Origin of the sequence: Sphaerotilus sp., assembly GCF_034519685.1 — a bacterium.
Classification (GTDB): domain Bacteria; phylum Pseudomonadota; class Gammaproteobacteria; order Burkholderiales; family Burkholderiaceae_C; genus Sphaerotilus.
On sequence record NZ_JAXHOF010000003.1, the window covers coordinates 1526841 to 1567941 of the forward strand.

The window sequence follows — 41101 nt, forward strand, 5'->3', positions numbered from 1 at the left end:
CGTGGCACGGTGTCGTCTGCCTTGTTGGCGGATCTGCTGGCACAGCCCTATTTCGCGCAGCAACCGCCCAAGAGCACAGGGCGTGACCTGTTCCACCCCGCGTGGCTCCAGGAACGGCTGGACACGCTCGCGCAGGGCGGTGTCGCCCCCCCCTCCCCGACCGATGTACAGGCCACGCTCTGCGCGTTCACGGCTGCCGCCATCGCCGACGACGTGCGCCGCCATGCGCCCGATGCAGCCGATCTGCTGGTGTGTGGCGGGGGAGCCTTCAACGACACGCTGATCGACCGCCTGAGGGCACTTCTGCCCGGTCTGGCAGTCCGTTCGACCGACACGGAGGGTCTGCCCGCGCTGGAAGTCGAGGCGGCGGCCTTCGCATGGCTGGCCCACCGGCATGTGCATCGTTGTGCGGCGAACGAGCCAGCGGTCACCGGAGCGGCAGGCTTGCGGGTGCTGGGGGCGTGTTACCCCGCCTGACCCGTCCGATCGGGTCGCCACCAGCAAAGCACAAAGCCGCCCAAGGGCGGCTTTGTGCTTTCCGTGGCCGCCGCACCAGGCGGCGGCACAGCGCAGCAGGTCAGCGCGGCAGCGTCGTCGTCCCCATCAGGAACTGATCCACCTCGCGCGCCGCCTGCCGGCCCTCGCGGATCGCCCAGACCACCAGCGACTGGCCACGGCGCATGTCGCCCGCCGCGAACACCTTGTCCACATTGGTCTTGTAGCCGGTGTCCTCGTCGGTACCAGCCTTGGCATTGCCGCGGCCGTCCTTGGCGACGCCGAAGGCGTCCAGCACCGTCGCCACCGGGTTCACGAAGCCCATCGCCAGCAGCACGAGGTCGGCCTTGTATTCCTTCTCGGTGCCGGGGATCTCGACCAGCTTGCCGTCCTTGAACTCGATGTGGACGGTCTTCAGGCCGACGACCTTGCCGTCCTTGCCGATGAATTCCTTGGTCGAGATGGCGAACTCGCGCACGCAGCCTTCCTCGTGGCTCGACGAGGTGCGCAGCTTCATCGGCCAGTACGGCCAGACCAGCGGCTTGTTTTCCTGCTCCGGCGGCTGCGGCATCACCTCGAACTGCGTGACGCTGGCGGCGCCGTGGCGGTTCGACGTGCCCACGCAGTCGCTGCCGGTGTCGCCGCCGCCGATGACGATGACGTGCTTGCCGTCGGCGCGGATCGGGTCTTTCACCTTGCCGCCGTGGTTGACCTTGTTCTGCTGCGGCAGCAGTTCCATCGCGAAATGGATGCCCGACAGCTCGCGGCCCGGCACCGGCAGGTCACGCGACTGCTCCGAGCCGCCCGTCAGCAGCACGGCGTCGAATTCGGCCTTCAGCTGCGCGGCGCTGACCGTCTCCTTGGCCCAGTTCGTGACCTTGGAGCCCTTCGGCCACTCGCCCACCAGCGTGTTGGTGCGGAAGACGACGCCTTCGGCTTCCATCTGCTTGACGCGGCGGTCGATGTGGGTCTTCTCCATCTTGAAGTCGGGGATGCCGTAGCGCAGCAGGCCGCCGACGCGGTCGTTCTTCTCGAACAGCGTCACGTCATGGCCGGCGCGGGCCAGCTGCTGCGCCGCCGCCATGCCCGCAGGGCCGGAACCGACAACCGCCACCTTCTTGCCGGTCTTGACCTTCGGCAGCTGCGGCACGACCCAGCCCTCTTCCCAGGCGCGGTCGATGATCGCGTGCTCGATCGACTTGATGCCGACCGCGTCGCCGTTGACGTTGACCACGCAGGCGGCCTCGCACGGCGCCGGGCAGATCCGGCCGGTGAACTCGGGGAAGTTGTTCGTCGAGTGCAGGACCGTGATCGCGTTCTTCCAGTCGCCCTGGAAGACCAGGTCGTTGAAGTCCGGGATGATGTTGTTGACCGGGCAGCCGTTGTTGCAGAACGGCGTGCCGCAGTCCATGCAGCGTGCGCCCTGGATCTTTGCCTCTTCCGGCTTGAGGCCGATGACAAATTCCTTGTAGTTCTTCAGGCGCTTCTCGACCGGCTCGTAGCCCTCTTCGAGGCGCTCGAATTCCAGAAAACCAGTGACCTTACCCATGGTGCGTTGACTCTCGCAAATGTTCGGTTCGTCGGATGGCAGGGCGCTTACTTGGCCGGAACCGCGTGCGCGGTCTTGCCATCACCCTTGACGTCGCCCTTGGCCTTGGCGATGGTCTCTTCGGTGGCCTTGGAGGCGTTGATCTCACCCAGGGCGCGCTTGTATTCGTGCGGGAACACCTTGACGAACTTGGTGCGGGCGTCGCTCCAGTTGTCCAGGATGTCGCGGGCACGCAGCGAGCCGGTCCAGCGGTGGTGGTCGTCGACCAGCTTCTTGAGCAATGCCTCGTCGGTCTGCCCCTTGTGCCAGATCGCCAGGTCCATCGTCTTTTCCTGCTCGGCCGCCGGCAGCACCTTGTCGAGTGCGACCTGCGCGGTGTTGCAGCGCGAGGCGAAGGTGCCATCCGCGTCGTAGACATAGGCCACGCCGCCCGACATGCCGGCCGCGAAGTTGCGGCCCGTCTGGCCCAGCACGACCGCGGTGCCGCCGGTCATGTACTCGCAGCCGTGGTCGCCCGTGCCTTCGACGACGGTTGTCGCACCCGACAGGCGCACCGCAAAACGCTCGCCCGCCACGCCACGGAAGAACGCCTCGCCGGTGGTGGCACCGAACAGCGCGGTGTTGCCGATGATGATGTTCTTCGACGCATCACCACGGAACTCGATCGACGGCCGCACGACGATGCGCCCGCCCGACAGGCCCTTGCCGGTGTAGTCGTTGGCTTCACCGATCAGGTAGAAGGTGATGCCGCTGGCGAGGAAGGCGCCGAAGCTCTGGCCGCCCGTGCCTTCCATCTGCACGAAGATCGTCTCGTCGGGCAGACCGTCCGGATGGTGCTTGATCAGCTCGCCCGACAGCATCGCGCCGACCGAGCGGTTGACGTTGCGCACGTCTTCCATGAACTGCGTCTTCTCGCCCTTCTCGATCGCGGCCCGGGCCTTGGCGATGAGCTTGTGGTCGAGGGCTTTTTCCAGACCGTGGTCCTGCGTGGACACGTGCAGGCGCGGCACATCGGCCGGCACGTTCGGCTGGAAGAAGACCTTGCTGAAGTCCAGACCCTTGGCCTTCCAGTGGCTGATCGCCTTCTTCGTGTCCAGCAGGTCCGAGCGGCCGATCAGGTCATCGAACTTGCGGATGCCGAGCTGCGCCATCAGCTGGCGCGCTTCCTCGGCGACGAAGAAGAAGTAGTTGACGACATGCTCGGGCTTGCCGGTGAACTTCTTGCGCAGCACCGGATCCTGCGTGGCCACGCCCACCGGGCAGGTGTTCAGGTGGCACTTGCGCATCATGATGCAGCCCTCGACCACCAGCGGCGCGGTGGCGAAGCCGAACTCGTCGGCGCCCAGCAGCGCGCCGATGACCACGTCGCGGCCGGTCTTCATCTGACCGTCGGCCTGCACGCGGACACGGCCGCGCAGGCGGTTCAGCACCAGCGTCTGCTGCGTCTCGGCCAGACCCAGCTCCCACGGCGTGCCGCAGTGCTTGATCGACGACCAGGGCGAGGCCCCCGTGCCGCCGTCATGGCCGGCGATCACGATGTGGTCGGCCTTGCACTTGGTGACGCCGGCGGCGATGGTGCCGACGCCGACTTCCGACACCAGCTTCACGCTGATGGAGGAGACCGGGTTGACGTTCTTCAGGTCGTGGATGAGCTGCGCCAGATCCTCGATCGAGTAGATGTCGTGGTGCGGCGGCGGCGAGATCAGGCCGACGCCCGGCACCGAGTGGCGCAGCTTGCCGATGTACTCGGACACCTTGCCGCCCGGGAGCTGACCGCCCTCGCCCGGCTTGGCGCCCTGGGCCATCTTGATCTGGATCTGGTCGGCGGACACCAGGTACTCGGTCGTGACACCGAAGCGGCCCGAGGCGACCTGCTTGATCTTCGAGCGCAGGCTGTCGCCGGCCTTCATGGCGTAGTCGGACTCGATGACCTTGGTGCCGACCACGTCCGACACCTTGGTGCCGTCGACGATCTGGATGCCCTTCAGCTCGTTGCGGTAACGGGCCGGGTCTTCGCCGCCTTCGCCCGTGTTGGACTTGCCGCCGATGCGGTTCATCGCCAGGGCCAGCGTGCTGTGGGCTTCGGTGGAGATGGATCCCAGCGACATCGCGCCGGTGGCGAAGCGCTTGACGATCTCGGAGGCCGGTTCGACCTCGTCGACCGGAATGGCCTTCGTCGGGTCACACTTGAACTCGAACAGGCCACGCAGCGTGAGATGGCGCTTGTTCTGGTCGTTGATGATCTGGGCGTATTCCTTGTAGGTGTCGAACTTGCCCGAGCGCGTGCTGTGCTGCAGCTTGGCGATGGCGTCCGGCGTCCACATGTGCTCTTCGCCGCGGGCGCGCCAGGCGTATTCGCCGCCGGCGTCCAGCATCGTCGCCAGCACCGGATCGTCACTGAAAGCGGCGACGTGGTTGCGGATCGCTTCCTCGGCGACCTCGAACACGCCGATGCCCTCGACCTGGGTCGGAGTGCCCCGGAAGTACTGCTTGACCAGTTCCTTGTTCAGACCGATCGCCTCGAACAGCTGCGCGCCGCAGTAGGACATGTACGTGGACACGCCCATCTTCGACATGATCTTGGACAGACCCTTGCCGATGGACTTGACGTAGTTGTAGATCGCCTTGTCGGCCGACAGGTTGCCCGGCAGCGTCTTGTGCAGGTCGACCAGCGTCTCCATCGCCAGGTAGGGATGCACGGCTTCCGCACCGTAGCCCGCCAGCACGGCGAAGTGGTGGACTTCACGGGCAGACGCGGTCTCGACCACCAGACCGGCGGTCGTGCGCAGGCCTTCGCGCACCAGGTGGTGGTGGATGGCCGACAGCGCCAGCAGCGCCGGGATGGCGACGTGCGTGGCGTCCATCGCGCGGTCGGTGATGATCAGGATGTTCGAGCCACCCTTGATCGCGTCCACGGCCTCCGCGCACAGCGAGGCCAGCTTGGCTTCGACGCCTTCATGGCCCCAGACCAGCGGGTAGGTGATGTCCAGCGCGTAGCTCTTGAACTTGCCGCCCGTGTGGCGCTCGATGCCGCGCAGGCGCGCCATGTCGGCGAAGTCGAGGATCGGCTGCGCCACTTCGAGCCGCATCGGCGGGTTGACCGCGTTGATGTCGAGCAGGTTGGGCTTCGGGCCGATGAACGAGTTCAGCGACATCACGATCGCTTCGCGGATCGGGTCGATCGGCGGGTTCGTGACCTGGGCGAAGAGCTGCTTGAAGTAGTTGTAGAGCGGCTTGTTCTTGTCGCTCAGCACGGCCAGCGGGCTGTCGTTGCCCATCGAGCCGATGCCTTCTTCACCGTTGGCAGCCATCGGGGCCATCAGGAACTTGATGTCTTCCTGGGTGTAGCCGAAGGCTTGCTGACGGTCCAGCAGCGACTCGGTGGCGGCCGCGACCGGCGCGGCATCCGCAGGGATCGAGTCGAGCTTGATGCGCACGTTCTCGATCCACTGGCGGTACGGCTTGGCCGAGGCGAACTGGTTCTTCAGCTCCTCGTCATCGACGATGCGGCCCTGCTCGAAGTCGATCAGGAACATCTTGCCCGGCTGCAGGCGCCACTTCTTGATGATCTTGTTCTCCGGAATCATCGGCAGCACGCCGGTTTCCGAAGCCATCACGACCAGATCGTCGTCGGTGACGATGTAGCGGGCGGGGCGCAGGCCGTTGCGGTCCAGCGTGGCGCCGATCTGCTTGCCGTCGGTGAAGACCATGGCGGCCGGGCCGTCCCACGGCTCGATCATCGCGGCATGGTATTCGTAGAACGCGCGGCGGCGCTCGTCCATCGTCGCGTGCTGTTCCCAGGCTTCCGGGATCATCATCATCGCGGCATGGGCGAGCGAGTAGCCCGACATCGTCAGCAGTTCGAGCGTGTTGTCGAAGGTGGCGGTATCGGACTGGCCGAAGAAGCTGATCGGGTAGAGCTTCTGCAGGTCGTCACCCAGCACCGGCGACTTCATGACGCCCTGGCGCGCGCGCATCCAGTTGAAGTTGCCCTTGACGGTGTTGATCTCGCCGTTGTGCGCGACCATCCGGTACGGGTGGGCCAGCGGCCACTCGGGGAAGGTGTTGGTCGAGAAGCGCTGGTGCACCAGCGCCAGCGCCGAGGTGCAGCGTGCGTCTCGCAGGTCCAGGTAGTAGGTGCCGACCTGATCGGCCAGCAGCAGGCCCTTGTAGATGATGGTGCGGCACGACATGCTGGGCACGTAGTACTCGCGGCTGTGCGTCAGCTTGAGCTTCATGATCGCCGCCGAAGCGGTCTTGCGGATCACGTACAGCTTGCGCTCCAGCGCGTCCGGCACGATCACGTCAGCGCCACGGCCGATGAAGACCTGGCGGATGATCGGCTCGGTCTTGCGCACGGTCGGGGACATCGGCATGTCCTTGTCCACCGGCACATCACGCCAGCCGAGCAGCACCTGCCCCTCGGCCTTCACGGCGCGCTCGACTTCCTGCTCGCAGGCCAGACGCGAGGCATGTTCCTTCGGCAGGAAGATCATGCCGACGCCGTACTCGCCCGGCGGGGGCAGCTTGACGCCTTGCGCAGCCATCTCGGCGCGGAAGAACTCGTCCGGGATCTGGATCAGGATGCCTGCACCATCGCCCATCAGCGCATCGGCGCCGACCGCACCGCGGTGGTCGAGGTTCTCGAGGATCTTCAGGCCCTGCTCGACGATGGAATGCGCCTTCTGGCCCTTGATGTGCGCGACGAAACCGACGCCGCAGGCGTCATGTTCGTTGGCCGGGTCGTACAACCCGCCGAGGGCGAGGGCTTGGACTTCTTGGGGGGACGGGTGTCCCGAGGCAGCCTGGTTCATGGCGCACTCCTGCGTATGGCGATGGAAAACCGTGCAAATTTACTGCACTGCAGCGAACCCCTCAAGCGAAACAAAAAGGGGTCAGACTCCGTTAAATGCAGATCAGCAAAATCACGACAAATTATTGGGGACAGATCAAGCCTGCGTCACCGCGCCCTGCCGTGGTGCACGGGCGGGACGCCCCCGTGGCCGTGGTGCCATGGGGCGCGCGGTGGCGGCACCCAGGCTTGCAAGAAACGCACCAGATCCCAGCGCCCAGCCCTTCAGCGCGCTGTCGGTGTGGGCCTGCACCTCGTCACCGGACAGCGGCTCGTCCAGCAGGCGCTGCCACGCCAGTTCACGCTCGAAGGGCGTGTTGCCGGTGGCCCAGTACAGCGCATGGTCGGTCAGCAGACTGTCGCGGCGCCGGCCGAGGTGGTGCGACGCGCTCGACCACGGATAGTCGACCGCCGCCGTGGGGGGAATCAGGCGCTGCGGGTTCTGCTCGATGTAGCGCATGCAGGCCAGCACGTGCGGGCCGCTCTCCAGCACCGTGGCGCGGAAGCGGCCGTCCCAGAGCGTGCCAACCCGGCCGTGCCGGCGGTTGAAGGCGCTGACGTAGCGCCGGCCGATCGCCTGCAGCATCTTGCTGAGCGCCTCGGCCGTCGGCGGCGTGACCAGCAAGTGGACATGGTCGTCCATCAGCACATAGGCGTGGACAGCCACCTGCTGCAGCGCTGCAGCCTCGCGCAGCGCGGCGAGGTAGGCGATGCGGTCCGTGTCGTCGAGGAAGACCGACTGGCGGTTGTGGCCGCGCTGGATCACGTGGTGGGTCAGACCGGCAATGGCAAGGCGGGGCAGTCGGGCCATGGTCGAAAGTGCGGCGGCAGGAAAGCGGGGCGTGGTCTGGATCGAGCCGGATTGTGCGCACCGGACCGGCACGCTGTCGATGGTTCAGAATGCACATTCTCCTTCGACTTGTTCGTTTTGGTACCACCCGGAGCCCACCGCCCATGAAAGCCGCCAACGTTCTCGCCACGATCGGCCACACGCCGCACATCCGCATCAACCGTCTGTTCGGCCCGGGCGCCGAGGTCTGGATCAAGTCCGAGCGCGGCAACCCCGGCGGCTCGATCAAGGACCGCATCGCGCTGGCCATGGTCGAGGACGCCGAAGCCAGCGGCGCACTGAAACCGGGCGGCACCATTGTCGAGCCCACCTCGGGCAACACGGGCGTGGGCCTGGCGATGGTGGCGGCCGTCAAGGGCTACCCGCTGGTGCTGGTGATGCCCGAGAGCATGAGCATCGAGCGCCGTCGCCTGATGCTGGCCTATGGCGCGAAGTTCGTGCTGACGCCGCGCGAGAAGGGCATGAAGGGCGCGATTGCCAAGGCACAGGAGCTGGTGGAGTCCACCCCCGGTGCCTGGATGCCGCAGCAGTTCGAGAACCCGGCCAATGTCGCGGTCCATGTGCACACCACCGCCGAGGAAATCTTCGCCGACTTCCCTGAAGGGCTGGACGCGCTGATCACCGGCGTGGGCACCGGCGGCCACCTGAGCGGTTGCGCGCAGGTGCTGAAGAGCCGCTGGCCGAACCTGAAGGTCTACGCCGTCGAGCCAGCCGCCTCCCCCGTCATCAGCGGCGGCGCGCCCGCCCCGCACCCGATCCAGGGCATCGGTGCCGGCTTCATCCCGAAGAACCTGCACACCGCGCTGCTCGACGGCGTGGTCCAGGTCGACGCCGAAGCCGCCCGCGAGATGGCGCGCCGCAGCGCCCGGGAGGAAGGCCTGCTGGTCGGCATCTCCAGCGGTGCGACGCTGGCCGCCATCGCGCAGAAGCTGCCGGAACTGCCGGCTGGCGCGCGTGTGCTGGGCTTCAACTACGACACCGGCGAGCGTTACCTGTCGATCGAAGGCTTCCTGCCGACCGAGGGCTGAGCGGCCTCAGCCGGGGCCGTGGTCGAACAGCCGCTGTCCCGTGAGCCGCTCGTGCTCGCGGATGGCGTAGCGGTCGGTCATGCCGGCGATGTAGTCGGCCACCGCCCGGTGTGGCAGCGGCGACGCCGCGTAGTCGGCCGGCATCTCCTGCGGCCGGTCGACGTACACCGCAAACAGCTCGCGCACGATGCGCTGTGCCCGGTCGGTGGTGTCCATCACCTGCGGGTGGCGGTAGAGCTGTTGCAGCAGGAAGCGCTTGAGCGCCGTGCTCGATTCGCGCATCACCGGGCTGAACGCCACCAGCGGCGGCAACCGGCGCACCGCGTCGGCGCTGTCCGGCCGGTGCAGCACCAGCGCAGCCCGCGTCGTGTCGATCACGTCATAGACCTGCGCCGACAGCATGCGCCGCAGCGTCTCGGACAGCAGTCGGCGCGGCTTCATCCGCACCAGCTCCGGGTGCTCGGCCAGCGCCTCGTCACGGCAACGCGCCACCAGCGGCAGCGCACACACCTGCTCGAAATCGATCAGCCCCGAGCGCACCCCATCGTCCACGTCGTGCGCGTTGTAGGCGATCTCGTCGGCGAGGTTGGCGAGCTGGGCCTCCAGCGAGGGCTGCGTGCCGTCCAGGAAGCGCCGCCCTACCCCACCCGGCTCATGGGCGTCGATCCAGCGCGCCACCCGCTTCGCGCAGTGCTTGAGCACGCCCTCGCGGGTCTCGAAGGTCAGGTTCAGCCCGTCGAAGGCCGGGTAGCGCTCTTCGAGCACATCGACCACGCGCAGGCTCTGCAGGTTGTGCTCGAAGCCACCGTGCCGGCGCATGCAGGCGTGCAGCGCGTCCTGGCCGGCATGGCCGAAGGGGGTGTGGCCGAGGTCATGGGCCAGCGCGATCGCCTCGACCAGGTCCTCGTGCAGCCGCAGCGAGCGGGCGATCGAGCGGCCGAGCTGCGCGACCTCCAGCGTGTGCGTCAACCGGGTGCGGAACAGGTCGCCTTCGTGGTTGAGGAAGACCTGCGTCTTGTAGACGAGACGGCGGAAGGCGGTGCTGTGGACGATGCGGTCGCGGTCGCGCTGGTAGTCGTTGCGGGTGGGTGCCGGGGCTTCGGCGTGTCGGCGGCCTCGGCCCTGCGCCGGGTCACTGGCGAAGGGCGCGAGGTCGAGGCGCATCGGGTGGGGGCCGGGCGCGTTCAGGCCGGCTGGCAGTGGGCGGCGAGCACATCGCGCACCAGGGCTTCCGGCGCACCCTGCATGCGGGCACTGCCGAGCCGGTCGATGACGACAAAGCGGATCTCGCCGGCCTCGGTCTTCTTGTCCACCTGCATCAGTTCGAGGTAGCGGTCTGCGCCGAGGGCTGGACCGACCACCGGCAGCCCTGCCCGCTCGCACACCGCCTTCACGCGGGTGACAAACGCCGCGGGCATCAAGCCGAGCCGCGCCGACAGGTCCGCCGCCATCACCATGCCGCAGCCGACCGCCTCGCCGTGCAGCCACTCGCCATAGCCGAGCCCGGACTCGATCGCGTGGCCGAAGGTGTGGCCGAAGTTCAGGATGGCGCGCAGGCCGCTCTCGCGCTCGTCGCTGCCGACGACGGCCGCCTTGACCTCGCACGAGCGCTTCACGGCGTAGGCCAGGGCGGTCTTGTCGCGGGCCATCAGCGCCGGCAGGTTCGCCTCGATCCAGTCGAGGAAGTCGGCGTCGGCGATCGGGCCGTATTTGATGACCTCGGCCAGGCCGGCGGACAGCTCGCGCGGCGGCAATGTGTCGAGCGTGTCGAGGTCGCAGATGACGCGCACCGGCTGGTAGAACGCGCCGATCATGTTCTTGCCAAGCGGGTGGTTGATGGCGGTCTTGCCGCCGACCGAGGAGTCGACCTGCGACAGCAGCGTGGTGGGCACCTGCACGAAGGGCACGCCGCGCATGTAGCAGGCCGCCGCGAACCCGGTCATGTCGCCGATGACGCCGCCACCGAGCGCGAACAGCACCGTCTTGCGGTCGCAGGCGGCACCGAGCAGGCCGTCGTAAATCAGGTTCAGTGTGGCCGAGTCCTTGTAGCCCTCGCCGTCGGGCAGCTCGATGGTCAGCACACGCGGGTAGTACGGACCGAGCGCAGCGCGCAGGCGGGCGGCGTAGAGCGGGCCGACGGTCGTGTTGGTGACGACGACGGCGGTGGCGGCCTTGGGCAGGCCGGTCCAGCTCTCTGCGGCGTCGAGCAGGCCGGTGCCGATGCGGATGTCGTAGCTGCGGTCGCCGAGGGACACCGGCACGGTCTGGGTGGCGGCGGAGGTCGTGGTCGTCATCATCGTGGGCTGGTTCGTGGGGTCGACGCCGGGGCGGTGGCCGCCGGGGCGGCAGCGGCCTTGGGCGGGCGGAAGGCGGACACCACGCCGGCCAGTTCGAGCTGCATCAGGATCATGTTGACCAGCGTCGGCACGGACGGGCGGCCGGTCTCGATGGTGAACTGTGCCGTCTCGCGGTAGAGCGGGTCGCGGGTCTGGTAGAGGTCGCGCAGCTTGCGCAGCGGGTCGGCCACCTGCAGCAGCGGGCGCTGGGTGTCGTGGCGCAGGCGGCGGAACAGCTCTTCGGGCGAGGCGCGCAGGTACACCACCGTCGTGTGGTCGCGCAGCACCCGCCGGTTGGCCTCGCGCAGCACGGCACCGCCACCGGTGGCCAGCACGAGCCCGCCGCGGTGTGCCAGCTCGGCCAGCACCGCCTGTTCGATGTCACGGAACGCCGCCTCGCCCTCGCGCTCGAAGAAGGCGCGGATCGACATGCCGATGCGGCGTTCGATCTCGGCATCCGCATCGAAGAAGGGCATGCCAAGTGCGTTGGCCAGGTGCCGGCCAGCCGTGGACTTGCCGGCACCTGGCATGGCGACCAGGCTGATGGTGGGGATCGCGGGTGCGGGTCGCTGGGCACCGGCCCCGTCGTCCGGGGAAATGGAAAGGGAAAGGGCCACGCTCTGGGGGAGAAGTCGGTGATCGATCGTCCGCACCGGGGTGGGCGGTGCGGGACGGTCGATCAGTCTACCTTGCGTGTGCCGACGACCCCTTACTCCAGCACGCCAATGTCGAACTTGTACGACTGCCCGTTGGGCATCTTCACCGTCAGGTCGATGGGGCCGCTGGCTTCGAGCGGCTTGGTGCAGTCGTCCAGGTCGGCCGTGACCGTGTGCGTGGTCGGGCCGATCCAGGTGCCGGTGACCGGCGAACGGTCCACAGCGACAGAGCCGCCCTTGGCTTTGGTCGCCAGGGTCAACGTGGCATTGGCGGGAACCGGGTTGCCCCCGAGCGCATCAGCCGCCGTATTGGCGTCACGCATGCAGAAACGGGTGGAGAGGCGGCAAGCACCCGTGGTCGTCAGGGACAACACCTGGTAAGGCAGCGCAGTGTGGCTGCACGAGCCATCGCCATTGACCGCAAACAGGCGCGGCTCGCGTGAACTGTCGGACAGGGTGAACACGCGACTGGTGCGCACATAGGTGTTGCTGCTCCAGATGTTGTTGGCAGGCTCGCCGATCAGGTACTCACCAGCAGCGGCCATCAGCCCGTTTTCGTCCTTGTCGAGAAAGATCGGACCGAGATCCAAGTAGGTTTCGCCTTGGGTGTACTGGTTGTCACCATCGGCATCATCGAAGGATTCCTCACCCTGCGCATACGCGACCACCGTGACACGCCCATCCGTCGGACGGAAATTGCTGGTCACGAGCTTGACGGTACAAATGCCGTTGGTCGTCGTGCAGCGGGCCGGAATGATGCTGGCACCCTCGGCGACAAAGCTGATGGAGGTGCCATCTGGAACCGGGTTGGCAAATCGATCCGTGAGTTGAACCCGGATTTCGCTTTCGGTGCCATCACGCGCCCAACCATCGGGGTTGTAGGCCGCAGCGGAGAAGCTGAAGGCCCGCTGCGTTGGCAGTCCGGCGTTGATGGCCAGCACATTGGACACGGTGGAGAGCTTGACCCCGCTGTCCAGGGTCACGTCAGCCCTCACCCGAACCGGCGACGGAATGGTCTTGGCGGTGACCGAGACTTGGGCGATGCCGGAGTCGTTGGTCTTGTAAGTGGTGGGAGACAGGATCGCCACGTTGGGAATGTCCAGCGAGAACGCCACTTCACGTCCGGCCACTGGGTTGTTGTACTGGTCCTTCAGGCGGAAAGACACCACAGAGGACACTTCACACCCACTGCCCGCCAGACAGATCTTCTCGGGGCTGGCGGACACGAATTCCAGCGCCTGTGCGATCGGGGCAGCCACCGCCAGATCGACCTGCCTCTGCTGGCTGGTGCCGGTGATGGTGGCGCTGATGCGGTCGGTGGCGGCGCAGGCCTTGTCCTGGTAGGTCGTGGAGGCGGTCTTGCCCGTCACCGTCACCGAAGTGGGCGACAGCACTGCCTTGCCCGCCGTGGCACAGGTGGACGAAAAATTCACGGTGACAGGCGAAGCCGAGGAAGCGCCCACCACATCGACCGTGATGACCGACGCGCCATAGGCACCGACGCTGATCGGGCTGGCAGTGGCCGATGCGAGCGACACGTTCACGGCCGAGACGGTGAAGGTGGTCCGGGTCGTCAAGGTGGACGAGGTGGACACGTCGGCAGCCGCGGACACATAGTCCGCCCCCACCGCGCCAGCGACCGGCTGCAGCGTGGCCGAGGCATTGCCAGCATCGTCCGTGATGACCCGGGCAGGCGATACGGTGGCGGCACCGTTGGACACCGCAAACGTCACCAGCGTGTTGGCCAACGGCGAGCCGCTCGCGTTCTTGACCAGCGCCGTCACGGTACCCGGCGTGGACGCGCTGATGGTCGTGCTCGACAGGGACAACACCACCGTGCCAGACGAACTGGTGGAGACCGTGCCGGTGTCCGACGTGGTCGATCCGGTGGTGCCGGTGCCAGTCCCCGTGGTCGTGCAACTGGTCGAGAAGACGCTGCACCCCGCATCACTGCCCCCACCGCCGCACGCGCTCAGCGCCGTCACCAGTGCCAGTCCCCCGACACGCCAGATCATCTTGTTCATCGTCATCACTTCGGTTGGGTCCAGGTTCAGCGCGCCGCCGCATTGCGGTCCGTGATGACCTTGGGCGTCAGGAACACGAGCAGCTCGGTCTTGTTCGAGGCACGGGTCTTGTTCCGGAACAGTGCCCCCACATAGGGAATGTCGCCCAGGAAGGGCACCTTGTTGACGGACTCGGTCTCGCTGATCTCGAAGATGCCGCCGATCACCACCGTCCCGCCGTTCTCGACCAGCACCTGCGTCTTCACATGCTTGGTGTTGATGGCATAGCCTGCGGCGGTCTGCTGGCCGACGCTGTCCTTGTTCACGTCGACGTCCAGGATGATGCTGCCCTCGGGCGTGATCTGCGGGATCACTTCCAGCTTGAGGTTGGCCTTGCGGAACTGGATCGCGGTCGCGCCGCTGGACGTGGCCGTCTGGTACGGCAGCTCGGTGCCCTGCTCGATCAGCGCCTTGACCTGATCGGCCGTGATCACGCGCGGGCTCGACACCAGCTTGCCGCGGCCTTCGGCTTCGAGCGCCGAGAGTTCGAGGTTCAGGAAGCGGTTGGACGCCGCGCCGAACAGCGACAGCGCAAACGTCGCCGCGCTCGCGCCGCCCATCGAGCTGGTGTTGGCCGGCAGGTTGACGAACTGCGTGTTGGCATAGTCACCCGTGGCCGACTGCGAGGTCTGGTAGCCGATGCCACCGTAGTTGCCACCGACCGTCACATTGCCCAGTCCGAGGTTCACGCCCGGCACGCCGCCCCGCACACCCCGCAGGTCGTTCGCCCCGAGCTTGACGCCCAGCGCACGCCCGAAGGTGTCTTCCGCTTCGACGATGCGCGCCTCGATCATCACCTGGCGCACCGGGATGTCGATCTTGGTGATCATCTGGCCGATCTCCTCGAGCTTGCTCGGGATGTCGGTCACGAAGAGCTGGTTGGTGCGCATCTCGGAGATGACACTGCCACGCGCGGACAGCAGGCGCGTGGCGTTGGCCGTGCCGCCACTGCCCGCGTTGCCCTGCTGGCCGACGAGGCCCTTGGCGACTTCCTCGGCCTTGGTGTAGTTGAGCTGGAAGGATTGCGTGCGCAGCGGCTCCAGTGCGGCCACCTGCGCCTTGGATTCCAGCTCGGCCTTGTCCTTGGCGGCCAGTTCCTCCTTGGGCGCCACCCACAGCACGTTGCCCGACTTCTTCACGCCCAGCCCCTTGGCCTGCATGATGATGTCGAGCGCCTGGTCCCAGGGCACGTCCTTCAGGCGCAGTGTCACGTTGCCGGTGACCGTGTCGCTGGTGACGATGTTGAAATTGGTGAAGTCGGCGATGACCTGCAGCAGCGCCCGCACCTCGATGCTCTGGAAGTTCAGCGAGAGCTTGTCGCCGGAGTAGCCCACGCCCTGGGTGAGCTTTTGCGGATCCACCTTGACCGGGCGCACTTCCAGCACGAACTGGTTGTCGGTCTGGTAGGCGCTGTGCTCCCAGTGGCCGCGTGGCTCGACGACCATGCGCACCCGGTCGCCCACCTGCGTGGTGGTGACGTGCTGCACGGGCGTGCCGAAGTCGGTCACGTCCAGGCGGCGGCGCAGGCCTTCCGACGCGGACGAGCGCAGGAACTCGACGATCAGGTTCTGGCCCTGCTGGCGGATGTCCACACCGACCTGGTTGCTCGGCAGGTCGACCACGACGCGGCCCGCGCCATCCTTGCCGCGGCGGAAGTCGATGTCGCGCAGCCGCTCGGGACGGGTGTTCTGCGGATCGGCAAAGTGCTCCGGCTCGGACGCTGCCCCCGATCCGGCCACCATGCTCGACGGCGACGCGGCAGTCCCGCCCACCGACACCGGGTCCAGCGTCACGATGAGCGTCTTGCCCTCGATCTCGGCCCGGTAGCGGGTGGACTGCTTCAGGTTCAGCACCAGACGGGTGCGGTCACCGCCCTGGGCCAGCGCCAGCGAGCGCAGGTTGCCCTGGTTGATCTCCTGCGTGGCGCTGCCCGTGGCATTGCGCACCCCCGGCAGATCCAGCGCCACGCGGGCAGGCGACTGCAGCGCGAAGCCCTTCGGAACGGCGGTCAACGGCTCGCTGAACTCCAGGCGAATGACCTCGCTGCCCCCCTGCAGTCCATTGCTGATGGACTGGATGGCGTTCTGGGCGAAGCCGATCACCGGCGCCATCGCCAGCACGGCCAGCGTGGCCAGACGAACACTCCAGCGGTCCGTGGGAGCGGGTGCAATCTTCTCGGTGGTCTTCATCGCTTCTCCTGGGCCCGCTCCTGGAGGGCGAGCGTGCTGGTGCGCTCGATCCACTCTCCAATCGCGTCCTGCACGATTTCGCGCAAGGCAATTTCGGTTTCCGTGATGCGGGTGACACGGCCGTAGTTCTGGCCCATGTAATCACCCACCTTGACTTGGTACAGCAGGTTGTCGGCCCGCAGCAGCGCGTAGGTCCGGCCGCTGCGCACCAGACTGCCCACCATGCTGAGCGAATCGAGCGGATACGCCTCCAGCGGCTCGCGCCGGCGGTTCATCTCGGGCGACAGCAGCGAGTTGGGCTGACGGCTCTCCTGCTTGATCGCCACCTGCAGCTTCTGGAGGCTGAAGGGCTCGACGGAGGTGCCCGCCAGGTAAGGCTGGGGGTCGAACTTGCGCGGCGGCACCAGCGGAGACACCCGGGGCTTGGCGTCGCGGCGCTGCTCGTCCATCCACGCCTGCAGCTCTTCATGCGGATCGGAGCAGCCCGTCAACGTCAGCGCAGCCGCGCCGGCCAGTGCGGACAGCATCAGCAGACGCATGGAACGGTTGGCCATGCGCCCGTTCATTTGCCACCTCCCGCCGCTTTGGCTTCCTTGGCCGCCTTGGCCTTGGCCAGACGGCGTTCCTCGACTTCCGCCGGATCCAGGTAGCGGTAGGTGCGCGCCGTGGCCTCCATGGCCAGCAACCCCGTACCACTGGGCACCGACTGGCCCTGCGACAGGCCCGGCATCGTGATGACCAGGTTGTGCAGCGTCACGATGCGCGACAGGTTCGCCACGTCGGAGGCAAACGAGCCGATGTCGTGGTACTTGCCGCTGACACGCAGCGCGATCGGCAGTTCGGCGTAGTAGTCCCGGATCAGCACCTGACCGGGCCGGAACAGCTCGAACTGCAGCCCGCGCCCGACACCGGCCTGGTTGATGTCGGACAGCAGCGCATCCATCTCGGCCTTGCCGGGAAGTTGCCGCTCCAGCTGCGTCACGTACTCTTGGACCTGGAGCTTCTGCTTGCGCAACTCGTCGAGGTTGATCGCCTGGGCCAGCTTGGTGCGGTATTCGGTCTTCAGGGTCAGCTCCCTGGCGGCTTCGTCCTCCAGCGCCTGCACCTCGTCGGCCACGACGCCGAACCAGGCCAGCACCACGACGACGACCGTGGTCACCAGCCAGGTCGCCAGCTTGGGCAGCAGCGGCCACTGTCCGGGCTCCTGCGGATTGAGGTTGCGGAACTGCGACTGGACGTTGTCGATCAGCGTGTCGAATTCGATGTTCATCGGGGGACGTGTCGTGTTGGCCATCACGCCTCCTTCACAGGGCCGGACCGGACGCGGCCAGCGACGCCGACGCAGCGGGCACACCCGAGGCACCGGGACCGGCAGGACGTGCGGCCTGCTCCTTGTCCTGCGGCCGCTTCAGGGTCAGCCGCACCGCGAACTCGAACAGGCGCTTCTGGTCGCGCGCGGTGGTGACGGCCGCCGCCTTGATCTCGACCAGCTCCGGCCGCTCCAGCCACGGCGAGTGGTAGGCGGTGTTGCGCAGGAATTCGGATACCCGCTCATTGGTCTGCGCCACACCCGTGACCGCCACGCCCTGTCCGTCCTGGCGGATCGCGGTCAGGTAGATGCCCTCGGGCACCTGTGCGGTCAGCTCGTTGAGCAGGTGCACGGGCATGTTGCGGTCGATCTGGAAATCCTCGACCACCTTCTGGCGCGCCTTCAGGGCCTCGATCTCGGACTTCAGCGAAGCGATGTCCTTGATCTGGCTCTCGAGGCGGCGGATCTCCGTCTGCAGGAACTCGTTGCGCGAGCGCTGTTCACGCTGCATTTCGCCCAGCACCAGGTACCAGGCGCCCGCGATCAGCGCACCGGCCAGGATCGCCAGACCGACACCCAGGAAAAAGGCCTGCTTGCGGCGCCTGCGCTTCTCTTCCCGGTGCGGGAGGAGGTTGATCAGGATCATTGCAGGAATCTCCGCATCGCCAGCCCGCAGGCCGTCAGGTAGGACGGCGCCTCGCGGCGCAACTTGCTTTCTCGGACCGCAGAGCCGATTTTCATGCCTTCGAAGGGGTTGACCACCTGGGACGCGAAGCCGGTGAACTCGGTCACCCGCTCCTTGAGACCCGGCAGTGTGGCCGAGCTGCCCGAGAGCATCACGTAATGGACCTTGTGATGCGGCGTGCTCGTGAAGAAATACTGGAGGGCCCGGCCGATTTCCTGCGAGAGACTGTCGACGAATGGCACCAGCAGCGTCGACTCATAGTCTTCCGGCAGGTCGCCGGCGGTCTTGCGGTTCTCGGCCTCCTCGAAGGACAGACCGTACTGGCGGGCGATGAGCTGCGTGAGCTGCGCGCCACCGAAGGCCTGGTCCCGGTCGTAGAGGATGTCGTCGTCGCGCAGCACCTTCAGGCTCGTCGCGTCCGCCCCGATCTCGAACAGCGCCACCAGCGCATCACGACCCTGGTTGGGCAGGTTGTCGATGACACGGCTCATCGCCAGCCGCGAGGCATTGGATTCGATGTCCAGCACGACCGGCTTGAGACCGGCGGCTTCGGCCAGACCCTGCCGGTCCTGCACACGGTCCTTGCGCGATGCGGCGATCAGCACCTCGACATCGCCGACCTGGTCCGAGCTGGGGCCGACGACGCAGAAATCGAGGCTCACCTCGTCGAGCGAGAACGGGATGTACTGGTGGGCCTCGGCCTCGACCTGCATCTCCAGCTCCTCCTCGCGCAGACCACCCGGCAGGATGATCTTCTTGGTGATCACCGCCGACTGCGGCATGGCCATCGCCACGCTCTTGGTGCGGGAGCCGCTCTTGACGACCACCCGCTTCACGGCATCGGCCACCTCGTCGAACTTCTCGATCTGACCTTCCGACATCCAGCCCTTCTCGAAGACCTCGCTGGCGAAGCGTTCGACGATGTACTCGCCCGACGCGCTCTGGCTCAGCTCGACCAGCTTGACACCGGAAGAGCTGATGTCCAGTCCGATCAGAGACGCATGCTTGCGGCCCAGAAGGATGTCAAGAAAGCTCACGCAAATCCCCAAAGTCACGTCCGGGGACGTGCCGGACTGTTAATAAACCACTTCAATGCTAGCAACAAAGACATTGAGGGACAAAGATTTTCCCGGATTTTGCATTGCCGCCAGCTTGGCAGTGGCGCGGCGGATGCAGTTCGCCATCCAAGCACAATACAGCGCCCCGGACAAGGCACGATCCGCCCACGTTACAAACGTATCTCGGCGTTTTTGACCAGTTCCTATAATCTGCCGCACGTTCCCGGCCTTTCCGGTCCTTCCGTACATGCGCGACACCTCTCGACCTACTCCGACCGACAGCCCCTCTCCGTCGCCCATGCGCCCACGCCCCGGACTGCGCCTGCTGGCCTGGATCATCGGGCTTCCGCTGGCGCTGGTCATGGCGTTTCTGCTGCTGCTGGGTCTGGCGCTGACCGTGGCCTACCCGAATCTGCCGGAACTCAGCGGTCTGGTGGACTACCGGCCCAAGCTGCCGATGCGCGTGGTGTCCGCGGACGGCGTCGTGCTGAGCGAGTTCGGTGAAGAGCGGCGCAATTATCTGCCGATCAAGTCCATTCCCATGGTGATGCAGGAGGCTGTGCTGGCCATCGAGGACGCGCGCTTCTACCAGCACGGCGGCATCGACTACAAGGGCATCCTGCGGGCTGGCATCGAGAACCTGCAGGACGCCCGCAGCCAGGGCGCCTCCACCATCACGATGCAGGTGGCGCGCAACTTCTACCTGTCCACCGAAAAGACCCTGACCCGCAAGGTGTACGAGGTGCTGCTCGCGCTGAAGATCGAGAGCCAGCTCAGCAAGGAAAAGATCCTGGAGGTCTACATGAACCAGATCTACCTGGGCCAGCGCGCCTACGGGTTCGCCGCGGCCAGCGAGATCTACTTCGGCAAGCCGCTCAAGGACATCACGGTCGCCGAGGCCGCCATGCTCGCCGGCCTGCCCAAGGCCCCGTCGGCCTACAACCCCATCGCCAACCGCAAGCGGGCCGAAATCCGCCAGCGCCACATCATCGGCCGCATGCGCGACAACGGCTACATCACCGAAGCCCAGCACGACGAAGCCCTGGCCGAGACCCTGACCTACCGCACGCCCCGCAGTTCGGGCATCCACGCCGAATATGCCGCCGAGACTGCGCGCCAGATGGTGTTTGCCCAGTACGGCGATGCGACCTACTCGCGCGGACTGATCGTCGAGATCTCGCTGCGCACCGACGACCAGATGCACGCCTACCGCACCCTGCGGCGCGGCCTGCTCAACTTCGAGGCGCGCAAGGCCTACCGCGGACCAAGCGCCTTCATCGACCTGCCGCGCGAGGTGGTCAAGCTCGACGCCCGCGTCGCCGAGGCGCTGGAAGAGCACCCGGACTTCGACGACCTGCGGGCGGCCGTGGTGCTGTCGGTCGAGCCGAAGAAGGTCAGCGCGATGCTGCAGAACGGCGAATCGATCACCGTGACGGGCGATGGCCTGCGCCAGGCCCGGGCCTCGCTGGCGGCCAACGTGGCCCCGAAGATGCAGATCCACCGCGGAGCCGTGGTGCGCGTGATGAAGTCAGCCAAGGGTGACTGGAGCATCGTCAACCTGCCGGAGGTCGAGGGGGCGCTGGTGTCGATGGATCCGCAGACGGGCGAGATCCGCGCCATGGTCGGCGGCTTCGACTATGCCAAGAGCAAGTTCAACCACGTCACGCAGGCCTGGCGCCAGCCAGGGTCGAGCTTCAAGCCGTTCATCTACTCGGCCGCGATGGAAAAGGGCTTTTCGCCCGCCACCGTGGTCAACGACGCCCCGCTGTTCTTCGACGCGGGTGTCACGGGCAGCCAGCCCTGGGAACCCAAGAACTATGACGGTCAGTTCGATGGCCCGATGTCGATCCGGCGCGGGCTGGCCAAGTCCAAGAACATGGTCTCGATCCGCCTGCTCAAGGCGATCGGGCCCGGTTATGCGCAGCAGTGGGTGACCCGGTTCGGGTTCGAGGCCGAGAAGAACCCGCCCTATCTGACCATGGCGCTCGGCGCGGGCGCGGTCACGCCGATGTCGATGGCAGGCGGTTACGCAGTCCTGGCCAATGGCGGGGTCCGGGTCAATCCGGTGCTGATCACCCGCATCACCGACAGCCGCGGACATCTCATCGCCGAGGCCCCACCCCAGAACGGTCAGGACGAGCGCATGCGGGCTATCCCTGCGCGCAACGCCTTCATCACCAGCAGCCTGCTCCAGGAAGTCACCCGCACCGGCACCGCCGCCCGTGCGCAGGCAGTGCTCAAGCGTCCCGACCTCTACGGCAAGACCGGCACCACCAACGACTCGCAGGATGCCTGGTTCGGCGGCTACAACAAGGGCCTGGTCGCCATCGTCTGGATCGGCTACGACACGCCGCGCTCGCTGGGCGACAAGGAAACCGGTGGCGGGCTGGCCCTGCCGGTCTGGATCGACTACATGGGACAGGCCCTGCGCAACGTTCCGGTGAGCGAATACAGCGCACCCGATGGCGTGACACAGGTCGGCAACGAGTGGTACTACACGGAGAACAGCCAGGGCGGCGGCGTGCGCTCGCTGGGGCTGGAAGATGTGGTGCCACGCCCTGCGGCAGAGGAACGCCAGGGCATCCTGGACCTGTTCCGCGACACGGACGGTGTGCCGAGTCCGTCACCGGAACCCGGCGTGCCGACCCGACCCGCCCCGCCCGCGTCGACGTCCGGACCGACCGAGCCGGCGCAGCGCTGAGCCGCGGTCAGTCCGCGGCCGGGTCTGGCGGCGCGAAGGCCAGTGTCCGGCCCCCCTGCGCACTGGCCTGGGCGGACAGCGCGGCAAACAGCTCGCCGCCCGAGCGGGTATCCCGCCAGATGCCGTCCACCCAGCGGTAATGGAATCCCCCGGCGCGGGCCGCCATCCACAGCTCCTGCAGCGGCGGCTGGGTATTGAGGATGATCTTGCTGCCGCCGGGAAAGCTCAGCTCCAGCAGTCCGCCTGTGCGGTGGGTGTCGATGTCGATCACGTCGTCGTCGAGCCAGCGGTCGATGGTCGCCTCGATCGTGGCCAGCGCTGCGTGTGCCCGGCGGGTGTACTCGGCGTCGGTCATGGCACTGGGGACGTTCGGGGAAGGGGTAGGGTCCATGGTCGCTAGAATCCGTCGATGTTCAAAGGCTTGCTGAAAACGAGTTTAGCGCTGTGCGCGGCCGGGGCCTGTGCCCTGCTGCTGTCGGCCTGCGGCCAGAAGGGTCCGCTGACGCTGCCGCCCCCGGACACCACACCGCCCTCCCTCCCCATCCCTGCGGCTGCGGCCGCCCCCGCCTCCACACCCGCACGATGAACCTGCCCGGCTCCCCCTTCCTCGCCCGCGACGCCGCCGGCACCCTCACGCTCGAAGGCCACGCGCTGGCCGGTCTGGCCCGCGAATTCGCCACGCCGCTGTATGTCTACTCGCGCCAGTCGATGCGCGCAGCCGTGGCCAGCTACCAGCACGCGCTGGCGGGACGCCCGCACCTGGTCTGCTACGCGATGAAGGCCAACTCCAGCCTCGCCGTGCTGCAGACCTTCGCCGAAGCCGGTTGCGGCTTCGACATCGTCTCGGCGGGCGAGCTGCAGCGGGTGCTGGCCGCCGGCGGTTCGGCCGACAAGGTGGTGTTCTCCGGCGTCGGCAAGACCCGCGCCGAGATGCGCCTGGCGCTGGAGGCGGGCGTGCGCTGCTTCAACGTCGAGAGCGAGGCAGAACTGGACGTGCTGTCCGACGTCGCCGCCGCGATGGGCAAGACCGCACCGATCAGCCTGCGCGTCAATCCGGACGTGGACGCCAAGACACATCCTTACATTTCCACCGGGCTGAAAGGCAACAAGTTCGGTGTCTCGCATGAACACGCGCTGGCCGTCTACCAGCACGCCGCCCGCCTGCCCGGCATCAAGGTCCACGGCATCGACTGCCACATCGGCTCGCAGATCACCGAGGTCAGCCCCTACCTCGATGCGCTCGACCGTGTGCTGGACCTGGTGGAATCGATCGAGGCGGCCGGCATCCCGGTGCACCACCTCGACCTCGGCGGCGGCCTGGGCATCACCTACACCGACGAGCAGCCGCCCAGCGCGGGCGAGCTGATCGGGGCGATGCTGGCGAAGATCGACGCGCGTGGCCACGGCCACCGCGAGATCCTGATGGAGCCAGGCCGCTCGCTGGTGGGCAATGCGGGTGTGCTGCTGACCGAGGCGCTCTACCTCAAGCCTGGCGAGCAGAAGAACTTCTGCATCGTCGACGCCGCGATGAACGACATGGCCCGCCCGGCGATGTACGAGGCGTGGATGGCGATCGTGCCGTGCCAGCTGCGCGACGACGTGCCGGCCCAGACCTGGGACATCGTCGGGCCGGTGTGCGAGTCGGGCGACTGGCTCGGCCGCGACCGCACGCTGGCGGTGCGGTCCGGCGACACGCTGGCGATGCTGTCGGCGGGCGCCTACGGCATGACGATGGCGAGCAACTACAACAGCCGCCCGCGCGCCGCCGAGGTGATGGTCGACGGCGACCGTGTCACGCTGATCCGCCCCCGTGAAACCGTGGAAAGCCTGTTCGCCGGGGAATGCCTGATTGACGGCACCAGCCGTTTGTGACCTTCTACCGCCATCGGGTATCCTCGATCTTTTCGCGCGACCCCTCCGCGCTGGCCCTGTGCCTCTGCCTGCGACTGCCATGAAAGCCTTCAACGAAGAAACCGTCACTTCGGTCCACCACTGGACCGACCGGTTGTTCAGCTTCACCACCACGCGCGACCCGGCCTTCCGTTTTTCGAGCGGCCACTTCGTGATGATCGGCCTGCCCGTGAACGGCAAGCCGCTGCTGCGCGCGTACTCGATCGCCAGCCCGAACTGGGAAGAGAGCCTGCACTTCTTCTCGATCAAGGTGCCCGACGGCCCGCTGACCTCGCGCCTGCAGCACCTGCAGGTCGGCGACAAGATCCTCGTCGGCCGCAAGCCCACCGGCACGCTGCTGATCGACTACCTGAACCCCGGCAAGCGCCTGTACCTGCTGGGCACCGGCACCGGTCTGGCCCCGTGGCTGTCGATCATCCAGGACCCGGAAACCTACGAGCGCTTCGAGAAGGTCATCGTCGTCCACGGCTGCCGCCAGATGAACGAGCTGGCCTACCAGGATCTGTTCAAGGGCCTGCCGAACCACGAGTTCCTGGGCGAGCTGATCGGCGACAAGCTGGTCTACTGCCCGACCGTGACCCGCGAGCCCTTCGAGCGCCAGGGCCGCATCACCGACCTGATCGAGGACGGCCGGATGTGGAACGACTTCGGCCTGCCGGCCTTCAACCCGGCCGAGGACCGCGCCATGATCTGCGGCAGCCCCGCGATGCTGCGCGACCTGAAGAAGATGCTCGAAGAGCGCGGCTTCGCCGAAGGCAACACGACCACGCCGGGCGACTTCGTCATCGAGCGGGCCTTCGCCGAGCAGTGAGCCTGCGGACTTGGCCATGAAAAAAGCGCGACCGTGGGTCGCGCTTTTTTTAGCTGGATCGCACAGCCCCGCGGCACGGTGGTCGTCCACAGACGCTGTGGATAACCCTGGGGATTGTCTGAGAATTCAGGATTCAAGTCCTTGATGTACAAGGACTTTTCCTAGATTGCCTCATATTTCAGCAATGTGACAGGCCGTGCGGCAGGCCCAGCGTGGTCACTTGACAGCGGCCAGCATGAAATCGAGGGCCGCGCCCACATCCTCGTCGCTCAGCTTGGGATTGCCGCCCTTGGCCGGCATGGCGCCTTTGCCCTTGAGGACCGCCGTCAGCATCGCCTCGCGGCCGGTCTTCACGCGCGGCGCCCAGGCGTCCTTGTCGCCGAACTTCGGCGCGTTGGCCAGGCCGGGCACATGGCACATGGCACAGGCCTGGTTGTAGACGTCCTTGCCTTCGGCCGCCTGCGACAGGCCGGCGGTCAGGGTCAGGGTGGCGGCAGCCAGAACGGGCAACAGGGCTTTCATGGGGTCTCCTCGGAAGTGGGGGTTCGGATGGGCGGCGGTCCACTGCAAACCGCGTGCCGTGCCGTCAACACGCCAGCCCGCGGCGTGGCGGACGGGTACTAACCCGCACCCGGTACATCCGAACTGGCACAGCGCCGCCCGGCGCTGCGTTAAGCCGGTACAGCGGCCGCTGTGCCGTGGAGCGCCCCGATTCAGACGAACCCGAGCAGGCGCTTGGCGTTTTCCTTGAGGATCAGCGGCTTGACCTTGTCCTTGAAGCCGGCCTCGTCGAAGTCCTTCATCCAGCGCTCGGGCGTGATGAGCGGGTAGTCGGAGCCGAACAGCATCCGGTCCTTCAGCAGCGTGTTGGCGTACTGCACCAGCTGCGCCGGGAAATACTTCGGGCTCCAGCCGGACAGGTCGATCCAGACGTTCGGCTTGTGCAATGCCAGCGACAGCGCCTCGTCCTGCCAGGGCCAGCTCGGGTGCGCGATGACGATCTGGATGTCGGGGAAATCGATCGCCACATCCTCCAGCAGCATCGGGTTGGAGTTCTGCAGCCGCAGCCCCCCGCCGCAGCGCATGCCCGAGCCGATGCCCGAATGCCCGCTGTGGAAGATCGCCGGCAACTTGTATTCGGCGATGACTTCGTAGAGCGGCCACGCCATGCGGTCATACGGCAGGAAACCCTGCACCGTCGGGTGGAACTTGAAGCCCTTGACGCCGTGCTCCTCGATCAGGCGGCGCGCCTCGCGGGCGCCCATCTTGCCCTTGTGGGGGTCGATCGAGGCGAAGGCGACCATCATGTCGCTGTTCTCGCGTGCGGCGTCGCAGATCTCCTCGTTGGGGATGCGGCGGCGGCCGAGCTGCGCCTCGCTGTCGACCGTGAACATCACCAGGCCGAGCTTGCGCTCGCGGTAGTAGGCCACCGTCTCGGCGATCGTCGGGCGGCGGTTGGAGCCGAAGTACTTGTCGGCGGCGCGGTCGTACTCCTCGCCATAGTTGTCGAACGGGTTGCGGCACGACACCTCGGCATGGGTGTGGATGTCGATGGCGATCAGGTCTTGGGTGTTCATGGGAGGCCTCGTTGAACGTCTGGGGCAATTTGCTTAAATTTTGTAATCAATCCGAACCAGATCACCAAGGGTTTACCCGCAAAACAGAGATGATTTAAGCCATGTTGCGACGCAGCAAAGGGTTATCACGGGGGCATCCACAGGATCAATTACTTATATTTGTGAATCAAATTTCAGCTTCGCGACCCGCCGATCGCTTGCACGCCATGTCCACATCCGTCACCGACGCTCCGTTCGCCCCGGCCTCGGGCCTGCTGGCCACCCTCGACCTGCTGGAGGTCACCCAGTCCGGCCCGGTCCTGCACATCCGCCTGAACCGCCCGGCCAAGCGCAACGCCATCAACGACACGCTGGTGGCGCAGCTCCACACCGCCTTCGTCAACCTGCCGGCCGACACACGCGCCGTCGTGGTCAGCGGCGCGGGCGACCATTTCTGCGCGGGGCTGGACCTGTCGGAGCTGGTCGAGCGCGACATCCACGGCGCGATCCTGCACTCGCGCGGCTGGCATGCAGCGTTCGACGCAGTGCAGTTCGGCAAGGTACCGGTGATCGCGGTGCTGCACGGCGCGGTGGTGGGCGGCGGGCTGGAGCTGGCTGCGTCATGCCAGATCCGGGTCGCCGAGGACTCGGCCTACTTCGGCCTGCCCGAAGGCCAGCGCGGCATCTTCGTCGGCGGCGGCGGCTCGGTGCGCATCCCGCGCCTGATGGGCATGGCGCGCATGACCGACATGATGCTGACCGGCCGTGTCTTCGACGCCGACCAGGGCGAGCGCTACGGTGTCGTCAACTACCGCACCGCCGATGGCGAGGGACTGGCCAAGGGCATCGCGCTGGCACGCAAGATCGCCAACAACGCCCCGATGACCGCCTTCGCCGTGATGCACGCCCTGCCGCGCATCGTCGAGATGAGCCCGTCGGAAGGCCTGTTCACCGAATCGCTGATGGCTGCCGCCGCCAGCAACACGCCCGAAGCCCAGGACCGCCTGCGCGCCTTCCTCGAAGGTCGCGCTGGCAAGGTGGTCAAGCAGTCATGAGCCCGTCCATGAACACCACCGCCCACTACCGCGACATCCGCGTCGGAGGCTGCACCGACGCGACGCTGGACACCCGTGCCGACGGCACCCAGGTGCTGCGCTCGACCGAAGCACTCGGCTGGTTCCCGCCTCGGCTGACCGATGCCCTAGAACAGTGGGCCGCCGAGGCGCCCGAGCGCACCTTCGTCGCCAAGCGCGTGCGCGGCGGCGACTGGCGGCGCATCGGCTATGCCGAGATGCTGCAGCGCGCCCGCGCCGTCGGCCAGGCGCTGACGGACCGGGGGCTGTCGGCCGAGCGGCCGGTCGCCATCCTGTCGGACAACGACCTCGAACACCTGACGCTGGTGCTCGGCGCGATGTGGGCCGGTGTGCCGGTCACGCCGGTGTCGTCGGCCTATTCGCTGATCTCGCAGGACTACGGCAAGCTGCGCCACATCGCCGAGACCGTGACGCCAGGGCTGGTGTTCGCCGCCTCGCCCGCCTACGGCAAGGCCATCGCCGCCGTGTTCGGCCCCGATGTCGAGGTCGTGCTCACCGAAGGCACGCTGGACGGCCGCACCGTCACCCCCTTCGACGCCCTGCTGGCCACCACGCCGGCGGCCTCGGGCGACGCCGCCCACGCCCAGGTCGGCCCGGACACCATCGTCAAGTTCCTGTTCACCTCCGGCTCGACCAAGCTGCCCAAGGCGGTCATCAACACGCAACGCATGCTGTGCGCCAACCAGCAGATGCTGCGCCAATGCCTGGCGTTCCTGGCCGAGGAGCCGCCCGTGCTGGTGGACTGGCTGCCGTGGAACCACACCTTCGGCGGCAACCACAATGTCGGTCTGGTGCTCTACAACGGCGGCACGCTCTACATCGACGAAGGCAAGCCGACCCCGAAGGGCATGGCCGAGACGCTGCGCAACCTGCGCGAAGTCTCGCCGACGATCTACTTCAACGTGCCCAAGGGTTTCGAGGAAATCGCCTTCGCGATGGACACCGACCCGGTGCTGCGCCGCGCGCTGTTCGCCCGGGCGCAGGCGTTCATGTTCGCCGGGGCCGGCCTGTCGCAGGCCGTGTGGGACAAGCTCGACGCCCACGGCGAGGCCGAGACCGGCGAGCGCGTGCGCATCATCACCGGGCTGGGCATGACCGAGACCGCGCCGTCCTGCACCTTCGCCGTCGGCACCGATGTGCGCTCGGGCCATATCGGGCTGCCGGTGCCGGGGGTCGAGGTCAAGCTGGTGCGGGATGGCGGCGGTGACGCGGCGCTGGCCAAGACCGAGGTGCGCTTTCGCGGCCCGAACGTGATGCCGGGCTACTGGCGTGCGCCCGAGCAGACCGCCGAGGCCTTCGATGAAGAAGGTTTCTACTGCACCGGCGACGCCGTGAAGTTCATCGACCCGGCCGAGCCCACCCGCGGCCTGCTGTTCGACGGCCGCACCGCCGAGGACTTCAAGCTCTCCACCGGCACCTTCGTCAGCGTCGGACCACTGCGCGCCAAGGTCACGCTGGCGGGCGCTCCGTGCATCCAGGACGTGGTCGTCACCGGGCTGAACCGCGACGAGATCGGGCTGCTGGTGTTCCCGCGCGTCGACGAGTGCCGCAAGCTGGCCGAGGCGGACGGGCTGGAAGCCGACGCCTTGCCGGTGCCGGAGCTGATGCACACGCCGGCCGTGCGCGACTTCTTCCAGCGGCTGGCCGACCGCCTCTGGCGCGAAGGCACCGGCAGCGCCAACCGCCCGGCGCGGCTGCACGTCATGGCCGAGCCGCCGTCGATCGACAAGGGCGAGGTCACCGACAAGGGCTCGATCAACCAGCGGGCCGTGCTGCTGCACCGCGCTGCACTGGTCGAGGCACTGTATGAAGGCACCGGCAGCGATCCGTTCGCGATCCTGCCGCGCAAGGGCTGAGCCCAGGTAGAAGGAGACAACCATGCAGATGCAAGGACACAGCGCGATCGTCACCGGCGGTGGCTCGGGTCTGGGGGAAGCGGTTGCCCGTGAACTCGCCCGCCAGGGCGCCAGGGTCGCCGTGCTCGACGTGAACCAGGCCGGCGCCGAGCGTGTGGCCGCCGACATCGGCGGCCTCGCGCTGCGCTGCGACATCACCGACAGCGCCAGCGTCACCGCCGCGCTCGACGCCGCCGAAGCCGCCCACGGCACGGCCCGCATCGTCATGAACATCGCCGGCATCGGCAGCGCCAAGCGGGTCATCCAGCGCGACGGCTCGCCCGCGCCGCTGGAGGATTTCGAGCGCGTGGTGCGGGTGAACCTGATCGGCACCTACAACGTGGTGCGCCTGGCCGCCGCGCGCATGGCCAAGGCCGAGCCGCTGGAGGGCACGTCCGGCGAACGCGGCGTGATCGTCAACACCGCTTCGGTCGCCGCCTTCGACGGCCAGGTCGGGCAGGAGGCCTACTCGGCCTCCAAGGGCGGCGTGGTCGGCATGACGCTGCCGCTGGCGCGTGATCTGGCGCAGTGGGGCATCCGCGTCTGCACCATCGCGCCGGGCCTGTTCGCCACGCCGCTGATGAACGAGCTGCCCGAGGCGGTGCAGCAGTCGCTGGCGGCGTCGATCCCCTTCCCGAAGCGCCTGGGCCAGCCCGACGAGTTCGCCGCACTGGCCGCCCACATCGTCCAGAACGGCCACCTCAACGGCGAGGTGATCCGGCTGGACGGGGCGCTGCGGATGGCGCCACGGTGACGAACCGACACCATTCGGCGATAAACCGACCAGTCGGTCGGGAATATACGCATGGATTTTGACCCTTCTCAACGGCACATTGCCACCACCCACCGGAAACCGGAGGAAGACATGACCCACCCGAAGACCTCGCTCCCCTCGCCGACGCTTCTCAAGACCCTGGTCGCCGCTGCGGCGCTGTGGGCCGTGTCGGGCGTGGCACAGGCCGACATCACCATCGGTGTCAGCCTGCCGCTGACCGGCCCGGCCAGCGGCCTGGGCATTCCCATCGGCAACCAGATCAAGCTCTGGCCGACCTCGATCGCCGGCGAGAAGCTCAAGGTCATCGTGCTGGATGACGCCACCGACCCGACCAAGGGCGTGCAGAACGCCAAGCGCTTCGTCTCCGAAGACAAGGTGGACATCGTGATGGGCTCGGTGGCCACGCCGGTCGCGATCGCCATGGCCGACACGGTGGCCGAAGCCGCCACGCCGCACTTCATGCTGTCGCCCGCCGTGCTGCCCGCCGGCAAGGACACCTGGGCGTTCCGCCTGCCGCAGTCGAACGCCGTGATGTCGCACGCCATGCTGCAGCACATGAACAAGCTCGGCGTGAAGACCGTCGGCTTCCTCGGCTACACCGACGCCTATGGCGAAAGCTGGCTCAAGGACTTCCAGGCCGAAGCCGCCGCCCTGAAGCTGCCGATCAAGGTCATCGCCACCGAGCGCTTCTCCCGCAGCGACACGGCCGTCACGGGCCAGGCGCTGAAGCTGGTCGCTGCCAATCCGGACGCGATGCTGATCGTCGCCTCGGGCTCGGGCGCGGCCATGCCGCACAAGGCCATCGTCGAACGCGGCTTCAAGGGCAAGATCTACCAGACCCATGCGGCCGCTTCGCGCGACCTGATGCGCGTCGGGGGCAAGGACGTCGAAGGCGCCTATGTCGTCTCCGGCCCGGCCGTGATCGCCGACCAGCTCTCGGACACCCACCCGTCCAAGAAGATCGCGCAGGACTTTGTCGCCAAGTACGAAAAGGCCTACGGCCCGAACTCGCGCAACCAGTTCGCCGGTCATGGCTATGACGCGGCCCTGGTGCTGGAGAAGATCGTCCCGATGGCGCTGAAGAAGGGCAAGCCCGGCACGCCGGAATTCCGCGCCGCCCTCAAGGAAGCCACCGAGACGATGGGCCGCACGGTCGTCGCACACGGCGTGCTGAACTACACCAAGGACAACCACTGGGGCTTCACGACCGAGACCGGCGTGATCCTGAAGGTGGTCAACGGCGACTGGAAGGTCGAATAACGCCATGGACTTCTCGATCGCAAGCATTCTGGCCCTGGACGGGGTGACCAACGGCGCGGTCTACGCGCTGCTGGCCACCGCGACGGTGCTGCTGTTCGCCGTCACGCGGGTGATCTTCATCCCGCAGGGCGAGTTCGTCGCTTTTGGCGCACTGACCCTGGCCATGCTGCAGACAGGCCAGGTGCCAGGCACCGCCTGGCTGCTGATGGTCATGGCCGGACTGGTCGCGGCGGTCGAGAGTTTCCATGGCCTGCGTCGCGGGCGACCGGCCGGACTGGTCGCCAAGGACGCAGTGCTCACCCTGGCCGCGCCGCTGGTCATCACGACGGCGGCGATGGTCATGGCACCCATGCAACTGCCGCTGGTGGCGCAGGCGCTGCTGACGCTGGCCATCGTGACCCCGTTGGGCGGGCTGACCTACCGGCTGGCCTATGAGTCGCTGGCGGATGCCACAGTCTTGGTGCTGCTGATCGTCTCGGTGGGCGTGCACTTTGCGCTCCTTGGACTCGGCCTGCTGTTCTTCGGCGCCGAAGGTTTCCGCAACCCGAGCTTCTGGGACACGCGCTTCACGCTCGGCCCGCTGATGCTGTCCGGCCAGACGCTGATCATCTTCATGGCCTCGGCCGCGCTGATCGTGATGCTGTGGCTGTTCTTCGAGCGTTCGCTGTACGGCAAGGCGCTGCGCGCCACGGCCGTGAACCGGCTCGGCGCGCAGCTGATGGGCATCTCCACCGTCCAGGCCGGGCGGCTGAGCTTCACGGTGGCCGCCTTCATCGGCGCGCTGTCGGGGCTGCTGATCGGCCCGACGACGACGGTGTTCTACGACTCCGGCTTCCTGATCGGCCTGAAGGGCTTCGTCGCCGCGGTGTTCGCCGGGCTGTCGAGCTACCCGCTGGCGCTGGTCGGAGCGATCGGGGTCGGTCTGCTGGAAGCGTTCGGTTCGTTCTGGGCGAGTTCTTTCAAGGAGGTGATCGTGTTCACCTCCATCCTGCCGGTGCTCCTGTGGCGTTCGCTGCGTGACCCGCATCATGAGGAGGATTGACGTGGCGGCACGCACACGCTGGTTCATTGCATTCGTGGCGCTGCTGGCGCTGCTGCCGGTCCTGCCGGTTCCCGAGTTCTGGATCACCCAGCTCAACTACATCGGCCTGAACGCGATCGTCTCGCTCGGGCTGGTGCTGCTGACCGGGGTGGCGGGGCTCACCTCGTTCGGACAGGCCGCCTTCGTCGGCATCGGGGCGTACACCGCCGCGACGCTGGCCGTGAACTTCGCCGTCTCGCCGTGGCTGACGGTGTTCATCGGGCTGGCGATCACGGTGCTGGTCGCGCTGGTGGTGGCGGCCGTGACGCTGAAGATGTCGGGCCACTACCTGCCGCTGGCGACCATCGCCTGGGCGCTGTCGCTCTACTACACCATGTCCAACATGGAGACGCTGGGCAAGTACGACGGCATCCTGGGCGTGCCGGCGATGACATTCTTCGGGGAGAGCCTGGCATCGGGCCGGAGCTTCTACTACGTGATCTGGGCCGTGGCGCTGCTGTCGGCGCTGGCGGTGATCCACCTGCTCGACTCGCGCACCGGCCGCGCCATCCGCGCGCTCAAGGGCGGCGTGACGATGGCGGAAGCCATGGGCATCTCGACCTTCCGCTACAAGGTGCAGGTCTTCGTGCTGGCCGCGATGCTGGCGTCGGTCTCCGGCTGGCTGTTCGCGCACTTCCAGCGCACGGTGAACCCCTCGCCGTTCTCGCTGGCCAAGGGCATCGAGTACCTGTTCATGGCCGTGCTCGGCGGCGTCGGCCACGTCTGGGGCGCCTTCACGGGCGCGGCGCTGGTCAAGCTGATCGAGGACCACCTGAAGGACTGGCTGCCGATGCTGATCGGCACCAGCGGCAACTACGAGGTGATCGTGTTCGGCGTGGTGCTGGTGGTCGTGCTGAAGTACGCACCCGAAGGCCTGTGGCCGCACATCGAGCGCCTGTTCGCGCGCTGGATGCCGGACCAGCGCCGCGTGCGCGACTGGGCCGATGCGCCGCCGCTGCCCGAGCGCAGCAAGCCGCAGCCGGGCGAGCTGCTGCTCGACGTGGACAAGGTGCGCAAGCAGTTCGGCGGGTTGGTGGCCGTCAACGACGTGTCGTTCCAGATCCGCGCCGGCGACATCGTCGGCCTGATCGGACCGAACGGCGCCGGCAAGTCGACCACCTTCAACCTCGTGTCCGGCGTGCTCGACAAGACCGCGGGCCGGGTGAGCTTCCGCGGCGAGGACGTCTCGGCGCTGTCGTCGCGGGAAATCGCCCGCCGCGGCATGTCGCGCACCTTCCAGCACGTGAAGATGCTGCCGGAGATGACGGTGCTGGAGAACGTGGCGCTGGGCGGCTACCTGCGCAGCTCGTCGGGCACGGTCAAGGCCATGCTGCGGCTGGACCGCGCCGAGGAGCGCCAGCTGTTCCGCGAAGCCGAGCGCCAGCTGGAGCGCATCGGCATGAAGGACCAGATGCACGAGCTGGCCGGCAACCTGGCGCTCGGCCCGGCGCGGCTGATGGAAATCGCCCGCGCGCTGTGCACCGATCCGGCGCTGCTGCTGCTGGACGAACCTGCCGCCGGCCTGCGCCACAAGGAGAAGCAGGCGCTGTCGGATGTGCTGCGCCAGCTGAAGGCCGAAGGCATGAGCCTGCTGCTGGTCGAGCACGACATGGACTTCGTGATGAACCTGACCGACCGCATCGTCGTGATGGAGTTCGGCACGCGGCTGATCGAGGGCACGCCCGCCGAAGTGCAGGCCAGCCCGATCGTGCGCGCCGCCTACCTCGGCACGGAGCACTGAGACGATGACGACTTCCTCCACCTCCACCACGCCCCTGCTGTCCGTCACCGGCCTGCACGCCGGCTACGGCAAGGCCGAAGTGCTCTCGGGCCTGGACCTGGCGCTGCCGCGTGGCAGCGTCATCACGGTGATCGGCCCGAACGGCGCTGGCAAGTCCACGACACTGAACGCGCTGATGGGCGTGCTGCCCTCGACGGGCAAGATCCTGTTCGACGGCCAGGACCTCGCCAACATCACGCTCGAAGAGCGCGTGATGGCGGGCCTGGCGCTGGTGCCCGAGAAGCGCGAGCTGTTCACCACCATGACCGTCGAGGACAACCTCGTGCTCGGCGGCTGGCGCCAGATGCGCAGCGGCAATGGCCAGTGGCGCGACCAGATCGACGTGGTCTACGACCTGTTCCCACGCCTGAAGGAGCGCCGCGACCAGCTCGCCGGCACGATGTCGGGCGGCGAGCGGCAGATGCTGGCCGTGGGCCGTGCGCTGATGAGCCAGCCCAAGGTGCTGATGCTGGATGAGCCGAGCCTGGGGCTGGCGCCGCTGATCGTGCGGGACATCTTCCGCACGCTCACCAAGCTGCGCGCCACCGGCGTGAGCATCCTGCTGATCGAGCAGAACGCCCGCGCCGCACTGGAGATCGCCGACTACGGCTACGTGCTGGAAACCGGCGCGATCGCGCTGGAAGGCCCGGCGCGTGACCTGGCGGTCGATCCGCGCGTGATCGAGACCTACCTCGGCGCGCAGAAGAAGTAACGCAGCACCTACGCCCCATGAGCACCTGGACCCCGCCCCTGCAGCGCATGCAGTACGTCATCGAGCAGGTGCTGGACGCGCCGGCCTCATGGCGCGCCCAGCCCGACTTCGCCGACCTCGACGCCGACACCGCCCGCGAGGTGCTGGAGCAAGCCGGCCGCTTCGCCCACGAAGTCATCGCGCCGATCAACGGCCCCGGCGACACCGAAGGCTGCCACTGGCACGCCAACGCCGTGAAGACCCCCGCCGGCTACCCAGCGGCGTGGAAGGCCTTCGTCGACGGCGGCTGGCCCTCGCTGCCCTGCGCGCCGGAGGACGGCGGGCAAGGCCTGCCCAGCCTGCTCAACGCGGCGCTGTTCGAGATGCTCGTCTCGGCCAACCACGCCTGGACGATGTACCCGGGCCTGCTGCACGGCGCCTACGAGGCGATCCGCCACCATGCGGTCCCCGAGTTGCGCGCGCGCTACCTGCCCAAGGTGGTCAGCGGCGAATGGCTCTCGACGATGAACCTGACCGAGCCGCAGGCCGGCAGCGACCTCGGCCTGACCCGCACCCGCTGCGAGCCGGTCGATCCGGACGCGCCGGTCGCCAATGGCGCCGCCGTCACCGTCACCGGCAACAAGATCTTCATCTCCGGCGGCGACCAGGACATGACGGACAACATCGTCCACCTCGTGCTCGCCCGCCTGCCCGGCGCGCCAGCGGGGACGAAGGGCCTGACCTTGGTGCTGGTGCCGAAGTGGCTGCCGGACGGCCGGCGCAACGGCGCCTGGTGCGACGGCATCGAGAAGAAGATGGGCATCAAGGGCAGCGCCACCGCCCAGATGCGCTTCGAGAACGCCGAAGGCTGGATCCTGGGCGAGCCGAACGCCGGGCTGGCCGCGATGTTCCTGATGATGAACTCGGCGCGGCTGCACGTCGGGATGCAGGGTCTCGGCCACCTCGAAGCCGCCTGCCAGATCGCCACCCGCTACGCCCGCGAGCGGCTGCAACTGCGCGCCCCAGCCCGCCCGGCCGGCGCCGACCCCGCCCAGTTCAGCCCGAAAGGCCCGGACCCGATCGCCTGGCATCCGGCGATGCGCCGGCAACTGCTCGATCTGCACGCACAGTGCGAGGGCGCGCGGGTCATGGCGTACTGGACCGCCATCCTGCTCGACGAATCGGAACACCACCCCGACGCCGCCGTGCGCCGGGAGCGGCACGACCTCGTCGCCCTGCTGACGCCGATCCTCAAGGCCTTCCTGACCCACCTCGGCCACCACGGCGCCAACGAAGCGCTCGGCGTGCTCGGCGGCCACGGCTATGTGCACGACTGGGGCATCGAGCAGCATGTGCGCGACAGCCGCATCGCGCTGATCTATGAAGGCACCAACGAGATCCAGGCCATCGACCTGCTGATGCGCAAGGTGCTGGACCGGCCGCAGCGGCTGGACCTGCTGATCGACGCCTTCCGCATCGAGATCGACACGCTGCGGGCCACGCCGGACGACGCCGACGGCACGCTGCGCACCTGGGCGGCCACGCTCACCGACGAGGTCGAGACCATCGTCGCGGCCACGGCGGCGCTGCAGGCCGGCCGTGCGGCGGCACCGGACCGGCCCTTCCTCGTCGCCGACGACTACCTGCATGCGCTCGGCCACAGCCTGCTGGCGTGGAGCTGGGCGCGGCTGGCCCGGGCGGCGCTGCACGACACCGACACCGCGCGGCGCGACTGGCTGCAGACCCTCACCCAGCACGGCCGCACCTGGCTGCTGCCGGCCGCACGCTGGCGCTGGCAGCGTGTGGCAGACGCGACACTGACGCTGGGCTGGATCCCGGGGTGATGGGCGCTGCGCCCGGGGGCGGGCATCATGCGGTGATGAGCAGCAGTACCAAGAAACAGATGCCCGCGCAGGGGGTGCTCGACAGTGTCGTCGGCCACCACCTGGCCTGCGCCCGCGTGACGACCCACATCACCTTCCTCAAGCACTTCGGCCAGCCCTACGACCTGCGCCCGGTCGAATACTCGCTGTTGATGCTGCTGGCGGCCAATGCGCAGATGACTCCCAAGCAGCTCGCGCAGTCGCTGGCCCTGTCGGCGCCCAACCTCACCATCCTGCTCGACCGGATGCAGGAGCGCGGCCTGCTGCAGCGGGTGCGCAGCGAGGTCGACCGCCGCTCGCAGCATGTCCTGCTGACCGACACCGGCCGCACGATGGCCGACGAGATCAGCGCCAGGACGCCCGCGATGGAAGCCGAACTCGACGGCTGCCTGAGCCGCGCCGAACGCGCGCTGCTGATCGAGCTGCTGGGCAAGATCGCCCGGCACCAGCCCCCCACACGCTGAACCCTTCTCCGCCGACCGCCTCTCGCCAAGAGGCCCCAGAAAAGCCACTGACAAGCTTCTGACAAGCAGCGGCTCAGATTCGGCCGTTAGGATGTGATGAAATTATCAGTTTTGTCACTTCCTTTGCTTTTCCTGAGGTCCGGCGCGATGAACATCCCTTGGCAAGACCCGCGGCCGGTGCGGCGGTGGACCATGGCGCTGCTGAGCGCGGGGCTGCTCGGCGGCTGTGGCGGCGGCGGCGCACCCGACTCCACTGCAGCCACCACCATCCCCACGGCCACCACGCAAGGGGCCGCCCTCCGCCCAGGGCTCGGGGTCATCAGCTACTGGGGCAGCAACGCCGAAGCCTACCGGCTGCTGCCCACGGCCAGCCTGGCGGTGCTAAATCCGGAGGTGGGCATTCTGGCCACCGGCACCGCGAACACGCCTGTGGCCAACCTTGCCACCTGGCAGCGCCGTTCGGCAGAACTGCGCGCACGCGGCGTGCGCCACCTCGGCTACGTGCCCACCGGCTACTTTCGCCACGACTGCGACCAGGTCGGTGTGTGCCAGACCTGGGCCCGCATCGAGGCCCATGTGGCCACCTACCTGACGCAGATGCCCGACCTCGACGGCCTGTTCTTCGACGAGACCGCACCTACCACCTGGGACTGCACGGTCTTCTCCGCCCAGTACGCGCGACTGCGGGCGCTGGTCACCAAGTACCGCCGCGACGGCTCGCCAGCCCCGCTGCTGGCGTTCAACCCGGGCATCGCCGACGCCTGTGTGCTCGACGGGCTGCAGGCGGGTGAAACCGTGGTCGTCTTCGAGGGCACGGCCGCCAGCCATGCCGAACGCGAGACCGTGTTGACCGCGGTGACGCAACAGGCTCGCCAGCGCGGTCTGCAGACGTGGCACCTCGTCCACACGGCCACGACGTCGGCCGCCCTGCAATCCGTCGTGGCCCGCGCCCGCCAGGCAGACGCCACCTGGATCGGCGTCACCAGCACAGGCGGCCAGTGGCAGGCCAACGAGAACACCTGGGGTGCGCCGCCGCCGTTCTGGAACGAACTGGTGCGGCTGCTGGAAACACCCTGAACCGGGCGGCCCGGACCGCTCCGGGACCGCTCCGCCGGGACGCTGCGATACTGCCAGCCACTGATCCCGCGCGCGCCCCGTTCCCCCATGACACCCCCCACTCCCACCGGCTGGACCCGCCACGCCCCCCTGCTCTTCGTGCTGCTGTGGAGCACCGGCTTCATCGGCGCCAAGCTCGGCCTGCCGCACGCGCCGCCGCTGGGTTTCCTGGCGATGCGCTATGCGCTGGTCGTGACGCTCATGGCCGCCGCCGCCCTGTGGGTGCGGGCGCCGTGGCCGCAGGGCGTACGGGCCTGGGGACACCTGGCGGTGGCCGGGCTGCTGGTGCATGCGGTCTACCTCGGCGGCGTGTTCACCGGCATCTCGCAAGGCTTACCGGCGGGCGTGTCGAGCCTGGTGGTCGGGCTGCAGCCACTGCTGACCGCCGTCGGCGCCGGCTGGGTGCTGGGCGAAGCGGTGCGGCCGAAGCAGTGGCTAGGGCTGGTGCTCGGGCTGGTCGGCGTGGTGCTGGTGCTGTCGTCGCGGCTGGCCGGAGCGGGGCTGGACCTGCACACGCTGGGCCAGATCGTCCACCTGCCCGGCCTGCCCGCGGCGCTGATCGCCCTGCTCGGCATCACCGCCGGCACGCTCTACCAGAAGCGTTTCTGCCCGCGCTTCGACTGGCGCACCGGCGCGGTGGCGCAGTTCCTGCCGTGCCTGCTGCTCACCGGCGCGCTCGCCTGGACCACCGAGGACCGCGCGATCGACTGGTCCTCGGGCGCCTTCGTCTTCGCGCTGTCGTGGCTGGTGCTGGTGCTCTCGCTCGGCGCGGTCGGGCTGCTGAACTTCCTGATCCGCTCGGGCACGGCGGTGAACGTGGCCAGCCTGTTCTACATGGTGCCGCCCTGCACGGCGGTGGTGGCGTGGGCGCTGTTCGGGGAGGCGCTCAGCCCGGTGGCGATGGGCGGGATGGTGATCGCGATGGCGGGGGTGTATCTGGCGCGGAAGTAGCGTGTCCTGGAGGCGGGCGGACCTGTTTCTTTGAGGGCGTCTACCCCGCCCGAACCTCGCTGAGCAACTCCGGGTGCCGGTCCAGCAGCTTCAGCAGCTTCAGCAGCGATCAGGCTGCTTGCACGCGCAGGTGACCCTGTGCCCCATAGGCCAGCAATTTCTGATCGGCGGTGATCAGCATCAGGTCCAGGTGCCGCGCCGTGGCGGCGATGATGCGGTCGGCCGGGTCGCCATGCAGGACACCCGGCAGGCGTGAACTGGCGATGGCGATCAACGGAGACAGCTCAGCCAGTCGAACCCCAGGCAAAGCCAGCACGGCGGCGATCCACTGCTCGGCATCCTGACCCAGGCCCAAGCGCCCCTTGGTGACCAGCATGCCGATTTCCCAGGGCGTGATGGCGCTCAGCCACACCTGCTGATCGGCGCAGGCGTCGTCAATGGCCTTTCGCGCCGCGACCGACAACCGCTCATCGCCTTCGACCAGCCAGACCAGGGTGTGGGTGTCCAGCAAGACACCGGTCATGCCTCGGCGTCCCAGACCTCATCGATCGGCGCGATCAGGTCACCTTGCGACAACACCCGGCCCTTGAGCGCCCCAAACAGCGAGCGGGGCGGCTCGGCCCGAGGCATCGGCACCAGGCGGGCCACGGGTCGGCCACGCTTGGTGATGACCAGCGCCTCCCCGGTGGACGCCACATCGTCCAGCAGTTGCAGACAGCGGGCCTTGAACTCGCCGGCAGGCACAGCGGAAAGCGTCATGTGAGCACCTTCATGGTCATGAATCATGGACACACTGTACATCCGGTGCGTGCGGGTCGGCCCAGTCCCTACCCCGCCCGAACCTCGCTGAGCAACTCCGGGTGCCGGTCCAGCAGCTTCAGCAGCTTCACCAGGGCCAGCGGCGGCCGGGTCTTGCCGGTCTCGTAGCGCGAGAACGCATTGACGCCGCCGCCGAAAATCTGGGCGGCCTCGCGCTGGCCGAGGTCGAGCTTCTTGCGCACGTCGGCGATGAAGCCGGGATCGACGATGGCGGCGTTGACCTGCTTGACGAACTCGGCCACCTGATCGCCAAAGCGGCGAGCCTGGGCCATGTCGAGAACGGACTCGGTGCAGGCGGGGCAGAAATCACCGGTCACGGCCGGGATGGTCGTCGTTTCACCCTTGTAGGTGAAGGGCACGTCGCGGGTGTCATGCACCAGTTCGGCGGCGCCGCAGGCGGGGCATTTCATGGTCACAGCTCCTTGAACGACACGATCAGCACATCCTCGATGACCGTCAGCTTCAGGTAGACACCGCCAACCGCCGTGCGGGGACGGTACACGTCTTGCCAAAGGCGGTGATCGGCGTGAGTGGTCATCGATTTGTAGAAATCCTGCGGGGTGAGGGCCAGGACCGTGGACACGATGCCGTCTTCATCGATTCCCAGCAGTCTTCCTCCGATGACCGCACTCTGGGTCATGTGCACCTTGCCCGCATCGACCAAGGTCTTGACGATCGACAGCTTGCAATGAGGGGTGCGCTTTTCCATGAGCGATGGGATGAAATTAACCAACTAGGTTTTAGTTGTCAAGTGGGTTCATGGGCGAGTCCACCTCAATCGGCTCGGCCATCTCAGATGCCAAGAAGAAGATGCGCTCAAGACACCGAGATGCGCACCTCGCGCCCGAGGCTGCGCGCCGCCGCCTCGATCTGGTCGAATCGCGAAGCGTGGCCCAGATCCAGCAGCCGGTCCACCTGCGGCAGGTGCCAGCCGAGTCGGCGAGCCAGTTCCGATTTCTTCACGCCCTGTTCGGTCATCGCCCGGTACACACCCAGCTTGGCACACTCCAGCGCCGAGGGACGCACGGTGCGCTGGCCCGGTTGCGGCGCACTGGCGACAGGCAGGGGTCGGCGCGCCTCGATGTAGAACGACAGCGCCGTCTCCAGCGCATCGACCGCCTGCAACAGCGCCTCGTCTTCATCGGCGCCGAACATGATGGCTTCGGGCACGTCGGCGAAGGTCACCAGCACGGTGTCGCCGTCGGGGGTCAGGGTCACGGGGTAGTCGTTCAGGTCCAGCATG

At 67.5% G+C, this 41101-nt stretch carries 37 protein-coding genes (1 of these 37 running past the window's edge); 17 read left to right on the top strand and 20 right to left on the bottom strand.

The window, feature by feature from the left end:
* On the top strand, nucleotides 1–477 hold the 3' portion of the coding sequence (locus U5O44_RS10785) for an anhydro-N-acetylmuramic acid kinase (protein WP_322588423.1). It extends 669 nt beyond the left edge of the window; the window shows 477 of its 1146 coding nt (coding positions 670–1146); its start codon lies beyond the left edge, outside the window; it ends in the stop codon at nucleotides 475–477.
* A gap of 100 nt (nucleotides 478–577) precedes the next feature.
* On the opposite strand, the gene U5O44_RS10790 is transcribed toward U5O44_RS10785, so the two are convergent.
* From U5O44_RS10790 to U5O44_RS10800, 3 genes are all read right to left on the bottom strand, one after another.
* Nucleotides 578–2044 (bottom strand): glutamate synthase subunit beta, encoded by a 1467-nt coding sequence (locus U5O44_RS10790; RefSeq protein WP_322588424.1) that lies wholly within the window; start codon nucleotides 2042–2044, stop codon nucleotides 578–580.
* Between the two features lie 47 nt (nucleotides 2045–2091).
* On the bottom strand, nucleotides 2092–6858 hold the full coding sequence (locus U5O44_RS10795) for a glutamate synthase-related protein (protein WP_322588425.1): 4767 nt from the start codon (nucleotides 6856–6858) through the stop codon (nucleotides 2092–2094).
* Nucleotides 6859–6993: 135 nt separating this feature from the next.
* Complete coding sequence (locus tag U5O44_RS10800) at nucleotides 6994–7707, bottom strand: transposase (protein ID WP_322588426.1); 714 nt, start codon at nucleotides 7705–7707, stop codon at nucleotides 6994–6996.
* Nucleotides 7708–7850: 143 nt separating this feature from the next.
* Here U5O44_RS10800 and cysK point away from each other — a divergent pair, with 143 nt between their 5' ends.
* Nucleotides 7851–8774 carry a cysteine synthase A gene (gene cysK / locus U5O44_RS10805; RefSeq protein ID WP_322588427.1) on the top strand — a complete coding sequence of 308 codons (924 nt, stop codon included), beginning with the start codon at nucleotides 7851–7853 and terminating at the stop codon, nucleotides 8772–8774.
* A 6-nt stretch (nucleotides 8775–8780) separates the two neighbouring features.
* Here cysK and U5O44_RS10810 read toward each other — a convergent pair whose 3' ends face one another.
* The 9 genes from U5O44_RS10810 to U5O44_RS10850 all read right to left on the bottom strand — a co-directional run bounded on the left by U5O44_RS10810 (nucleotide 8781) and on the right by U5O44_RS10850 (nucleotide 19049).
* On the bottom strand, nucleotides 8781–9938 hold the full coding sequence (locus U5O44_RS10810; RefSeq protein ID WP_322588428.1) for a deoxyguanosinetriphosphate triphosphohydrolase: 1158 nt from the start codon (nucleotides 9936–9938) through the stop codon (nucleotides 8781–8783).
* Nucleotides 9939–9958: 20 nt separating this feature from the next.
* Entirely contained in the window at nucleotides 9959–11071 is a 1113-nt protein-coding gene (gene aroB, locus U5O44_RS10815) for a 3-dehydroquinate synthase (RefSeq protein ID WP_416222150.1), read from the bottom strand.
* On the bottom strand, nucleotides 11068–11640 hold the full coding sequence (locus U5O44_RS10820) for a shikimate kinase (RefSeq protein WP_322588512.1): 573 nt from the start codon (nucleotides 11638–11640) through the stop codon (nucleotides 11068–11070). Before U5O44_RS10820 ends, aroB begins: the two co-directional genes overlap by 4 nt.
* Before the next feature lie 179 nt (nucleotides 11641–11819).
* Nucleotides 11820–13790 (bottom strand): Ig-like domain-containing protein, encoded by a 1971-nt coding sequence (locus tag U5O44_RS10825; RefSeq protein WP_322588430.1) that lies wholly within the window; start codon nucleotides 13788–13790, stop codon nucleotides 11820–11822.
* A 26-nt stretch (nucleotides 13791–13816) separates the two neighbouring features.
* A complete protein-coding gene (locus tag U5O44_RS10830) occupies nucleotides 13817–16018 on the bottom strand; it encodes a type IV pilus secretin PilQ (protein ID WP_322588431.1) in 2202 nt (733 codons plus the stop codon).
* Nucleotides 16015–16572, bottom strand: a complete 558-nt coding sequence (locus U5O44_RS10835; protein ID WP_416222151.1) for a pilus assembly protein PilP — start codon at nucleotides 16570–16572, stop codon at nucleotides 16015–16017. The genes U5O44_RS10830 and U5O44_RS10835 overlap by 4 nt, the downstream gene beginning before the upstream one ends.
* Before the next feature lie 8 nt (nucleotides 16573–16580).
* Nucleotides 16581–17312: a type IV pilus inner membrane component PilO gene (locus U5O44_RS10840; RefSeq protein ID WP_416222152.1), complete on the bottom strand. Its 732-nt coding sequence runs from the start codon at nucleotides 17310–17312 to the stop codon at nucleotides 16581–16583.
* 10 nt (nucleotides 17313–17322) lie between these two features.
* Nucleotides 17323–17973: a PilN domain-containing protein gene (locus tag U5O44_RS10845; protein ID WP_322588433.1), complete on the bottom strand. Its 651-nt coding sequence runs from the start codon at nucleotides 17971–17973 to the stop codon at nucleotides 17323–17325.
* Nucleotides 17970–19049: a pilus assembly protein PilM gene (locus U5O44_RS10850; protein ID WP_322588434.1), complete on the bottom strand. Its 1080-nt coding sequence runs from the start codon at nucleotides 19047–19049 to the stop codon at nucleotides 17970–17972. Before U5O44_RS10850 ends, U5O44_RS10845 begins: the two co-directional genes overlap by 4 nt.
* 319 nt (nucleotides 19050–19368) lie before the next feature.
* On the opposite strand from U5O44_RS10850, the gene U5O44_RS10855 reads away from it, so the two are divergent.
* A complete protein-coding gene (locus U5O44_RS10855) occupies nucleotides 19369–21771 on the top strand; it encodes a penicillin-binding protein 1A (protein ID WP_322588435.1) in 2403 nt (800 codons plus the stop codon).
* 7 nt (nucleotides 21772–21778) lie between these two features.
* Here U5O44_RS10855 and cyaY read toward each other — a convergent pair whose 3' ends face one another.
* On the bottom strand, nucleotides 21779–22126 hold the full coding sequence (gene cyaY, locus U5O44_RS10860) for an iron donor protein CyaY (protein ID WP_322588514.1): 348 nt from the start codon (nucleotides 22124–22126) through the stop codon (nucleotides 21779–21781).
* Between the two features lie 54 nt (nucleotides 22127–22180).
* Here cyaY and lptM point away from each other — a divergent pair, with 54 nt between their 5' ends.
* From lptM to U5O44_RS10875, 3 genes are all read left to right on the top strand, one after another.
* Nucleotides 22181–22357, top strand: coding sequence for an LPS translocon maturation chaperone LptM (gene lptM, locus U5O44_RS10865; protein ID WP_322588436.1), 177 nt, complete (start codon nucleotides 22181–22183; stop codon nucleotides 22355–22357).
* Complete coding sequence (lysA, locus tag U5O44_RS10870; protein ID WP_322588437.1) at nucleotides 22354–23643, top strand: diaminopimelate decarboxylase; 1290 nt, start codon at nucleotides 22354–22356, stop codon at nucleotides 23641–23643. Before lptM ends, lysA begins: the two co-directional genes overlap by 4 nt.
* A gap of 79 nt (nucleotides 23644–23722) precedes the next feature.
* A complete protein-coding gene (locus U5O44_RS10875; protein ID WP_322588438.1) occupies nucleotides 23723–24493 on the top strand; it encodes a ferredoxin--NADP reductase in 771 nt (256 codons plus the stop codon).
* A gap of 216 nt (nucleotides 24494–24709) precedes the next feature.
* Here U5O44_RS10875 and U5O44_RS10880 read toward each other — a convergent pair whose 3' ends face one another.
* Both U5O44_RS10880 and U5O44_RS10885 read right to left on the bottom strand, forming a co-directional pair.
* Nucleotides 24710–25015: a c-type cytochrome gene (locus tag U5O44_RS10880; RefSeq protein ID WP_322588439.1), complete on the bottom strand. Its 306-nt coding sequence runs from the start codon at nucleotides 25013–25015 to the stop codon at nucleotides 24710–24712.
* A 191-nt stretch (nucleotides 25016–25206) separates the two neighbouring features.
* Nucleotides 25207–26070, bottom strand: a complete 864-nt coding sequence (locus U5O44_RS10885; RefSeq protein WP_322588440.1) for an amidohydrolase family protein — start codon at nucleotides 26068–26070, stop codon at nucleotides 25207–25209.
* A gap of 206 nt (nucleotides 26071–26276) precedes the next feature.
* Here U5O44_RS10885 and U5O44_RS10890 point away from each other — a divergent pair, with 206 nt between their 5' ends.
* From U5O44_RS10890 to U5O44_RS10940, 11 genes are all read left to right on the top strand, one after another.
* Nucleotides 26277–27104 carry a crotonase/enoyl-CoA hydratase family protein gene (locus U5O44_RS10890; RefSeq protein WP_322588441.1) on the top strand — a complete coding sequence of 276 codons (828 nt, stop codon included), beginning with the start codon at nucleotides 26277–26279 and terminating at the stop codon, nucleotides 27102–27104.
* Between the two features lie 8 nt (nucleotides 27105–27112).
* Nucleotides 27113–28999: a feruloyl-CoA synthase gene (locus U5O44_RS10895; RefSeq protein ID WP_322588442.1), complete on the top strand. Its 1887-nt coding sequence runs from the start codon at nucleotides 27113–27115 to the stop codon at nucleotides 28997–28999.
* Between the two features lie 22 nt (nucleotides 29000–29021).
* Entirely contained in the window at nucleotides 29022–29792 is a 771-nt protein-coding gene (locus U5O44_RS10900; protein WP_322588443.1) for an SDR family NAD(P)-dependent oxidoreductase, read from the top strand.
* 111 nt (nucleotides 29793–29903) lie between these two features.
* Entirely contained in the window at nucleotides 29904–31073 is a 1170-nt protein-coding gene (locus U5O44_RS10905) for an ABC transporter substrate-binding protein (protein ID WP_322588444.1), read from the top strand.
* Nucleotides 31074–31077: 4 nt separating this feature from the next.
* On the top strand, nucleotides 31078–32115 hold the full coding sequence (locus U5O44_RS10910; protein WP_322588445.1) for a branched-chain amino acid ABC transporter permease: 1038 nt from the start codon (nucleotides 31078–31080) through the stop codon (nucleotides 32113–32115).
* Nucleotides 32102–33895 carry a branched-chain amino acid ABC transporter ATP-binding protein/permease gene (locus U5O44_RS10915; protein ID WP_322588446.1) on the top strand — a complete coding sequence of 598 codons (1794 nt, stop codon included), beginning with the start codon at nucleotides 32102–32104 and terminating at the stop codon, nucleotides 33893–33895. Before U5O44_RS10910 ends, U5O44_RS10915 begins: the two co-directional genes overlap by 14 nt.
* Before the next feature lie 4 nt (nucleotides 33896–33899).
* The gene (locus U5O44_RS10920) at nucleotides 33900–34646 is read left to right on the top strand and encodes an ABC transporter ATP-binding protein (protein WP_322588447.1); all 747 of its coding nucleotides are present in this window, start codon (nucleotides 33900–33902) and stop codon (nucleotides 34644–34646) included.
* Between the two features lie 17 nt (nucleotides 34647–34663).
* Nucleotides 34664–36469 (top strand): acyl-CoA dehydrogenase family protein, encoded by a 1806-nt coding sequence (locus U5O44_RS10925; protein ID WP_322588448.1) that lies wholly within the window; start codon nucleotides 34664–34666, stop codon nucleotides 36467–36469.
* 35 nt (nucleotides 36470–36504) lie between these two features.
* Nucleotides 36505–36972 carry a MarR family winged helix-turn-helix transcriptional regulator gene (locus U5O44_RS10930; RefSeq protein ID WP_322588449.1) on the top strand — a complete coding sequence of 156 codons (468 nt, stop codon included), beginning with the start codon at nucleotides 36505–36507 and terminating at the stop codon, nucleotides 36970–36972.
* Between the two features lie 147 nt (nucleotides 36973–37119).
* Entirely contained in the window at nucleotides 37120–38049 is a 930-nt protein-coding gene (locus U5O44_RS10935; RefSeq protein WP_322588450.1) for a spherulation-specific family 4 protein, read from the top strand.
* An 87-nt stretch (nucleotides 38050–38136) separates the two neighbouring features.
* Nucleotides 38137–39039 (top strand): DMT family transporter, encoded by a 903-nt coding sequence (locus tag U5O44_RS10940; RefSeq protein WP_322588451.1) that lies wholly within the window; start codon nucleotides 38137–38139, stop codon nucleotides 39037–39039.
* 109 nt (nucleotides 39040–39148) lie between these two features.
* Here the strand turns inward: U5O44_RS10940 and U5O44_RS10945 are convergent, their stop codons facing one another.
* The 5 genes from U5O44_RS10945 to U5O44_RS10965 form a co-directional block, all read right to left on the bottom strand.
* Nucleotides 39149–39562: a type II toxin-antitoxin system VapC family toxin gene (locus U5O44_RS10945; RefSeq protein ID WP_322588452.1), complete on the bottom strand. Its 414-nt coding sequence runs from the start codon at nucleotides 39560–39562 to the stop codon at nucleotides 39149–39151.
* Nucleotides 39559–39798, bottom strand: a complete 240-nt coding sequence (locus U5O44_RS10950) for a type II toxin-antitoxin system Phd/YefM family antitoxin (RefSeq protein WP_322588453.1) — start codon at nucleotides 39796–39798, stop codon at nucleotides 39559–39561. The genes U5O44_RS10945 and U5O44_RS10950 overlap by 4 nt, the downstream gene beginning before the upstream one ends.
* A 68-nt stretch (nucleotides 39799–39866) precedes the next feature.
* Nucleotides 39867–40268 (bottom strand): type II toxin-antitoxin system MqsA family antitoxin, encoded by a 402-nt coding sequence (locus U5O44_RS10955; protein ID WP_322588454.1) that lies wholly within the window; start codon nucleotides 40266–40268, stop codon nucleotides 39867–39869.
* A 2-nt stretch (nucleotides 40269–40270) separates the two neighbouring features.
* Nucleotides 40271–40567 (bottom strand): type II toxin-antitoxin system MqsR family toxin, encoded by a 297-nt coding sequence (locus U5O44_RS10960; protein ID WP_322588455.1) that lies wholly within the window; start codon nucleotides 40565–40567, stop codon nucleotides 40271–40273.
* Nucleotides 40568–40674: 107 nt separating this feature from the next.
* Nucleotides 40675–41101 (bottom strand): type II toxin-antitoxin system HicB family antitoxin (locus U5O44_RS10965; protein WP_322588456.1); only part of this gene is annotated, 427 nt, incomplete at its 5' end.

What these genes read in the sequence shown, in the direction of transcription:
- U5O44_RS10920 (WP_322588447.1), top strand. Translation starts at nt 33,900, where the DNA reads ATGACGACTTCCTCCACCTCCACCACGCCCCTGCTGTCCGTCACCGGC.
- U5O44_RS10955 (WP_322588454.1), bottom strand. Translation starts at nt 40,268, where the DNA reads ATGAAATGCCCCGCCTGCGGCGCCGCCGAACTGGTGCATGACACCCGC.
- U5O44_RS10795 (WP_322588425.1), bottom strand. Translation starts at nt 6,858, where the DNA reads ATGAACCAGGCTGCCTCGGGACACCCGTCCCCCCAAGAAGTCCAAGCC.
- U5O44_RS10845 (WP_322588433.1), bottom strand. Translation starts at nt 17,973, where the DNA reads ATGATCCTGATCAACCTCCTCCCGCACCGGGAAGAGAAGCGCAGGCGC.
- U5O44_RS10910 (WP_322588445.1), top strand. Translation starts at nt 31,078, where the DNA reads ATGGACTTCTCGATCGCAAGCATTCTGGCCCTGGACGGGGTGACCAAC.
- U5O44_RS10800 (WP_322588426.1), bottom strand. Translation starts at nt 7,707, where the DNA reads ATGGCCCGACTGCCCCGCCTTGCCATTGCCGGTCTGACCCACCACGTG.
- U5O44_RS10875 (WP_322588438.1), top strand. Translation starts at nt 23,723, where the DNA reads ATGAAAGCCTTCAACGAAGAAACCGTCACTTCGGTCCACCACTGGACC.
- U5O44_RS10890 (WP_322588441.1), top strand. Translation starts at nt 26,277, where the DNA reads ATGTCCACATCCGTCACCGACGCTCCGTTCGCCCCGGCCTCGGGCCTG.
- U5O44_RS10880 (WP_322588439.1), bottom strand. Translation starts at nt 25,015, where the DNA reads ATGAAAGCCCTGTTGCCCGTTCTGGCTGCCGCCACCCTGACCCTGACC.
- U5O44_RS10895 (WP_322588442.1), top strand. Translation starts at nt 27,113, where the DNA reads ATGAACACCACCGCCCACTACCGCGACATCCGCGTCGGAGGCTGCACC.
- U5O44_RS10885 (WP_322588440.1), bottom strand. Translation starts at nt 26,070, where the DNA reads ATGAACACCCAAGACCTGATCGCCATCGACATCCACACCCATGCCGAG.
- U5O44_RS10940 (WP_322588451.1), top strand. Translation starts at nt 38,137, where the DNA reads ATGACACCCCCCACTCCCACCGGCTGGACCCGCCACGCCCCCCTGCTC.
- U5O44_RS10855 (WP_322588435.1), top strand. Translation starts at nt 19,369, where the DNA reads ATGCGCCCACGCCCCGGACTGCGCCTGCTGGCCTGGATCATCGGGCTT.
- lptM (WP_322588436.1), top strand. Translation starts at nt 22,181, where the DNA reads ATGTTCAAAGGCTTGCTGAAAACGAGTTTAGCGCTGTGCGCGGCCGGG.
- U5O44_RS10840 (WP_416222152.1), bottom strand. Translation starts at nt 17,312, where the DNA reads ATGGCCAACACGACACGTCCCCCGATGAACATCGAATTCGACACGCTG.
- U5O44_RS10830 (WP_322588431.1), bottom strand. Translation starts at nt 16,018, where the DNA reads ATGAAGACCACCGAGAAGATTGCACCCGCTCCCACGGACCGCTGGAGT.
- U5O44_RS10935 (WP_322588450.1), top strand. Translation starts at nt 37,120, where the DNA reads ATGAACATCCCTTGGCAAGACCCGCGGCCGGTGCGGCGGTGGACCATG.
- U5O44_RS10820 (WP_322588512.1), bottom strand. Translation starts at nt 11,640, where the DNA reads ATGCCAGGTGCCGGCAAGTCCACGGCTGGCCGGCACCTGGCCAACGCA.
- aroB (WP_416222150.1), bottom strand. Translation starts at nt 11,071, where the DNA reads ATGATGACGACCACGACCTCCGCCGCCACCCAGACCGTGCCGGTGTCC.
- U5O44_RS10915 (WP_322588446.1), top strand. Translation starts at nt 32,102, where the DNA reads ATGAGGAGGATTGACGTGGCGGCACGCACACGCTGGTTCATTGCATTC.
- U5O44_RS10835 (WP_416222151.1), bottom strand. Translation starts at nt 16,572, where the DNA reads ATGGCCAACCGTTCCATGCGTCTGCTGATGCTGTCCGCACTGGCCGGC.
- U5O44_RS10950 (WP_322588453.1), bottom strand. Translation starts at nt 39,798, where the DNA reads ATGACGCTTTCCGCTGTGCCTGCCGGCGAGTTCAAGGCCCGCTGTCTG.
- U5O44_RS10925 (WP_322588448.1), top strand. Translation starts at nt 34,664, where the DNA reads ATGAGCACCTGGACCCCGCCCCTGCAGCGCATGCAGTACGTCATCGAG.
- U5O44_RS10810 (WP_322588428.1), bottom strand. Translation starts at nt 9,938, where the DNA reads ATGCGCCTCGACCTCGCGCCCTTCGCCAGTGACCCGGCGCAGGGCCGA.
- cysK (WP_322588427.1), top strand. Translation starts at nt 7,851, where the DNA reads ATGAAAGCCGCCAACGTTCTCGCCACGATCGGCCACACGCCGCACATC.
- U5O44_RS10825 (WP_322588430.1), bottom strand. Translation starts at nt 13,790, where the DNA reads ATGAACAAGATGATCTGGCGTGTCGGGGGACTGGCACTGGTGACGGCG.
- U5O44_RS10900 (WP_322588443.1), top strand. Translation starts at nt 29,022, where the DNA reads ATGCAGATGCAAGGACACAGCGCGATCGTCACCGGCGGTGGCTCGGGT.
- U5O44_RS10930 (WP_322588449.1), top strand. Translation starts at nt 36,505, where the DNA reads ATGAGCAGCAGTACCAAGAAACAGATGCCCGCGCAGGGGGTGCTCGAC.
- U5O44_RS10905 (WP_322588444.1), top strand. Translation starts at nt 29,904, where the DNA reads ATGACCCACCCGAAGACCTCGCTCCCCTCGCCGACGCTTCTCAAGACC.
- U5O44_RS10960 (WP_322588455.1), bottom strand. Translation starts at nt 40,567, where the DNA reads ATGGAAAAGCGCACCCCTCATTGCAAGCTGTCGATCGTCAAGACCTTG.
- U5O44_RS10790 (WP_322588424.1), bottom strand. Translation starts at nt 2,044, where the DNA reads ATGGGTAAGGTCACTGGTTTTCTGGAATTCGAGCGCCTCGAAGAGGGC.
- cyaY (WP_322588514.1), bottom strand. Translation starts at nt 22,126, where the DNA reads ATGACCGACGCCGAGTACACCCGCCGGGCACACGCAGCGCTGGCCACG.
- U5O44_RS10945 (WP_322588452.1), bottom strand. Translation starts at nt 39,562, where the DNA reads ATGACCGGTGTCTTGCTGGACACCCACACCCTGGTCTGGCTGGTCGAA.
- lysA (WP_322588437.1), top strand. Translation starts at nt 22,354, where the DNA reads ATGAACCTGCCCGGCTCCCCCTTCCTCGCCCGCGACGCCGCCGGCACC.